This window comes from Clostridium simiarum (genome assembly GCF_018919175.1).
Classification (GTDB): Bacteria; Bacillota; Clostridia; order Clostridiales; family Clostridiaceae; genus Clostridium_L; species Clostridium_L simiarum.
The window spans coordinates 1-49,788 of record NZ_JAHLQL010000009.1; the positions used below are offsets into that span (position 1 = coordinate 1).

The window sequence follows — 49,788 nt, forward strand, 5'->3', positions numbered from 1 at the left end:
AATTGCTGGTCTTTATATCATCTTTTCTGTTCAATTTTCAAAGATCAATTTGCTTCTTTACCGAAGCGACTCATTTATCTTATCATGTGTTTTATTAGTTGTCAACAACTTTTTTATTGTTGTTTTAAACTTTTAAAACTTTGTTCCTAGAAGCAAGTCTTTGTTTTTTCTTTGCCGTAAGGAACTTTTATAGAATACCATCTATTCTAGTACTCCATATCCTTTTTATACCCCGTTATAAGTAATTATATTTTATATAATCAATATATCTAACTTTTTCTCTTATTTTTTCATATAGATACACTAGGCACTGTATACTTCTATCTATGAAATAATCTAATCTCAAAAGCACTTAAATTCGTATATAATTACCTTTAATCAGCTTTCTAAACAAAGATTTTAATCATCTCTATATCCTATCCCCCCTTTTACAATTTTAAAAACATTGATTTTCTCCATTAAACTAATGATTTTTTATATTTATATTATAAAGCAATCTTAAAAAGCTAAGAGCTCCAAATTTATGTAAACTCTTAGCTTCTTATCTGTATCTTAAGTTCCTCATATACTTCCCCTAAATACATCTTTATCCTTATCTATAAAATACATTTTGATCTTACGTATATAAATTCTTCATCTAACTTTATATTAAGTCCCCTTGCTTGAAAGAGCAAATACTCATATTTTGCCTTTAATGCTTGTTCAGAATAAATAGCTACTTCTATTAATTTAGGATCACTAACATCATCAAACATTTTTCTTACAGCTTCTAACTCAGATATAGTTTCCTCTAAGGATTGAATTATATCTAGTTGCTCCTTGGTATACTCCTCACTTTTTTTTAAACCTATCTTATTTTTCATAGAACACCTCAAATAATCATATTTATTATAATTATTGACACAAATTCCAAATTTTATATCATTTCTTAAAAGTTTCTTATTAACCATTTTTTATATCTTAGTAAATCATAATCTTATAACTTATATAATCTAAAATTATATACATATAAATGTAGGCTTTTCTTTTTATCATGAGTTATCTATTTAATAATACATAGTTTTTTAGTACAACTTCCACATAACCTTGCTAAAACTTAGTAACTTTATTGGAAATATCATATTAAGTATGTCTATATTAATTAAGCCGTCATCTTTAAATTATAATTTAAAGTATAAGTACTATTTTTATGATGATGTTGATGATAGCAAAGAAGTAGTTAATAATGGATTTATGAGTATTGATACTGCTCATTAAATAGTGAGAAAAGTCTTTGAAGAGACTACAGATTTCATATCTTTTGCTTTTCAGGGTGGTAAGCAAACTATAAAAGGAGTTACTTTTTTAGAAACCTTATTTCTTCTGTGAAAAATATAATATAAATAAAATTTAGGATCAATATAATAATATACTCTAGCTATAATGATAGTTACAAAAATAATGGAATTTATAAATCTTTTAAAAACAGTACATCTCTTTTAATATTCTATGAGTTTTAACTTCCTTTAATTCGAAACATATAGGAAAAGTTTTTAAATTATTCAAAATAAGGTTCTGCTCATTTATAATAATTATTTAGCTACCTCTAAAAAATATAAAAAACACCTTACATTCAAATTTTTATCTATCTGAAAATAAGGTGTTAGTATTAAGTTAATATACTTAATATTAAACCCAGTTTACCTTTTTTAAACCATCTAATATATATTCATTTGATATATTAGCTTTTATTTCATGTTTTTCTATCCATTTATAATCAGAATGTTCAAATGAAATTAAAACCTCATCACTATCACTTTCACAAAGATAGGTTAATCCAATTATTTGTCTATTTTCATCCATTACTCTAGACCAAGTATACAAAAATCCATTAATATTCACATTTAGTGATACCTCTTCTTTTAATTCTCTTATTAAAGCTTCTTCAGGTGTTTCTCCAAAGTCTACCTTACCTCCTGGAAACTCCCATGTTCCAGCATCGATATTATCTTCATCTGATCGCTTAATAATTAAAATTTTGCCTTTATATTCAACTATTGCTTTTACCACAACATAAAACTTCTTGTCATTATCTATCATATTATATATTCTCTCCTTACATTAATAGATAGTTTTCTTAATTTACATTAAATATAATATCACTAATTTTAATTAAATAATAGTTATTTTTAGATAAACATTAACCTACACTTAATCCTAAATTAGTAAATTAAGATTGAGTGTAGGTTCTTTAACCTTTATATTTCTTTTCTTCCTTCTAATGCCTTTGATAAGGTGACTTCATCTGCATACTCTAGGTCTCCTCCTACAGGAATACCATGAGCGATTCTTGTTACCTTAACCTCTAGTGGTTTTAGAATTTTTGATATATACATAGCTGTAGCTTCTCCTTCTATGTTTGGATTTGTAGCTACTATAACCTCTTTAACTTCTCCGTTCATCCTAGTTATGAGTTCTTTCAGTTTTATATCATTTGGTCCTCTTCCAGCCATTGGTGATATGTTTCCATGAAGTACATGGTAAACTCCATTAAACTCCCTAACCTTCTCCATAGACATTATATCTTTTGGCTGCTCTACAACGCATATTGTACTTTTATCTCTATTAGGATTACTACAAATAGCGCAAGGGTCCTTATCAGTATAGTTCCCACAAATTGAACAATATCTTATGGTTCCTCTTGCTTTAACTAAAGCTCCTGCAAATTCTTCTACCTCTTCCTTGGGAAGATTTAAAATATGTAGTGTGAGCCTTTGAGCTGTTTTGTATCCTACGCTAGGCAACTTAGCAAATTCCTCTATGAGTTTTTCTATGGCCACTGGATAAAAATCCACTTTATATTCACATCCTTAATCCACAAATCCTTATTACGATAAAACAAAGCTACTACCCTATAGTCAAAGTAGTAGCTTTCATCATACAGATTTGGTATTTTAATATATCCTTCATCTTAAAACATCCCTGGTAGATTTAATCCCCCAGTTAACTTTTTCATACCTTCTGCTGTATCTTCTTCTGCTTTAGCAAGCACTTCATTACATGCACTTAGTATTAAATCTTGAAGCATTTCTACATCATCTGGATCAACTACTTCAGGTTTTATTTCTATACCTATAAGTTGCTTTTTACCATTAGCTCTAGCAATTACTGCTCCACCACCAACAGATGCTTTAAATTCTTTTGATTCTAAATTCTTTTGCATATCTTCCATTTGTTGTTGTAGTTTTTGAGCCTGTTTTAATAGATTGTTCATGTTCCCTCCACCCATTCCTGGGAATCCGCCTTTTGCCATTATAAAAAACCTCCTTAAAATTCATACATAATTTCTTATACTTTATTTTATTTTTATATCTTGCTTATGTGAATGTTTATTATAATTAACTCTAAATTTAAAACTAAGTTTAGTTTATATTATAACTTTAATTTTTACAATAGTTCAACTTTAATCTACTCATCTATAATCTCTACTTTGTCTTCCCCAAAAGTTTCTATTAAAATTCTTTCTTTAGCATCATCTTCCCTTATCTCTTCTTCTATAAAATATTTAACCTTAACTCTTTCTTTAAGAATTTCTGAAAATATATCTTCTATTATCTTTTTATTTTCAGCAGTTTCTAGTCTTGGTTTATTGAAGGCATACTGATGCTCATACTTTATTTCAACTACTCCATCCTTACAAGATTCAGGTACTCCTGTTAGTAAAGATGCATATATAACCATATGTCTTCTATTTTTTATAGTTTCTAAAATATCTCTCCATGAGTTTTTAACCATATTTATGTTTAATGTAGAATTTTCATTAAATCTTTCAACAGGTCTTACATTAGGACTTTTATCTTTATTGCTATTAACCTCTTTAGCTTGCTGTGCTTTTCCCATAAGGCTTTCTTTAACTGGTGTTACGCTTTCACAAGCTACAGTTATCTTACCTTGCTTTATAACTTCTTCTAATTTATTAATTCTAGACAACATAACTTCTTTTGAAGTATCATATTCTATTTTGCACATTTTTATAACTGCAAGCTCTAGGTATACTCTGGATTGTTTACTCCACTTAGATTGCTCTTCGGCCTCTTGAAGTATCCTTATACATCTCATTATTTCTTCTATTCTTATTTTTTCCCCTTGAAGTTTTAATGTGTCCATATTTTCTTTAGACATATCTAAAACCTCTTCTGGATTGTTACTAACTTTTATCATAAGAAGATTTCTAAAATGAGTTATAAAATCTTTTATAAATGTATGTATATCTTTTCCGCTTAACACTATTTCATCTATAGTTCTAATAGACTTATCTATATTCTTATGAATTACAGCATCTGTTATAGTTATTAAGTTTTCATTACTAACCAATCCTAGCATTTCAACTAAGTCCTCATAGTCTACTTTACCTCGACCCATAGCTATAGCTTGATCCAATATACTTAAAGAATCTCTCATAGCTCCATCAGACATTCTAGCTATTAAGTTTAAGCTAGAATCGTCAGCAAATACTCCTTGCTCTTTAACTATCTTTCTTAATCTTAAGGATATATCCTCATATCTTATTCTTTTAAAATCAAATCTTTGACATCTTGATAATATTGTAATAGGTAGCTTTTGAGGATCAGTGGTTGCCAATATAAAAACCACTCTTTTAGGTGGCTCTTCTAATGTTTTTAAGAAGGCATTTACGGCACCATCTGTTAACATATGAACCTCATCCATTATGTAAACCTTATATTTAGCTTCCTGAGGAGGGTACTGAACATCATCAATAAGATCTCTTATATTATCTACTTTATTATTAGATGCCGCGTCCATTTCTATGACATCTATTGAAAGTCCCTTATTTATCTTGGTACACATGTCACATTTATTACAGGGTTCCCCCTCTTTTAGATCCAAACAATTCAATGCTTTAGCCATTATCTTTGCAGTAGATGTCTTTCCTGTACCTCTTGTGCCACAAAACAAATAAGCATGAGCTATTCTATCATTTTTTATTTGGTTTCTAAGAGTAATACTAATATGTTCTTGCCCTACTACGTCATCAAAAATTCTAGGTCTCCACTCTCTATATAAAGCAGTATAAGCCAAGGTCCTCACCTCTTTTACAAATAAATAATCTATATAATACTATTTTAAGCTAAAAATTATTAAAATAAAAGCCGCCATTTCCTCAAAATACAAAAGAGGTAGGCGACTTAATATGTCTATTTAAATGATGAAACCGTGCACCTCACCTTGACTTTACCCTATAAGCGTTACCTGTAGAGTTAACTCAAGTCAGGTTTATCCACGGCACATGAAAGTGACCACTTACCGCTGCTTCCTTCCGGACCTGACGGGGTTCATGGGCTTTCATTGCGTGGGACCCAACTCTCAACGCCACTTTTACAGGGCAGACCTTACAAGATAAAGCCTCAATGAGGAATTCAATCCTGCTGTAGCGGATTGCAGGTTACAGGGCACCGCTAACTCCCCATCTAGCACGGCAAAAATAAAATGGCGGAGAGAGAGGGATTCGAACCCTCGGTAGAGTTTCCCCTACACACGCTTTCCAGGCGTGCCCCTTAAGCCAACTCGGACATCTCTCCACATTACTTTGTCTTATTTAATTGCTACAATGGCTATTATACTATTAAATAAATTTTATTTCAATACCTTTTTTAGTGCAATTTTTGGTTTTTATAAGTTTAACTATCTAAATGGTTAAATAAAGGATGCATTATTGAAGATTCTGATCTTTCTGATTACTTTTTAATACTTCATCGGTTATAATAATATAGTAGATATAAAATCAAAACATTACAAGAAAGGCAGGTGAAAACTGTTATCTTAACGGTAACAGACATTATGAATTACAAAATTAAAGGAGACTCCCTACCTGTAGTCATATGTGAACTAACTCAAGGAGAAACTATTTTATCTGAATCTGGAGCAATGGGCTGGATGTCAGATAATATCAACATGGATACAAACATGAAAGGCGGCTTTTTTAAAGGCATAGCTAGGGCTTTTGCAGGTGAATCAGTGTTTTTAAATACTTTTACATGCTTAAACCGACCTGGAACAATTGCTTTTCCTTCTTCTTTCCCTGGACAAATTGTAGCAAAACAATTAGCTCCTGGAGAATATATAATCTGCCAAAAGGGAGCTTTTTTAGCAGGTGAATCCTCTGTTACAGTAGAGGCCTACTTTAAGAAGAAACTAGGTGCTGGATTCTTTGGTGGTGAAGGCTTTATTCTACAAAAGATAACAGGTCCAGGTATGGTATTCCTAGAAATTGATGGCCATGTAGAGGAATATAATCTAGCCCCTGGCCAGGTTATGAAAGTAGACACTGGACATGTAGCCTTATTTGAAAGCTCTGTTCACTTTGACGTTGAAACTGTAAAAGGCATTAAAAATATCTTTTTCGGAGGTGAAGGCTTGTTTTTAACCACCTTAACAGGCCCTGGAAAAGTTTATCTACAAACCATGCCTATACAAAATCTAGCAGGTCAGATTTCAAGATACTTTAATGTAGGAAGTTCTGATTAATAAATTAATTATTACTTTCATCTTAACCTTACTTTATAAAAGTACTTGATTTAATTAAAGTTAATATTTAAATTATGGGGGATATTAATTTGAAGAAAAAAGATTTATTATGGGGTTCAATTTTATTATTTATTATTTTATTTCTTGCTTATCCTATAACTAGAACACTGTTTTTAAGTTGGACTAAAGCTCATCCTTATATAATGGGCTTTATAAAAGTTTCTATCTTGGCTACTATGGGGGAATTTTTAGCTATAAGGATATCTACTGGAAACTTCAAGAAACCACAAGGAGTTATCTACAAATTTATAGTATGGGGTTTCATTGGAATGGTTTTTGCAATAGTCTTTGATGTTTTTGCTGGTGGAATATCTTATGTTATGAATAAAGGTTTGCTTCCATCTTTCCAAAACCCAAAATTAAATGCCTTTTCAACAGCATTTTTTACAAGTGCTATAATGAACTTAACTTTCGCTCCAACTTTTATGGCCTTTCATAGGGTTACCGACACTTTTATATATTTAGGAGAAGGTACCTTAAGTAATATATTTAAGGTAAGTTTAGATAAGGTATTATCAGCTATAGATTGGAAGGGATTTATTAGCTTTGTGGTGTGTAAAACCATACCTTTGTTTTGGATTCCTGCTCACACTATAACCTTTATTCTTCCTCAAGAATATAGAGTTTTATCTGCATCTTTTTTATCTATAGCTTTAGGAGCCATACTCTCCTTCTCTAAGAAAAAAAGGTCAAGTGATTCTTAAGTTCAGATGGAGTTTCCATTAAAAATCAAATTCCTAAGTTTGTTTTATTATTAAAACAAACTTAGGAAAAATATTAATTAAATATACTTATCTTTGATTTACTCACTGGTATATTAAAATTTATTTTTAGCCTTTGTTCTATATTTAATATAAATTATAGCTACTATCCCTACAATTATAAAACCTAGGCTAACTAATTGTGCTGTTCTAAGTCCTAATATCATAAGACTATCCGTTCTTAGTCCCTCAATAAAAAACCTACCTATGGAATAAAGTATTCCATAATAAGCTATTATAATTCCTTTTTCTTCCTCTTTTCTCTTTTTTAATAAGATAAGAAGAACAATAAATACTATTAAGTTCCAAATAGACTCATATAAAAAGGTAGGGTGATAATAAACTCCATTAATATGCATTCCTCTTTGTATAAACTCCGGAAACTTGCTTATAAATTCATAACTTACAGGTCCTCCATGAGCCTCTCCATTAAGAAAATTTCCCCATCTTCCTATAGCCTGAGCTAATATTATTGAAGGTGCTACTACATCTATCATTCCGAAAAAATCAAATTTCTTTCTTTTAGAATATATGTAAGCTGTTAATATACCAAATATAACTCCTCCATGTATAGCCAAACCGCCTCCTCTAAAATTAAATATAGAGGCAAGATTATGTCTATAGTTTTCAAATTCAAAAGCTACATAGTAAAGTCTAGCTCCGATTATAGCTATGGGAAAAGATATTAAAAATGTATCTATTACATTATCAAAATTAACCTGTTTTATTTTACAATTATATGAAGCTATAATAAGTCCTATTATTACTCCAAAGGATATTATAACCCCATACCACATTATTTCTATTCCGAATATATTAAACGCTACTGGATTCAAACCTTCACCATCTCACCAAAAGGTAGATGATTTCCCCCTTTCTCTAATTAGTTTATCTAATAACTATCATTACTAATACTCCTACAGGTTGTATTTACTATATTACATTAATAATATAAATTTTTCATGAAGATAGTAAAAACTCTTATCATTTATAGTAATACCTCTAATAATAAAATTTATTTTTGATTTATTCAATATAAATTTATTTAAATAATTTTTAACAAGTTTAAAAACCGTAGCTAAATCTTTAATAAAACTATAGCTACGGTTTTAGTATAAATACTATAAGGGATCTTATGTTATATTTTAATATTACTTTTTAGCTTTCTCTAAAGCACCATTTATTGCTTCTAATATACCTTTACTTGAATTTGTTGCTCCACTTACAGTGTCTATTCCTTCAGTAGATTGCTTTTTCTTTATTTCTGGTACTAAATTTTCTATTGCTGGCTCTATCATTGTCTTTGTTTCTTTATGCTCTAAAAGCTTTATATCTTCTATCTTGCCTTTTTTAACCTCTACGGAAACCTTTATTTCTCCACTAGCTCCCTTACCTACACCTTCATAACTTCCATCTTTATATTTTCCACTATTTCCACATGCCGCAAGTATAAAAACACTCATTACTAAAGCTACACTTAAACTAACTATCTTTTTCATATAATCCTCCTATAATATTATTATTTTGAAGTTTTAGCTGCACCTAATCCAGCTATTCTACCGAAAGTAACTATATCTGCAAGGGCATTTCCACCTAATCTGTTACCTCCATGAACTCCTCCTGTTACTTCTCCTGCTGCATATAAGCCCTTTATAGGTTGTCCGTTTTCACCTATTACTTGAGCCTCAGTATTTATAACTAATCCTCCCATGGTGTGATGAACAGCTGGAGTTACTTCTATAGCATAAAATTTAGGTTTATCTAATGTTCTTGGCATATCTGGTCTACCAAACTCTGAATCATTTTTACTTTTTACTGATTCATTATACTTATTAACTGATTCTACTAAAGTAGCCTTATCTATATTTAATTTATCAGCTAACTCCTCTACTGAGTCTGCCTCTGTAACTAATTCCATATTAAAATATTCTTCTACAGCCTTTAAACTCTCTTTCATTCCTTGGTCAAAAAATAAGTATCCAACTTTGTCTTTTTGATCTAGTATAGCCTTTGAAACAACATCACGAGTTAATAACTCATTTACAAAACGCTTACCATCTTTATTTATAAGTATAGCTCCGTTACCACGTACAGCCTCTGTTACCATTACACCTTTACCTGGTACTACTGTTGGATGAGTTTGGATTTCTGTCATATCAACTAGTTTTGAACCAGCATTAGTTCCAAGAGTTATACCATCACCAGTAGCTCCTGCATGGTTAGTAGTTGCAAAACCTTTTAACTCTGGTTTATATTTAACTACCATTTCTTGATTAGCTGAGAATCCACCAGCAGTTAATATTACTGATTTAGCATTTATGGTATATTCTTTTTTATCTTTATTTTTAGCTTTAACTCCTGTTACATTTCCATCTTTATCTTTTATTATTTCTACAGCTTCATTCCAAAGCCTTATATCTACTTTTCTTTCATCAGCAGCCTTCTTTAAGGTATCTACTATGTGAGCTCCAACAGCTGCTCCCCCTGTTGGTCTATGAGTCCTATTTACACTAGCTCCAGCCATTCTACCTACATCTGTTAAATCTGCGCCTAAACCAGTTAACCAAGCTACAGAATCCTTTGCTTGAGTGGTTAAAATCTTAACTAATTCTGGGTTATTTTTATTGTATCCACCCTTCATAGTGTCTTCATAAAATAACTCTTGACTATCTTTCACTCCTGCTTTTTCCTGATGTGGAGTTCCTGATGCATTTAACCCTCCTGTTGCTCTATTAGTGTTTCCCCCAACCATAGGCATCTTTTCTAAAACTATTACTTTTGCTCCATTATCATGAGCTTCTACTGCTGCTGCAAGTCCTGCTCCACCTGCACCTATTACAACCACATCTGCCTTTTCACTTTTAATTCCTGAACATCCAACTAATGACGGAACCACAAGTACAGCTGACATAACTAATGCAAATATCTTCTTCATAACTGCTCCCCCTTGTTATATATTCTACAATATAGAGTATATTTGTTAAAAAAGAAACAATCAATAATGTGGTCTTATTATTCTTTTTGGTCTTTTAGGTCAAAAAAAAGAAACCTTTCAAATCACTATAGTTGAAAAGTCTCTCTTATACATTATCTATTCTTTACTATTTAAAAATTTAAAACCCGTTTATATTTATGACAGGGTCTCCCTATCTTGCCATACTCTAATTCTAACTCCAGCTTCCCCTCTTTAAGCATATGCTCTAAATATCTTCTTACAGTTACTCTAGCCATTCCAATATTTTCAGATAATTCCTCTGCTGTAAAAGGCTCTTTTTTATTTTCAATAATATAATCCCAAATCTGGCTATAGGTATGATAATTCAATCCCTTTACAATGTCCTCTTCTTCCTTTGATATCTCTTGCTTTATCAATATGTACTCATCAATAGTCTGTTGAGAGGCTGTAGTAATCCCACTAAATTTATCATACCTTGATCTGTACTGATTTAAAGCCTCTTTAAATCTTTGGAAAGTAAAGGGCTTAACTAAATAGTCTACAGCACCATACCTAAAAGCTTCTTGTATAGCTTCCAATGCACTTTCTGCGGTAATTAATATAGCATCACATTTAATTTCTTCTTTTCTTATCCATTTTAAAAACTCTAACCCCGTTCCTTTAGGGAAAAAAACATCTAAAAGCAACAAATCAGGTTTATGCTTAATTAATAACTCCATACCATCTTTTAAGTTCCCAGCCTCAGCACATAACTGAAACCCATTAATTTTACATATAAATTTACTATTTATATCTCTAACCATAGGATCATCTTCTAATATCATAACCCTTATCATTTTAACCACCTATCTTCCAAAGTACAATTATGCTTTTGGTATAAAAATATTCCATCTAGTAAGTTCCCCTGTAGTAAAATTTATATTACCTTTAAAAGAATCTATGATATTTTTTACATTATACATACCATATCCTCTTTCATTACCTTTTCCTTTGCTACTTACAGCTTTTTCATAAATCTTATCTTTTATATCTTCATCTATAGCCTCTCCATTATTCTCTAAGCATATATATAAACCATCCATTTCATCCCTTATTCTAAGCTTAATTTGACCTTTTTCCATATCTAAGGTAGCTTCTATAGAATTTTCAATCAAATTACCTAATAAAGTTGTTATATTATCTGTAGTCATTCCTTTAGGTAAGCTTTCTAGAAATGAATCTTCTTCTAAGATAAATTCAATTCTTCCCTCAGAAGCTTTATTAAACTTTGCCAATATTAAGGCTGCCAAGGTTTTATCCTTTATCTTACTTAACGCTTTCATTATTCTGTTCCTATTTTCTACAGTATTATAAATATAATTTAAAGCTTTATCATATTCCTCAAGTTCAATAAGTCCTCCTATGGTATGAAGTTTATTCATAAATTCATGGTTTTGAGCCCTTAAAGACCATGTCATATTTTTAAAGTCTGTAAGTTCCTCTGCAAGGCTTCTAACTTCTGTAAGATCCCTAAATGTTGCAAGGACCCCCATAATTTCACCTTTATTATCTATCAAAGGTTCATAACTACTTAATATTATTATATCTTCCCATAACCTTTCCTCTAAGTTTTTAATGGCTATTTTATTTTCTAAAACCTCTAAAAACCTTCCTTTATACCGTAAGTCACTTATATTTTTCCCTTTAAAATCTTCCTTTAATCTTAATATATTTCTAGCATTTTTATTTAAAAGTATTATGTACCCCTTATTATTTATAGCAATAATCCCCTCATCCATATCTTCTAGGATAGCTTCCCTCTCTTTAAGTATCCAAGCTATTTCCTTCGGTTCCAATCCATATATGGTATTTTTTATATTGGTGGATAAAAGCCATGCTCCTATTACGCCAATGGTCAAAGCTATAACTATATAAGGTATAAATTCATATAATAAAGTTTGAAATTCTTGGGAGATCCACCCTGTAAGTATACCTACGCTTACAGCTCCTATTTGCTCTCCATCCTTATAAATAGGAGAAAAAGCCCTTAAGGATGGTCCTAAAGTACCTTCCCCCTCAGCTATATAACTCTGTCCAGTCTCTAAAACTCTTTTTTCATCTCCACCAATAAAAGGTTTACCTATGTTTTCAGGAATAGGATGAGAGTATCTTATAGCCTCCATATCCATAACTGTTATAAATTGAACCCTTGTTTTTAATCTTATATTTTCAATTATATATTGTATTTCGTTGTTTTTCTTTTTAGACTTTAACACATCTTGTACATCCTTAATAGAAGCCACAGTATTAGCTATATCCATTGCATTTTTTCCCATTTGCTCTCTTATTACTTTATTCATTTTAATAATAGAAAATCCTGTAGCAGTTCCTAAGGTAAATAATATAATTACTATGACCAGTAATGATGTTTTTATCCTAAGTTTCATAAAGCCTCCTAAAAACAATTTGCACTATTCAACTATATTATATGTTAACTATATATATATAACATAGTCTAATGCTGTAAAATCACCACAAAAATGCCCCAAAGGACAAGTTTTCTGTCCCTTTGAGACATTCTTTTAATATACCTGAAAGATGTTGGTTAATCTAATCTTAAATTATTATATTTTTCTACAGCTTTCTCTTATTAAAAACTTAGTTGGTATTATAACTTTTTTATTTATCTCTCTATCTGTCCTTAATTTTTCTAGCATAAGTTCTACAGCAGATTCTCCCATGAACTCAGTATAAACCTTAATAGTAGATAAAGATGGCACTAAATATTTAGCTGTAGATATGTCATTAAATCCTATAATACTTATATCCTCAGGAATTTTTAGTCCTTCTTCAATAATTGCCTTATAAGCACCTATTGCCATGGTATCATTAGACAAGAAAAAAGCTGTAGGAACTTCCTTTAATTTAAGCATTTTTTTCATAATATTATAACCATCAGCATGAGTAAAAGAACCCAATGATATAAATTCTTCATTAAACATACCTTTAGAACGCATATATTCAATATATGTTATTTCTCTATAGTCTTTTACCTTCTCCCTACCTTTGTTTATAAATTCCTCTCCACCTATATAACCTATATTTTTATGGCCTAGGCTAATTAAATAATCTAACCCCTCTATCATAGCTTTTTTAAAATCTATAACTACAGAATCAAATTGATCCTCATCAGGAGAGGAATCAACAAATACTATATTATTACTTATCTGGCTTATAAAATCTATCTCTTCTCTTCCAAACTTTCCTATGGCAATTACTCCATCTACACTTTCAATATTATTATAATTCTCTTCCTTGTTTAATCTTATAGTTTGTATTGATTCTTCATCACACTTCTTTTCTACACCTATACGTATGGATAAATAATAGGGATCTCCTAATTCTTCTTTTTCAGAATACCAATGGACTATAGCTAATTTAGTACCCTTCATTGCTTTAGTTTTTTTTTCTTTTTTTCTTGTATAATTTAGCTCTTCTGCAGCTTCAAAAACCCTCTTTTTAGTAGTATCTGGAACATTTAAGCTTTCATCAAAATTAAGTACTCTTGAAACCGTAGAAATAGACACCCCTGACTTAGCCGCTATATCTTTTATGGTTGCCATAATTTTCTCTCCTAACTAAATATTGAATATTCAAATATTATCTTAATTCTATTTTTATGTCAAACTCTAAAGTCTCACCCGGTTTTAACGTAAAAGTACAGTTATTATCTCTAGATTTTATTATATCATCATAATAGCCATTAGTTGGCTCTAATGCACAATTATAATCTCCCCTAAATCCTCCCTCTGTAATCCAAAAACCTAGGTAAGGTAACTTTTTTTCATCATAATAAATATTATAACTTATATCTTTAGAAGGATAATATATCCCACACTTACCCTCATTAACTTTTCCCTTTACATAATACTTTTCTGTATTATTAAAACTTTTAGGTAAAACTTTACTTAAATCAAAAACCTCACCATTCAAATCTAAGGTTTGAGGATATTTATGAACTGTCCCCTCTTCACCTAAGTATTTACTATCATGAACATTTTCTATTAAATTGGTACCCCTTGGAAAAACTATTTCCATATCCTCTTCACAGTTTACAAGGCAATGGAATGCCCATATGCAAGGTATTGGAAAGTCACCAGTATTCTTTATATTATATTCACATATTAAGCTATCCTTTTCTAAAAACAATGTTTTATTATAGCTATAAGGTAATATTTCACTCTTATAACTTAAAATTATTTTTTCCCCTTCTATAGTGTAGTCAAAAGTTCCACTCCAAATTTCACCATGATCAGGATATTCTATATTTTTATCATTTATAGAAACTATGCATTTATCTATAGTTGGAAAGGCATCATCAAAACCTGCTGCATCGAAGTTTTCAAAAGCATCATATATTTTTGGTCTTTTATAAACTTCATCTTTATTCTGAAATAGAAGTTCAAAATCCTTTTTCAAATTATAAATAGAGGCAACCTTACCTCCTATTTCAGGTATAATCACAACTTTTAAATAATTACTTTGAATTTTTAATGCTTCAATTCCTTTAAAAATAACCTTTTCCATTGTATCCATTCTCCTTTAAGTATCTTCTATAGCATATGCTATAGGTACTACATTTAATTATTTTACACATAGACTACATATAAACAATATAGCCTATAATTTGTACACTCTTACAATTTATATTATAGGACATATAAATATTTTAGTAAACATATTGATTATTTTTACTAAAATTTTATAATGTAAGTATACAATTGATTTTAATATTCTATAGGAGGATAGTTTATGAATATAAATGATTTAAAAAATTCCTTTGAAAAAATCTTTAAAGCTCCACCAGAGAATCAATATTTTTCACCAGGTAGGATAAATCTTATAGGTGAACACACAGACTATAATGGTGGATTTGTTTTCCCTTGTGCCATTACCCTTGGCACTTACGGACTTGTTAAGAAAAGAAATGATAATAAATTTAGACTATACTCATTAAACTTTGAAGATACGGACTTAGTAGAAGTAGACTTATCAAATCTAGAGTATAACGAAAAAGATGCTTGGACAAATTATGTAAAAGGCATGCTAAAGTATATGACTGTGGAAAACCCCTCAATCAATGCTGGACTGGATATACTTGTTTACGGAAATATTCCAAACGGAGCTGGTTTATCTTCTTCTGCTTCTTTAGAAATGTTAATAGGTGTTATCTTAAAGGAAGAATTTTCTCTAAATATAGATAAAAAAACTTTGAGCTTAATAGGTAAAAAGGTTGAAAACCAATATATTGGCGTGAATAGTGGGATAATGGATCAGTTTGCCGTAGCTTTTGGTAAAGTAGATTCAGCTATAATCTTAGATTGTAACACCCTCTATTATGAATACGTAAACGTAAACTTAGAGGACAACCTTATAGTTATAATGAATACAAACAAAAGAAGAGAGCTTACGGATTCAAAATATAACGAGAGAAGATGTGAATGTGAAAGTGCCCTTTCAAAGCTACAAACCATAATTAAAATAAATAATTTATGTGATTTAACTGTAAAAGAATTTAACAGACACAAACATATTATTAAAAACACCATAGAAGAAAAAAGAGCTTTACATGCTATTTCAGAAAACGAAAGAACAAAGGAAGCCATGAATCTACTTAGGAATAATAACTTAGAAGCCTTTGGAAAGTTAATGAATGAGTCCCACTTATCTCTTAAGGATAACTATGAAGTTACAGGAAAAGAATTAGATACCTTAGTAGAAAGTGCATGGAGACAAAAGGGCGTATTAGGCGCTAGAATGACTGGTGCTGGTTTTGGAGGTTGTGCCATTGCCATAGTTTCTAAAGAAGATTTAGATAGCTTTATAAAAAACGTATCTAAGGACTATAAAAAAGTCATAGGTTACGAAGCTTCTTTCTATATAGCTTCTATTGGTGAAGGTTCACAAAAATTAAGTTAAAATTCTAAAAACCTTATTAAACTTCATAAACTGCAATATATGCTTACAAAGGATAGGAATACTTAATTAAATTTATTGTACTTGGAGGTATGAATATGAAAATTTTAGTTGTAGGGGGCGCAGGTTATATAGGCTCTCACGCTGTAAGAGAACTTATAAAAAACAATAATGAAGTTGTAGTTATAGATAACCTTGAAACTGGTCACTTAAATGCAATTCCACATGGGGTTAAATTTTATAAATCAGACATTAGGATTAAAAAAGAGTTATTTAATATGTTTGAAAAGGAAAACTTTGAAGGGGTTATGCACTTTGCAGCTAACTCTTTAGTTGGAGAGTCAATGGTGAATCCTTTAAAGTATTATGATAATAATCTTCACGGTACCCAAAATCTCCTTCACGCTATGGTAGAGTATAATGTAAATAAGATCGTATTTTCATCCACAGCAGCAACTTATGGAGAGCCTAAGGAGATTCCTATTACAGAACAGTGTGAGACAAACCCAACTAATACTTATGGTGAAACAAAGCTTGCCATAGAAAAAATGCTAAAATGGTTCAGCAAAGCCTATGACTTACACTATGTATGCCTTAGATATTTTAATGTGGCAGGAGCAGATATTTTAGGAGAAATTGGTGAAGATCATAGCCCTGAAACTCACTTAATACCTATAGTTCTACAAGTTCCTTTAGGAAAAAGAGAGGCTATAACTGTATATGGAAATGATTATGACACAGAGGATGGAACTTGTATAAGAGATTACATTCATGTAACAGACTTAATAAACGCTCACATATTAGCTATGAATTATTTATCAAAAGGCAACGAAAGTTCTATATTTAATCTAGGAAGTAGCAACGGTTACTCTGTAAAAGAAATAATTACAGCCGCAAGAGAGGTAACAGGTAATGAAATACCTGAAATAATAGGTCAAAGAAGAAGTGGTGATCCCAGTATATTAATTGCTTCTTCAAAAAAAGCAGAAGAAATTTTAGGATGGAAAGCAAAATATACTGATGTAAAAGATATAATATCTACTGCTTGGAATTGGCATAAAAACCATCCTAATGGATACGGAGAGGATAACAATGAATAATATTTATGCCTTAATAGATAGGCTTATAGAAATCTCTATAAAAAATAGGTTAATTTATCCTATGGATAAAATCTATACAAGAAATAGAATACTAGCTTTACTAAAACTAGATAGTTATGAACCTTCGGAGTCAAAACTTCATTATAATTTACAAGAAACTTTAAATGAGATACTAAAGTATTCTGTAGAAATGGGTATAATAGAGAACTATTTATATGAAAAAGATATATTATCAAGTAAAATAATGAATGCATTTTTAAATATTCCCTCGGCAATAAATGAAGAATTCTACAGAAGATACTCTTCTTCCCCTAAAGAAGCCACAAATTATTTTTATAATCTAAGTCAAAACAGTAATTATATAAGAACTGATAGAATTAAAAAGAATATCTCCTATAAGACTTCAAGTAAATATGGAGATTTAGATATAACAATAAATCTATCAAAACCTGAAAAAGATCCTAAGCAAATAGCAAAGGAAAGATTAAAAGTTTCTGTAAAATATCCTGCTTGTCCTTTATGTATAGAAAATGAAGGCTATGAGGGAAGTCTTAATCACCCAGACAGGGCAAATCATAGAATGATACGACTTAATGTAAATAATAAAAACTGGTATTTTCAATATTCTCCTTACTCCTATTACAATGAACACTGCATAGTGCTTCTAAAGGAACACAATCCAATGAAAATAAGCAAGGATACCTTTAAAAATCTATTAGAATTTGTAAAACAGTTTCCTCATTATTTCCTAGGTTCAAATGCAGATATACCTATTGTAGGTGGCTCTATACTTTCCCATGAGCATTATCAAGGGGGATGCTATGAGTTTCCTATGGAAAAAGCCCAGGATGAATATAAATTTAATTTGACCAAATTTCCTTACTTGAATTTTTCTATAATTAATTGGCCTTTATCAGTTATTAGAATAAAAGGAGAAAACACAGAGGATATCATAGAAGCAGCAACTCTTATTTTTAATAATTGGAAGACATATAACGATAAAAAAAGAGAAATTATAGCATTTACTGGAGAAGAAAATCACAATACTGTAACCCCTATAGCTCGTTATAAAAATGGACTTTATGAGATGGATATAGTTCTTAGAAATAACAGAACTTCAGATGAACATCCTCTTGGAATATTTCACCCCCATGAAGATGTTCATCATATAAAAAAGGAAAACATAGGCTTAATAGAGGTTATGGGACTTGCAGTCCTTCCTGGAAGGTTATTAAATGAATTAAGAGAAATTGAAGACTTTATATTAAATAAAACTAATTCAGTAAAAGACTATCACCTTCCCTTTGCAAAAGAGCTTAAAGAAAAATATAACAAAGAAAAATCCCCAGATTCCTTTATAAAAGAAGAAGTGGGTTTAAAGTTTGCTAGGGTATTAGAAGATGCTGGAGTTTTTAAAAGAGATGAATTTGGACAGCAAGGATTTAAAAAATTTATAAAAGAACTAAATAAATAGAGGAGTCCTTATAGTTTTCTCATATAACTTATGGATAGAGATAAATTCCTATCCATAAGTTATATTTTTTACATTCTAATTGTATTTATTAAAACATAAGTTATATACACCATTTAAAAACCAATTTAATGTAACTATAAACATCTTTAGAAGAATCTTTTTACTAAATAACAACTATATGTTTAGTAAAATTTATTAGCTTATGAAATAAAACCAATTGTTGATAAAAATATAAATATATATTAAGGTCCTATAATATAATAGATTTTGTTGTATTTTACATAGTAGTATCAATAATATGAATAAAAAAGGCACTATCTTCTTTTTATGAAATAGATGCCTTTTAATAAAAATTTAAATCCTTGAATTTTTTGTACAGATTACTTTAAATTTAAGATGAAAAAATACTTCTAATAAGTACATTATCTAAACCTTGAAATCCTTCCATACTCACTGATACAAGCCTATGTATCTATTCTATAGGCTTCTATAGTCTTATTTATATATTTCATGGTTCTTTCTACGGCCTCTTCTACAGTATATGTATTATTCTTACTTAAAAGCTTAGCCAACATTCCTCTGTATATTAAAACATTCATCTCATTAATATCCTTTAAATCTTCTTCTTTTAAAAACCCTTCTTCTGCAGAAGCTTTAAGCAATTTATAATCCCTCAAATGTATATTGTCTTCTAGAAGCATGGGCAAAAACTTTTTAGATTCTTCACCTAATTCTTCAGGAAATATAGAGTAATATGTCCTAATAGATTCATTTACAGTGGCAGAAGAAAACCCACCAAAAAATATTAAGTTATATACTTCAGGTTTTAAATAGGAATGATATGAAAAACAGAGCCACACATTGAGATAAGTTTCTAAGGAATTCTTAGAATCTTTGGTATAGTTGTAAAGATCCTTAGCATAATCTTTTAGATATTTTAAAGAGGCAAAAAATAGAAGATGGTTTAAGTTTTCAAAATAGTTATATAAAGTTGCACTATTGTAACCAGCCATACTAGCTACCTTTCTTATAGTTACAGCCTCCATACCCTCTTCTTCAATAATTGTATTTGTAGATTCTAAAAAATAACTAAGCATTCTCTTCTTTTGCATTTCCTTATTATCCATTATTATCACCACATATTAATAAATTATAATAGACCTACCGTATTATAACATAAAAGAAACATAATAAAAAATGGTATTTAAAAATTAAACTTATCATTGGCAAATGAAATAGGTAATAACGTGCCTATTAATAAACCCTATACTTACTATTTGTTAAATCTATAACAATTTCTCTATTTTTCTGTATAATCACGTTTACAATATAATCATGATTATGATAGAATTAATTTAAATTATTCAAAAGAGTTAGAAAATTTCTAGCTTTTATCTTAATTATATTAATTTATTTAGGAGGGAGTGTCTTTAATGAAACTTGAAATAGGTAATTTTTATGTTAAAGAAATCGTTTTCAGCGAAAAAACTTCTTATTCAAAAGGCCTTTTAACAATTAACAAAAGGGAAGCTTTGGACTTTATTAAAGAAGATGAGCATATCACTGAAGCAGAATTACACATAGTAAACCCAGGTGATAGAGTTCGTTTGTGTCCCGTAAAGGAAGCCATTGAGCCTAGAATTAAATTAAATGGTGATGCTTTATTTCCTGGATACACAGGAGACTTATCTCAAGCAGGTAACGGTAGAACCCATGCATTAAAAGACTGTAGCATATTAGTTGTAGGAAAGCATTGGGGTGGATTCCAAGACGGATTAATTGACATGAGTGGAGAAGGAGCTAAATATACTTACTTCTCTCAACTGAAAAATATAGTGCTAGTAGCTGATACTGACGAAGACTTTGAAAAAAGAGAACAACAAAAGAAAAATAAAGCTTTAAGAAAAGCTGGACATAGGTTAGCTGAGTATGTAGCTAGTTGCATAAAAAATATGGAACCTGAAGATATAGAAACTTATGAATTAGATTCCATATCTAAAAGATCTTCAGAGATTCAAAAACTTCCTTCTATGGTGTTTGTAATGCAGGCACAATCTCAAATGGAGGAAGATGGCTACAATGATTTAGTTTATGGTTGGGATACAAATCATATGGTTCCAACTTATATGCATCCAAATGAAATATTAGATGGTGCTATTATATCTGGTAGCTTTATGCCTTGTTCTTCAAAATGGTCAACCTATGACTTTCAAAATAACCCAACCATAAAAAGATTGTATGAAGAGCATGGTAAAACCCTAAACTTCCTAGGTGTTATAATGTCCAACCTTAATGTGGCATTAGAGCAGAAAAATAGATCTGCCTTGTTTGTAGCTCAACTAGCAAAATCTCTTGGTGCAGATGGAGCAATAGTTGCAGAAGAAGGCTATGGAAATCCAGATGCTGACTTTGTTGCTTGCATCGTAGCTTTAGAAGATGCAGGAGTAAAAACTGTAGGCATAACTAATGAATGTACTGGAAGAGATGGACAGTCTCAACCTCTTGTGACCTTAGATGAAAAATTAAACGCTATAGTTTCTTGCGGTAATGTTTCAGAACTTATAGAATTACCTCCTATGGATACTGTGTTAGGAGAGCTAGAAGCTCTAGGACGTGATGGATTATCTGGTGGATGGGCAAATGATGAGATTTTAGGACCATCAGTAAGACCTGACGGATCAATAGTAATGGAAAATAACGCAATGTTCTGTGGTGATCAAGTAGTCGGTTGGTCCACTAAAACTATGAAAGAATTTTAGGAGGGGATAATATGAAAAAAGCTATCCTTTATATAAATCAATTCTTTGGACAAATCGGTGGAGAAGATAAAGCTGATTTTGCTCCAGTTATAAAAGAAGGACTAATAGGTCCTGCCATTGAACTCAATAAACAGCTAGATGCAGAGGTTACTCATACAATAATATGTGGTGATAACTTCATGGGATCAAACACTGATGAAGCTATAGATATTATACTAGATTTTCTTAAAGATAAAGAATTTGATATATTCTTCGCTGGACCTGCCTTTCAAGCTGGAAGATATGGGGCTGCCTGCGGAACTATATGCAAAATAGTGAAAGAAAAATTCAATGTTCCAGTAATAAGCTCTATGCACGAAGAAAACCCTGGAGTTGAAATGTTTAAAAAGGATATGTATATACTAAAGGGTGGAAAAAGTGCAGCCAAAATGAGAAGTGACATAAAAGATATGGCCAATCTAGGTAATAAACTTCTTAAAGGTGCAGAAATTTTAGGTGCAGATAAAGAAGGCTATTACGAAAGAGGAATAAGACATCAGGTTTGGAGAGAAGATAAGAGACCAGCCTCAGATAGAGTTGTAGAAATGCTTATAAAAAAATTAAACGGTAAACCTTTTAATACAGAACTTCCAATTCCAAAGGCAGACAGAGTTCCTATAGCAACAGCTATAAAGGATCTTAGTAAATCTAATATAGCTGTTGTGAACACAGGTGGAATAGTTCCTATGGATAATCCTGATAGAATACAATCCGCCTCTGCAACAAGATGGGGAAGATATAACATAGAAGGAATAGATGACTTAAAGGGTGGAATTTATAAAACTATCCATGCTGGCTTTGATCCTGCTGCTGCAGATGCAGATCCAGATGTAATAGTACCTATAGATGCTTTAAGAGTTTACGAGAAAGAAAAAAAGATAGGAAAGCTTCATAACTACTTCTATTCTACAGTAGGAACTGGAACCACTCAGGCTGAAGCAGCTAGAATGGCAAAAGAAATGATACCTTATTTAAGAGAAGATAATGTAGATGCTATTCTGCTCGTGTCCACTTGAGGAACTTGTACGCGTTGCGGTGCAACCATGGTTAAAGAATTTGAAAGAGCAGGCTTCCCTATAGTTCAAATGTGTAACTTGATTCCTGTAGCTAAAACTGTTGGTTCCAATAGAATAGTTCCAACAATATCTATACCTTACCCTCTAGGAGATCCAGCTACAGATAAAACTGAACAATGGAAACTACGTTATCATAGAGTAGGCGTTGCCTTAGATTCACTTACTACTGAAATAGATGAGCAAACCATATTTAAGGTTAAGTTTTAAAATAACTAGCTAAACAAAGTTCCATGTTCTACCATGGAACTTTGTTTGAAAAGGTTTTAAATTATAAGTAGGTAGGTGAAATAAATGAAAAGCAATATGAATATAAAATCCAAAAAACAAGGACAACAAGTTTATTATATATCCTTAGCTGTAACCTTTATAATAGTTTTATGGGCTATTGTATCTAAAGATAGTTTTGCAAAAGCAGCAAATAGCTTATTAGATACCTTAACAAATAAGTTTGGTTGGGCATATCTAATATCAATGCTTATCTTTGTAGGCTTCGCATTAATACTAGCTTTCAGTAAATATGGAAATATAAAACTTGGATCTGACAACTCCACTCCCGAATATAGTACCACTTCTTGGTTTGCCATGCTTTTTGGAGCTGGTATGGGAATTGGACTAGTGTTTTGGGGAGTAGCCGAACCAATGTCTCACTTCATTGCACCTCCAGGTATAGAACCTGGTTCTGTAGAAGCAGCTAATTTTGCTATGAAATCCTCCTTTATGCACTGGGGATTTCACCCTTGGGCAAATTATTCTATAATAGGCCTGGCACTAGCTTATTTTCAATTCAGAAAAAACAAACCTGGCTTAATAAGTAGTATATTTGAACCCTTAATAGGCGAAAAAAGAGTTAATGGTCCTATAGGAAAAGCCATAGATATATTTGCAGTGTTAGCTACAGTAGCTGGAGTTGCAACCTCTTTAGGACTTGGTACTCTACAAATAAATAGCGGATTAAAATATCTTTTTGGAGTTCCAGAAAATCAAATAATACAAATACTCATAATCGCAGTAATAACTGTACTATTTATTTGGTCTGCAGTTAGCGGTATAGAAAAAGGTATAAAGCTTATTTCAGATGTTAACCTATATCTAGCCTTCGGTCTTTTAGTTCTAGCTCTTTTAGTAGGTCCTACTGTAAAAATAATAAACTCATTAACTAATGGATTAGGGGCTTACCTAGGCAGTTTTCTAAAGGATAGCCTTCAAATTGAATCCTTTGGTAATAATTCTTGGCTAAATGGATGGAGAATATTCTATTGGGCATGGTGGATAGCTTGGGCTCCATTTGTAGGTACATTTATAGCCAGAATATCCAAAGGAAGAACCATAAGAGAATTTATCCTAGGGGTTATAGTAGCTCCATCTGTAGCATCCTTCATATGGTTTGCAGTATTTGGAACTATGGGAATAAACCTAGGTATTGAGGGTGTTATGTCTATGGATGTACTTAAAACTGTAGCTGCTTCACCAGAAACAGCATTTTTCGTTGTAATGGGTAAATATAAATTAGGAACTATATTATCCTTCATAGCAGTATTTTTATTAGGTACGTTCTTCATAACCTCTGCAAACTCAGCTACCTTTGTACTAGGAATGTTAACCTCTAAGGGAGATCTAAACCCTTCAAATAGGAAAAAAATAATATGGGGATTGGTTCAGTCACTATTAGCTACAGCTCTACTTCTAGCAGGAGGATTAAAATCTCTCCAAACAGCCTCTGTAGCCGCAGCCTTCCCATTTATATTTGTAATGATTTTAGCCTGTATATCTTTATGGAAGGCATTATCTGAAGAAAAAGTTTAGATCAAATCAAAAAGGTTGTATACTCTTTTAATAAAGAATATACAACCTTTTTATTAACACAGCATCTCATTTTATCTATCACATTATAATGTAGGTAAACAATTGATTCTTTTCATTTTTAATGAGTCCCTTTTCAATCAGTCTATCTGTAGTTAATGAGTAATAAAAATGATACCAATATATAAAATATTCCTCAAAGCTAATTTCACCATAATAAGAACTTTTCCTGTAATATTCCATTAAAACCTCTTTATTATTTTGAAATATTTCTATATAAGGTTTAAGAGTAATGCTAGCAATATCAAATAGATTATCATACTCCTCCCTGCTCATAACAGGTACATTTAATTTATCTCCTATCATTAAATTAAGTCTATTAAATCCAGACTTAATTGATTCTTTTATTGAATAATCCTTATCACTATATAACTTTAATAAATCTCTTAAAAGTTCTTCTTTTATATCATATATATTGTTAATATCTTCAAATCCAAAGTATTCTTTTAACTGCTCATCATTAAGAGTCAATATATTTTCTGTACTGTCCCTACTTCCATACATACAAATATCAAAATCCTCAAAACTTACCCCCATATTACCATACAATCCAAAAGCTTCCCTCTCCTCCCCCATTCTTTGTTCTAAAAGTGCAAGATAATATCTCTTTTCATTTCTTATAGGAGGATGTCTTTTTATAAAATACTTCTCTATGTTTTCTATCTGGAAAGAATTCATAAGTACATCGCTCAGTATGAACAAGGACAAATCTTCAAATCTAAAATCTTTATAACACCTCATATTTAAAGTCTTTTCTTTTATCTCCTCCATGTTGTCTATAAATAGTTCTACAGTTTCATCTACAAAATCCTTAGACTTTTCATATAATTCTTCTGCCTCTTCTAAAGATATAGCCATGCAACTAGGTACATAAGACCCATCCCAAGCTTTAGATATCAATCCATCTTCTTCAAGAAAGTTTATTCTATAAATAAATTCTTCCTCACTTAAATTTAAATACTTCTTTATTTCATTTTTAGATAATTTGTAATGCATAAGCATTAGCATTAAGTCTAAATTATTTTCATTTAAATTTAAAGCAGGACAATACCCATCCTTGCATATTAAAGCAACAATAAATTTAGAGTTTATAAATCTGTCTATGGCTTCTCTATTCATATTAATCCCCCATTTTTATAATTTTCTCAATATATAAAATATTTTAACATATAATGGGCAATTAATAAATTATAATCTGTAAATATAAGCTTAATTTATGTTTTATTCACTCTTTTGTAAAATACAAAGGATTATATCAAAACTTATAAATTTTGATATAATCCTTCAAATTAAACTTTATCAGTTAACTAAGGTTCAAAGGAGGTTAAAATTTCATCTGAAACCAAGAACTCTTTTTATGGCGGAGAGAAGGGGATTCGAACCCCTGGTACTATAATTTAGTACACTTGTTTTCGAGACAAGCACCTTAAACCAACTCGGACATCTCTCCATGTATTAATTAAAAATTATACTAAATTTAAAATTATAAATCAATAAACACTAATTCTAATATTATTTAGTTTAAATCTTAAATCCACAAACCATTTCAGAGGCAAATAGTAATAATTTCACCATACTTTTTTACAGAAATCCTTAATGTGATTTAGATTCTTTTCTTATATCTATAAAAAAATCTTTTAATATTTCACTGCACTTAGAATCATAAAGCCAGTGCACCTCTGTGTTAGAATTAATATATTTATTATTTACCAAATCCACCACAGAGCCACATCCTCCCAAATTAGGATCAAAGGTACCTATATAAAGCTTAGATATTCTTGACTGAACAATAGCTCCAGCACACATTATACACGGTTCTAAGGTTACATATATGCTACAACCATTTAATCTCCAATTTCCTAAAGTTTCAGAGGCCTCTTTTATAGCAATAATCTCAGCATGAGCCAATGGATTTTTAAGAGTTTCCCTTAAGTTGTGACCTTTTCCTATTATATTTCCATCCTTAACCACCACAGCACCTATAGGAACTTCCTTTAAATATAAAGCCCTTTTAGCCTCTTCAAGTGCTATATCCATAAAATTCATCTACATACCTCCTTTTAATTGCTATAATTTTATCCTTAAATAAAATAATCCCTGTGGTTAACACAGGGGTTTAATATTAAGTAAATATACGAACCTTCTTTATTCTATTTTTATCTATATCTTCAATAACAAACTTAATATTTTCATACTGTACATTATCTCCCATATCAGGAAATCTGCCTAATTGACCTATTATAAATCCACCTACTGAATCAAATTCTTCTGACTCTATAGAAGTACCTATAAGGTCATTTATATCATCTAACTTAGCACTTCCAGAAACTATATATTCATCTTCTTTAATTACATCAATTTCTCTATCATCTTCGTCATCATACTCATCTTCAATATCTCCAACGATTTCTTCTACTAAGTCTTCGATGGTAACAATACCTACTGTCCCACCATATTCATCAAGCACTATATACATATGGTTTCTATCTTTTTTCATGTCACTAAAAAGATCTGTTATCCTTCTAAACTCATAGGTGTAGTTAGCTTCCCTCATATACTCTTCCACTTTAAACTCTTCTTCTTTTTCTCTAAGAAGCAAGTCCTTTACATATAAAATACCCACAATATTATCTATAGTCTCATTGTATACAGGTATTCTAGAGAATTGTTCTCTCTTTATAACCTCAAGTATTTCTTCGTAAGTAGATTCAGTAGTAATAGCTACTATGTCCACTCTTTGAATCATTACATCCTTTACTTGAAGATCACCAAATTCAAAAACATTATATATCATCTCTTTTTCTTCTACTTCAAGAACTCCCTCTTCCTCTCCAACATCTACCAGAGTCTTAAGCTCCTCTTGAGTTATAAAAGGTTGAGTCTTTTCAGGATTTCCACCTAATAGCTTTATAAAACCTGAAGATAAAAAGGTAAATACAGCTACTACAGGTTTAAAAATTGTTACAACCATACCTATAGGTTTATAAACCTTAAAGGAAACCTTTTCCGAATTTTGTGCCGCTAAAGATTTAGGAGTAATTTCTCCAAATATAAGCACCAATACTGTCATAATTATGGTTGCTATACCAACTCCTCTAGCTCCAAAAACATCTAAAGCTATGGAGGTAGCTAAAGCAGAGGCTGCTATATTTGCAATATTATTTCCTACTAAAATACTTCCTAAAAGCTTGTTCGGGCTTCCTATAAGTTTTTCTATCTTGTCCGCTCCTTTTACACCTTCTTCAACAAGATGCTTTATTCTTATCTTACTAAAGCTCATAAGAGCTGTTTCTGAAGCTGAAAAAAATGCTGACATTAATAAAAGGACGACCAATAAAACCAATTGCCACGTGCTAGGGTCCAAAAGTACCACTCTCCTATAATGATTAATTTTTTATGGAAAGACTTTGTTTAAGCCTTCCAAATATTTTTCTGAAATATCGTAAAATTAGATAAATCTACTTTATTATATCACATCTAATAACAATGTATTAACACAAAATCAATATTATTTCAAGTCTTTTCGTTTTAATTGACTTAAAATTAGAATTTATATTATTATTTTGTAGTATTTCTAGCCCTAGCTTAATATTTCTTATAATGATACTCTATGTTACAAAATTTCAAGAACTCCTTATATTATTTATATGTTTTCAAAATTTTATCCAATGAATAACATGGCTACCACCCTTTTATAATGAAACTCCATCTAAAGCTCTGAATTACTTGATATATATATTTATACAGAAAAAAGAGATTTAGTTTTATCTAAATCTCTTTTGGCACTCCCAACAGGAATCGAACCTGTATCTATCCCTTAGGAGGGGATTGTTCTATCCATTAAACTATGGGAGCATATAAACTTTATATTACCCTAATATTCTATTATAAAAACCTAACTATGTCAATTATAAGAAAGAAGTAATATTATATATGAAGATATTTTTATTTTATGAGATAAAATTTATACAATCTTAATAGTATTTTTACAGATAATTATTATTTCCATGTTATCATTAGTTTATGTAAAACACACTAAAACATAGATAAATAATTCCCTTATTAAATAGCTATATACCGCTAAGAGATAACTTGTTACGCAAATATGTGACAAGTTATCTCTTTTTATTTCTATATATAGTTTCTTTAATAGTTTCTTTAGATTGATTATATAATTTTTTCTGAAAAATAAATTATTTATTGCAGATTTTTACTTTAATTTATGTTAAAATATATACATATGTGATTTTAAAATTGCAAATTTAAAATTTATTATAATATTTTTGAGAGGTGATTCCTTTGAAAAAGATCAATATAACAGAGACTGTTCTTAGGGATGCTAACCAATCCCTTATAGCTACAAGAATGTCCTTTGACCAATTTGCTCCAATATTATCTGAATTAGATAATGCAGGATATCATTCATTAGAATGTTGGGGTGGAGCTACTTTTGACTCTTGTCTTAGATATTTAAATGAAGACCCATGGGAAAGACTCAGAAAGATAAAAATGATAGCCAAAAAAACTCCTCTTCAAATGCTTTTAAGAGGGCAAAACATCTTAGGATATAAGCATTATCCTGATGATGTGGTAAGAAATTTTGTAAAAATGTCTGTTTATCACGGCATGGACATAATTAGAATATTTGATGCTCTTAATGATTTTAGAAACATAGAAGTTGCTATGGACGAAACTAAAAAACAAGGAGCTCATGCTCAAGGAACTATCGTATATACAGTTAGTCCTATTCACGACATAGAAAACTATACAAAGCTTGCAAAACAATTAGAAGAAATGGGAGCTGACTCTATATGCCTTAAGGATATGGCAGGTCTTATAATGCCGCAAACAGCTTATGAAATAATTAAAAGCATAAAGGAAACTGTAAAACTTCCTGTTTACCTACATTCACACTCAACTAATGGTCTTGCTGAAATGTCTTATCTAAAAGCTGCCGAAGCTGGTGTAGACGGAATAGATTGTTCCATTTCAGCATTTTCTAGTGGTACATCTCAACCACCTACTGAAAGCTTACATTTTGCACTGCAAAGCTGTGGTTTTGATACTGGACTTAATAGTGTTGGGCTGAAAAAAGTAAACGACTTCTTTAAACCACTAAGAGAAGATTTTATTAAATCTGGAACTTTAGATCCAAAGGTTCTTACTCCTCAACCTGAAGCACTTACCTATCAAATACCTGGAGGGATGTTATCTAATATGATATCCCAATTAAAGGCGCAAAACTCTATAAATAAGTTAGATGAAGTATTAAATGAAGTTCCAAAGGTTAGGGAAGATCTTGGCTATCCTCCACTTGTTACTCCTATGAGCCAAATGGTAGGAACTCAAGCTACCTTTAATATCTTAACTGGTGAAAGATATAAAAGCATATTAAAAGAAGTAAAAGCCTACTGTAGAGGCGAATATGGTAAGGCCCCTGGAAAAATTGATGAAAATCTTATGAAAAAAGCTTTAGGCGATGAAATACCTATAACAGAAAGATTTGCTAATACACTAAAACCTGAGTTTGAAAAAACAAAAGAAGAATTAAAGGATTTAACATCAAGAGATGAGGACGTTTTATCTTATATATTATTCCCTCAAATAGCAGAAGAGTTTTTAAAAAATAAACAAAAGGCACCTTCTGAAGATCAACTAAGAGAGGCAGTAAATGCTGAAGTTATTTAATATTTCTTAAAGATTCCATAAAAAGTAGCACTTTTTTACAAAGTGCTACTTTTTATATAATTTATAATATTATTAATATTTTTTAACTGAATTTATCTTTGTTGCTTCTGCTAGGGATCTATGCCCCTTTTTAGCAAAGTCTATCTGAAGATTTCAATCACTTGATATTATGTTTTACCTAAATTACTTAAGCTTTTTAATTCTTGTAACTTCTCTTGTTCTCTCTAAATATTTTTGAACCTCTTCAAACCTTCTACTAGCTACCCCAGCAAAAAGTATATCAATTATATTGAGTTGAGCTATTCTAGAAGAAGTAGCACCACTTCTTATACTTACCTCTGGTGCAGCTACATATAAGTTAATGTCACAAATATCACTTATGGAGTTTGAACCATATTTAGTTATACTAATAGTTGTTGCTCTTGCTTGCTTTGCTACAGATATAGCATCATAAATCTCTCTAGTTTCTCCAGAATAAGATATAGCAACAGCCACATCATCCTTAGTAAGGTTAACTGCTGAAGTTAACTGGAGATGGGTATCTGAATGAGCATTAGCAATTTTATTTATCCTAGCAAACTTCTGAAAAGCATCTAAAGCTATGATATGAGATGCTCCCACTCCAAAAAATTCAATTCTATTAGCTTTTTCTAAAACATCTACTGCTTTTTCTATATTATCGCAGGATATTATATCAATTGTATTTTCAATTGCCTTTTTATTGTTATTACTAGTTCTCATTATAATGTCACTTATATCATGACTTGTCTCTATATCCCCATACTTATCTTCTCTATTATTAAGCTCCATATAAGCCATATCACGAGTAATATCAATTTTAAAATCTTTAAATCCATCATAACCCACTATTCTGCAGAATCTTACTATGGTGGCCTCACTAGCTCCACACTTTTTAGCCATTTCTCCTATGGATAAATTAGAAACCTCCGAAGGATAATCCAGTATAAACCTTGCAACCTTTCTTTCCGCAGTACTTAGCTGATTCATTATTCCCCGTATTTTTATAATACTTCCAGCCATACTAAAAACCCCTTCTCAATTAAGATTTGAATATAACTATTCCCTTTATACTGTAAAAATATACTTAAAAACATATTGGAATGACAATAAATATACAATTATCGTAAATATATTCTATCATATAATATATATACTTTAAAATAATTATCTTATTATAAGGGAATAATTATTAATTAGAAAGGTAAATGGTTATATTAATTTGTTAAAAAATTAATATAACCTTTAATACATAATATCATTATAGTATAATTTACCTAAGGTGCTATTTAAAAAATTTTATAAAGTTGGAGGTCTCGTTATGATGGATGAACTAAAAAAGGTTTTTCTTGCAGGAGTAGGCTCTGTAGCTTATACTTACGAGAAGGCCTCAAAACTAGTTGAAGAAATGGTGCAAAAAGGTAAGCTAAGTATGGATGAAGGAAAGGAGCTTTCTCAAGAATTAAAGAGAAACATGCAAGCTTCTGGAGAAAAGTTATCTGAAAAAGTTGATACTGTAAAACCGTTAAATAAACAGGAAGTACTAGAGATAATTCAAGAACTAAACTTAGCACACCAGGAAGATTTAAATGATGTTAAAGAAAAACTATTAAAACTTGAAGCTAAAATAACATCTTTAGAAAAGAGGAATGAGTAAGCCCTATTTATTAGGGCTTTTAGATTTATCCTATTTTAAGGATTACTCCATATTAACTTTAAGTAAAGAGAGGTTTAAAATGGCTAGAAATTCAACTAAACGGTTCAAAGAAATAGTAAAAGTTTTAGCTTATTACGGCTTTGGTTTTATAGTTGATAATAAAATAAAAAAACAAGATAATTATCCAGAAAACTTAAGAATGGCTTTTGAAGAACTTGGACCTACCTTTATAAAAATAGGGCAAATATTAAGTACTAGACCAGACATACTTCCACCAGAATACATAAAAGAATTAATACATCTTCAGGATAACGTGCTTCCTGAGAGTTATAAGGATATAAATAAAGTTGTAAAACATGACTTTGGTAAAAACATTCAAGATATATTTTTAGATTTTAAAAGAGAACCCCTTGCCTCTGCTTCTATGGCACAAGTATATGAAGCCACATTAAAAGATGGTAGAGAGGTTATCGTAAAAATACAAAGACCAGAAATATCAGACAAGATAGAAACAGATATTTCAATTCTACACAGAATATTAAACCTTACAAAGGCTCGATTTAAAGATACCTTAATAGATCCTAAAGAGGCTTTAGATGAACTTTTAACTTCTGCAAGGCTAGAATTAGACTTTACTATAGAAGCAGAAAACATAGAAAAATTTAGAGAGTATAATGAATCTGTTAACTGTGTATATGCGCCCTTTGTGGTAAAAGAATATAGTAGCAAGAAGGTTCTTACTTTAGAAAAGATTCAAGGATGTAAAATTGATGATAAAGAAAAGTTAATAGAAGAAGGCTACGATTTACCAGACATATCAAAAAAGTTAGCCTTAAGCTTTCTTAAAAACATCTTTAATGACGGATTCTTTCATGCAGATCCTCACCCTGGAAATCTTTTAGTTAAAGATGGCAAGATTTGTTTTATAGACTTTGGTATAGTAGGAAATCTAGATAAATCCTTAAGAGATGCATTAAATGATGCTATTGTAGCCGTGGCATATCATGATATAAATAAACTTATATCTGTATTTATGTCCATAGGTATTAAAAAAGGTTTTGTTGATAGAAATCAACTATACGAAGATATGGACTACCTTCTTGACAATTATTTAAATACTTCCTTTCAGAATATAAATATTTCTTATATGCTGCAAGAAGTATTTGATGTAGCAAAACGTAATAATATACAGTTACCCAAAGAATTAACTCTAGTTATAAGAACTTTTGTAATATTAGAAGGAGTAATGACTCAAATATCTCCTGAAATAAAAATATTAGACATAGCTATACCTTATGTAAAATCTCATAATTTAAACAAGGATATAAATTTAGATGAAATTCTTCTAAAAGCCCATATATTCTTAAAAAATAGTTATGAAGTGCCATCGAAGCTTGTAGAGGTATCAGATAGTCTATTAAATGGTAGAACAAAAATCAAAATGGAGTTTAAAAACGTAGATAAACCTTTAAGTGAACTAAATAGGATGGTCAATAGAATGATTTTTGGACTTGTAGTATCTGCTGCCATAGTTGGCTCTTCTCTGGTTTTAAACTCTAATATAGGACCTAAGGTCTACGGAGTTTCCATAATAGGTGTTATAGGGTTTATATTTGCAGGTATATCAGGACTATGGCTACTAATATCTATTTTAAGATCTGGAATGATGTAATAGAAAAAGGGGCTACTGCAAAATGCATAAAAATCCTGTATACAGTTAAAAACCATGCATAAACAAGGAAAATAAATCCTTTATATGCATGGTTTTTTATTCATGAAAATTTATAAATATCTGTTACGTAATAATCTCTTTTTAAAACTTGATTATGCCTCAATACCACGTAATATATAATTCATTAAACTGTCTGAAATCTCATCAATATCAGGATCATCTGCATTTAGCAATTCATACATAGATGCCGACATTAAAATCCCTAGAAACAAATGAGCCATAAAAGATGAATCTCCCTTTTTTAAAACCCCTTTTTCACTAGCTTCTTTTAAATATATCTCTATTGTAGATATGTAATCACTCAACGCCTCTCTAAGTTCTAGTTGCCTTATTTCTTGACCCCATATCTGGCTCATGACAACCTTAAAAAAATCCCTGTATTTATATACAGATTCAAGCTGAATCCTACAAAGAGTTCTTAATTTTAATATAGCATTATCTTCTTTTTCGGTTTCCTCAACCATATCTTCTTTTATAATGTGCATACCCTCTTTTATGATGTAATTAAATATCTCTTCTTTACTTTTAAAGTGGTAATAAAGAGTTCCCTTTGCAACTCCCGCTGTTGCCGCTATGTCATCCATAGTTGCACCTTCATATCCCTTTTTAGAAAAAATCTTTATTGAGGCTTCAAATATTACTCTTTTTGTTTTATTCATACTTATCACTCCAGTTTATATATCACAAGATATTATAATGATACTTGATTTAGTAATAACAAACAATATCTTTAACTCTAATTTTACTTAATTTTCTGTAATTTTATCAATCTGTGTTGCATTACATAGATTAAACGGTATAATTTATTGTATAATATATTATACTCATTTAAATATTATAATAACCAGACAAATTTTAAAAAATATAAGTTGGAGATAAGAAATGATAAAATATTATAATCGTAATTCAAAACAATATGAAATAGAGAAAGTAGCAGGAGACAAATACCTTAAGTGGAATTACTCCTCTCCTGTAGGTCTAAGCCTATTAGATATATTTATAAAAAAGAAGCTATTTTCAAAGATATATGGTCAATATTGTGATAGCAAGCTAAGCAAGAAAAAGATAGATAAATTTATAAAAGACTTTGATATTGATATGTCTTTATGTAAAAAAAGGGTAGATGAATTTACAAATTTTAATGATTTTTTCATAAGAGCCTTAAAAAATGAAGCTCGCCCCATTGATATGAATAAGGATATATTAGTATCTCCAGGAGACGGTAGATTGTTTGCTTATGAAAACATAGATATGGATAACCTTATGCAGGTAAAAGGGCTAACCTATAGTCTCCATGAGCTTATAGGCCACAAAGAACTAGCCTCTAAATATAATGGTGGTGTATGCTTAGTATTAAGGCTATGCCCTACAGACTATCATCGCTATCACTTTATAGATTCTGGTATCTGCGAGAGTTCAAATAAGATTAACGGAAACTATTACTCTGTAAATCCTATAGCTTTAGAAAAGATCCCTAAACTTTATTGCCAAAATAAGAGAGAATGGAGCTTATTCCACTCAGAAAATTTTGGTGATGTTATATTAATGGAAGTAGGTGCAACCTGTGTAGGATCTATAATTCAAACCTACACCCCCAATTCACCTGTTAAAAAAGGTGATGAAAAAGGATACTTTAAATTTGGAGGCTCCACTACCATATTATTCTTTAAACAGGACTCTATAAAAATAGATGAAGATATACTCTATCAAACCTCCTTAGGATATGAAAGCAAAGTAATCATGGGTGAGAAAATTGGTGAAAGAGCTTAGAGGTTTTATATTTGAGCTTTTGAGTCTTCCTCTTAATCTTTGTCTATAATAAATTATTCCACAAAATAATATTAATATATTAAATTCAATATATCTCAAAAATCCCAAAGGGAGAAAAGACTAGATTCTTTTCTCCCTTTTGCTGTTTTACTTAGAGTGGTCTTTATCGGATTTTTCATATTTAACTTTAATTCCATCTATCTCATCAATCTTTTTTAATATATCTTTATCTTCACAATCATAGATTACTATTAAAGTATTATTATTTTCCCAATGAATATCAACATATTTAGAATGATTGCCAACAAATACATTGCCACTTTCATTTCTAAATTTCTTATTATTTTTTAAGATTGAGACTTGAGGACTGAAATCTACAGTTGCACCGCCTTCCTTTATAAATGCGATTGCCTTAATTTCTTTATTTGGAGATTCCAACTCTTTTACTATTGTATTTGATGAAATATCTTTACAGCCATAAAACAGAAGTGAAAATAATGCTATTAAGATAGATGCAAACACTAAACTTTTTTTATACATTAATAATCCTCCCTTATTTTTCAGCAAATTGTGCTATAGTTAATTTTTAAATCAACTATGTTAATATATGGCGTTAACAAAGAAGCTGCTAAATCATGGTATTTTATCTATAAAGATATCCATAACAGGTATAACATAGCTGTCATAGTTAGAATCACCTAAGCTGTATCTATTAATTGCTCTTTAACATATTTTAATGTTTCTTTTTTACCTAATATTAAATACCTATTTATATATATGTATAAACAAACACTTATTTATGTAACTATTTTATCCTTAAAATTCATCTTTATTTATTGTAAAGTAAGATATTATGATAATCTTCTATGATATTATAATAAATTATTTTGTCGTAAGCTCTTCTAAGACTAATCCAAATATAAATATTTCTCGTAATCAAACTCCTGAGTAATCAGCTCTTAGTCCTTGCCTAAAATATCGTACCACAATGCTAATGTAATAATTTTTATAAACCTATTTTTTTATTAAACTTTACATTATTCAACCTTTTATCTTTTTAAATATAAAAAGGTAAAAAAGGTGGTATTTTAAAGTTATGGTTAATTTATATGAAAAAATAAAAAATTGCCAGTGTGGAAATAAAGAAGACATACTATTTGTTCTAAATATGTTTGAGCCCTTACTTAACAAATATTCAAGATTACTTGAATATGATGATGCAAAACAGGAATTAACTCTTACTCTTATTAAGACTTTGCAAAAAATCCCCATACATAAAAAGAATTTTAAAGAAGATAAGTACATAATTAGTTATATAAAAAAGTCTATTATTAATAGATATGTATCACTCTCAAAAAAACTAACTAAGAAATATACTTATGAAGCTGAATTTGATTCTAATTTAATGTATTTTAATGATGATGATGAAAATATTATAGAGTTATATGACCTGCTAAAAGATTTAACTAGGGTGGAGAAAAATATAATAGTCTTGAAATATCTACATAATATGAGTGATGTGGAAATAGCAGAACTTCATAATATTTCTAGACAAGCTGTTAATCAAACTAAAAATAGGGCACTAAATAAGTTAAAATCTTATATCTAGATTTTAAATTTATATATTTACAAATTGCTTATATACCAATTTATTATATATAATTAAAAATTAAACTTGAATTCTACTAAATATATTTTATTTAAGAATGGAGAGATTCTATGGAAGACCAAATATTAAAACTAGTTGCTACACAAGGTGTCTTTGCTATTTTATTTTGTTACTTATTATTTTATGTTTTAAAGGAAAATAGTAAAAGAGAAAATAATTATCAAGCCATAATTCAAGAGTTAACAGGATTATTACCTACAATTAAAAAGGATGTAGAATCTATTAAAGAAAAAATATTTAAATAGACTGGAGGTTTCTTTATGTACCTAGATAAAGGCACATTAATTAGCGGTGACGCTGGTCATAACTGTTCACCTGATATTGGGGCTAACGGCTATAAGTTAGAAGATAATCTTACTAAAGAGGTTTGGAATTTAATACAGGATAAACTTAACTCAAAGGGGTATTTAACCAAAGACTGTACTCCATGGAATATGAATTTTAACAGTGTAAGCGATTCCCTACACTTTAGAGTTAAAGTAGCAAATGATAGTAGATCTAAACTTCACCTATGTATTCACTTTAATGCTGGTGGTGGAACAGGTGTAGAATGTTTTATTAGCGGCAATAAGGACTTAGAAAAAGAACTTGCAACCAAAATTTGCAATGAAATTTCTAATCTAGGTTATTCAAATAGAGGTGTAAAAGTAGGAAACCTATACGTTCCTAAATATACATCTATGCCTTGTATACTTATAGAATGTTCATTTGTAGACTCTAAACAAGATATGGAAAGGTATAATGCTAATGATATTTCCGAGGCTATAGTTAGAGCAATAACCACTCCAACAAATAACTTAACTCAAAAACAACTTTCTCATTTTTCTTATCCTAACAACGCCAAAGTCGTAGGAGACTTTCTTTATGTAAGGGATGTTATGGGTAATATAATACCAGAGCAAAGAGTAGATATTGGAGATATTATAACAGTTCTGAATATAAACTATGAAAAACAACTTGCTTTTGTTGAATATCCTACACCCCATGGTATTAGAACAGGTTATGTAACTAATGCAACTAATTGTATTCGATATTGCTATCAAGATGAGTATTCAAATGGTTCAACACCTGAAGTTGTATATGATGAAAATAGTAATAGAATTGGTTCGTTAGATCCTTTTGAAAAGGCAACTCCTCTATACCGTAAGAGTGGCAAATTGAACATTGTATACAATACAAGTAAAGGAAAAAATAGCAAATCAGGTTATGTAACTTACAATGGTAAATTTAATAAGTTCTAATATTTAAGTAATTATTAAAAAAATAAAAATGGAGAGAGGCTAGATTCTTTTCTCCATTTTTCTTTTTTATCTAACACCAGTAACTATGGATAAATAGAATAAAAAATATATTTAATTTTAAGCTTTACATATTTAAGACTTCAGTATCTTTTATTAGTGTAGTTACATTCAAGCTTGATTTTTAATTATAAACTAAAAGATTAATGGAGGTTTTAAAAATGGGAAAATATTATCCAGATGTAGTGGCAGGTGAGATAGTACCTGGAGGGTTCACTTACCCTAATAATGCTAAAGTTCAAGGTGATTTCTTATATTTAAGAGATGGAAGCAAGAAAATAATAGAATATAGACAAGTTGATGACGGCGATAGTATAACAGTATTAGATGTGAGTTACAGTCAACAACTAGCATTAGTTCAATATCCAACATCAGCTGGGGTTAGGCAAGGATATGTTACTAATGTTCCTAAACTAATTAAATATTATAATGCTAATTCATGGGTTAATGGTTCAACTCAAGAAACAGTGTATGATGAAAATGGCTCATATCTAGGATCATTAAATGCTTATGAATCTGCAACTCCACTATATAAGAAAGACGGAATGACGCATGTAGTTTACAATACAGATAAAGGAGAAAATACTAAATCAGGTTATGTTAAATATGAAGGTAGTCCTATAAAAATAATTAATATACCTAAACCATCAACCTCGGGTGTAACTTCAATACAATACGGAAAAAGCGGAAAAGGTAGAGATCTTACTGCTTATAAAATAGGAAGTGGAAAAAATTCACTAGTAATGGTATGTGAAGTTCATGGTTTTGAAGATAATTGGAGTAAAGATGGTTTAGAATTAGTTAATATAGGAAATGACTTAGTTGAATCCCTTGCACGTAGTGGAACAAATGGATGGTCAGTATATGTAATACCAGCAGCAAATCCAGATGGCTTAGCTGAAGGATATACTAATAATGGTCCAGGTAGATGTACTATGGTAGGTGCGGTAGATATAAATAGAGATTTCCCTATAGGGTTTATTCCATATGGTAATGGTAGTAAGAGATACTGGACTAATGCTAATCCTCTTAGCGTTCCTGAATCTAAAAAGTTAAGCGAGTTCATACAAAGTGTTAAAAATAACACTTCAGGTGAAATGGTTGTAATAGACTTGCATGGATGGGAAGATACAGCCATAGGTAATGATGAAATAGGTGCGTATTTTAGAAATCAATTTGGATTCGGACAGAGATACGGATATGGAGAAAATAGCGGATACTTAATTGCATGGGCTAAATCAATAGGTGCAAAAGCAGCTCTAATAGAATTGCCCCAAAATACACATAGCCATAACCATGTTATAAATGGTGCATATTCTCAAAAGATAATAAATGCAGTAAAAAATTTAATAAGCTCACTTGGTGGCTCTACCACTTCTCCTAATCCTAATGGTTGGGTTCAAAGTGGAGATAAATGGTATTATTATGAGAATGGTTCAATGGTTACAGGCTGGAAATCTATAAATGGTTCATGGTATTATCTAGAATCAAATGGAGTTATGGCTACTGGTTGGAAATCTATAAGCGGTTCATGGTATTACTTAGAATCTAATGGTGCTATGGCTACTGGTTGGAAATCTATAAATGGCTCATGGTATTACTTAGAATCTAATGGTGCTATGGCTACTGGTTGGAAATCTATAAATGATTCATGGTATTACTTACATTCTAGTGGTGCCATGGCTACTGGTTGGTTAGCATTAGGAGATTCCAGATATTATTTAAATAGTTCTGGCCATATGCTTACTGGAAATCAAGTAATAGATGGTGTTAGCTATACATTTAATAGTTCTGGTGCACTTGTGTCAAGTAGCGTTCCTATTGGTAAATCATATTCAGACGCAATGAGCTCTATAAGAACCATATTATGGGCAATAGGATTTAAAGGAACAATAGATACTGGAGTTGAACTTCCACCTATTAATGTAAATAATGCAGAAATACGTGCCTCAGTTGGAACTCAATCAACAATTGGAGCAGGGGATGGAAAACTATTTAAGTTTTCTGTTGTAAATGACAAGGTGTCTTTAGTGCCAAGTGATTTTCCAATTAATGAATATATAAAATTGAAAAACAAATTAGATGAGCTGGCTCTTGAAATAGGAAATGGTGACATATCAATTGTAATAAATTCAAGATCACAAATTATTATAGAGTTAAAAGTTAAATTAATAGAATCACCAGTAGTATTATCAAATAACTTATATTGTAAAATAACTATCTCATTTCACCCTGATCTTGTACCTCAAGAGGTTTATGAGAACTGTATTAATGCACAAGATGTTAGACAAGTAGCATTTGTATCTGCTAGTGTAATACTATTAGCTATAGCTATAAGCACTCCAGGTTTTAGGGAAATAGCTCAAGAAATTATTACAAAAATTGTAGAATTTTTTCTGCAGTTTGCTTAAATATCCTAACAAAAAATTTAATGTTTATCTTATTTTCAAAATAGCATTAGTATGAAAAACTTTAAATAAACCATAATAAATATCGGATATTAAGTATATTATGTATACTTGTATCCGATATTTTATGCAATAAATATTTATAACAACTTTCCTCTTTTTTAATAAAAGAACAAGAGATTAGTTTTTTATTATTCAAATCAAGTAACAGATATTATCTTATTAATTAATCCTATATAGACTAATTTCAATTTATATGGTGTATTATAGTATCTATACAAAAAATAGCTCGTTAAGTTTTTCTCTCTTTTATTCGTTTTTTATATAAACATAAACTTTTTTAAGTAGTATATATTTTATCATTACATACATTATATTAATTTGTAAGCTTTCCAGCTAAAATTACTAAGAAATGTCCATTTACAATATATACATAAAATGATATTATATACAAGTAGGCTTATCTTTTAATGTTAGGGGGAATAGTAGTGAAAATATATTATGAAAACACTCTAGAAGATTTAGCAGATTGTAATGTTTATACTATAGAAAACTCATCTTTCTTTAAAATAATTAGTAGAATTTACACCTTGATAGTATGTATTATTCTTCTAGTTATCATTATCCTTGTTTATAATATCAGAAAATTACTTTCAACTGAAATATTAGTATTATATATATTATTAATAGGTATGATATGGTTTTTTATTAATCCTAAAATGTTTAAAAAAACAATGCGAAAGCACCTTATAAAAAATGTTCGCGATAATTTAAGCGGATTTCCTACCACTGAGTTCACATTAACATTAAATGAAGAAAGGATATCAATAGAAAGTAAGACTACTCAATATAAAGTTCCTTGGTCTAGTATAGAAAATGTTAAAGTTAGAGAAAATTATATATGTATTTATATACAATATTTAAATAAACTTGGATGCTTTGTTGTACCAATAAAAACTTTTAATGACCCTTCTGAAAAAGATGCTTTTTTGCAGATTTTTAAACAACATAAAATTGATATAATCTGTGTATAATTAGTAAAAACAAAAGAATAACTTAATAGCTTGTGTTTATAATGTACAACCTTTTACATTGAAAATAATGTTTCGGGAGTGATATCAATGAAAATATCTTATAAAAATACTAGACAAGACTTTATTGACTTTGCTATTCATAGTTCTTATAACTCAGAAAAATCTTCTAGTAACTCAGAAAAGTCTTTTAAGAATAAATGTGTGTCAATATTGATAAAATTTTTAACATTATCCTTAATACTCCTAGGATTATCTATTAGTTATGATAAATCTAATACGTTTTTAATTTATTTCTCATTATTAATATTAATAATATACATAATATATATATTATCTATTATAATTAATCCTAATATATTCAAAGATATAATGTTAAAAATACTTGTTAAAAAAGCAAATAAAAATATAAAAGAAGAATCTTTAAGTCATACAACCTTAACATTGAATGAAGAAGGAATAGAATTTGAAAATTATGCCTTATCATATAAAACTATATGGTCTAATATAAAAAAAGCTATGGTTACAGAAAGCCATATAGCTATTTATACAAAATATAATGGGGATTCTGCTCTACTTATTATACCTCTAAGAGCCTTTAATAAGCCTTCAGAAAAAGAATCATTTTTAGAAATCATTAGACAACACGATGTTAATATAGTAAATTCAATAGATTTTAAAAACCAAAAAGGGAGAAAAAATTAGATTATTTTCTCTCTTTTTATTTATATTTATCTAAATCATAGCAAATCTTTCATTATCTAAAAATTTAATATTTTTAGATAAAAGGCCAACTAAATAATAACAATGATTTATTTGCAATATTTACATAAAATGATATTATATATAAGTAGACTTGTCTTTTAATGTTAGGGGGAATAATCGTGAAAATATATTATGAAAACACTCTAGAAGACTTAGTAGATTGTAATGTTTATACTACAGAAAACTTGTCTGCATTTAAAATGTTTAATAAAATTTATAATTTAGTATTTTTAATTATTTTTGCAATTATCATTACTTTGGTTTATAAAATTAAAGGTTTACTTCCAACTGAAATATTAATAATAGGTATATTTTTAATAGGTTTACTATGCTTCTTAACTAATCCTAAAATGCATAAAAAAAGAATGCGAAATCACCTTATAAAGTATGAACGCAACGAGTTAAACGGATTTACTACCACTGAGTTCACATTAACATTAAATGACGAAGGAGTATCAAGAGAAAGTAGGACTACTCAACATAAAGTTCCTTGGTCTAGTGTGGAAAATGTTAAAGTTATAGAAAATTATATGTGTATTTATATACGATATTTAAATAGAGCTGGAAGCTTTGTTGTACCATTAAGAACCTTTAATGATCCTTCTGAAAAAGATGCTTTTTTACAGATTTTTAAGCACTATAAAGTAGATGTAATTAATATAAAAAAAAAGTAAATTAGTAACTTGTAGCTACAGTATACCACCTTTTACATTGAAAAGAATGTTTTGGGAGTGATATCAATGAAAATATCTTATAAAAACGCTAAACAAGATTTGATTGATTATAGTATTCATAGTTACTATAACTCTGAAAAATCCTCTGGTAACTCAGAAAAGTCTTTTAAGAATAAATGCCTGTCAATATTGATAAAATTTTTAATACTATCCTTACTCCTGCAAGGATTATCTATTAGTTATGATAAATCTAATAAGTTTTTAATTTATTTCTCATTATTAATGCTAGTAATATACATAATATATATATTATGTATTATAATTAATCCTAATATATTCAAAGATATAATGTTAAAAATAATTGGTAAAAAAATAACTAAAAGTATAAAAGAAGAATCTTTAAATGATATAACATTAATATTGAATGAAGAAGGAATATCAGTAGAAAATGATGCTATATTATATAAAACTATATGGGTTAATATAGAAAAAGCTATGGTTACAGAAAGTCATATAGCTATTTATATAAAATATAACGGTGATTCTCCCTTACTTATTATACCCCTAAGAACCTTTAATGAGCCTTCAGAAAAAGAGTCTTTTTTAGAAATCATTAGACAACATGATGTTAATATAGTAAATTCAATAGATTTTAAAGATACAAAAGGGAGAAAAAATTAGATTATTTTCTCTCTTTTTTGTTTTGTCTAACAATAGTATCTATAAATAAGTAAAATAACAAAATATATTTACTTTTAAGCATTTTTTCACATGGCAAGATAGGTAATTTAGGACTAGGATGTAAACAGTCAAATTCTAAAAGCATAAGTATTAATAAGCAAGAACTTAATTTAATAAATCAAAATTCATTTAATTACGATATCTTTACTCAGTTCTATTCATGTAATGCAGCAACACCTACATCAGGAGATGACGGAAAAAGTTTGATAAGAGGAACTAATCCTATAAATTTTATGTATAATCATAGTAATGCATAATTTAAACGTGAAGAATAGTTTCTTAAATTTAAGAAACTATTCTTTATAAAACCATCTTCTTATCTGCATTCCAAGAAATAATAAAAAACTAGGATATATACTAGAAATTAATATAAAACATGGATTTATATTATCATTTACGATAGGAACCATTTGAAACCATGAGATTGGAAAGTTAAGTAAGTAAGCCATATAAACAAATATACTAGGAATGATAGACTCATCAGGTGTACCCATATCATAAAGCGACTTTATATAATCATGATCAATAAGCAAAATCAAAGAACTTATTGCAAGTAATATAAAAATATTCTTCACTGATAAAAGGTCATAAATACTGTTTTTCTGGAGTTTCAAAGATAAACCAAAAAGTACAAATATAATTGAAAATATTATCATAATGTCTTTACTAACTTTGTATCTATAACTTTGACTATATAAAATGTCTGATGGATCAAACATTATAATAAGAGTTATAAGTAATATAATAATTGCTATAAAATATAAAACAATGGATTTATTTTTTTTTAATATAATATTATTCCTCCTTAACCTATCATAAAACTAGTTAAATTATATCAAATACTTATTATGGATACAATGTTATATTATAGAGTAATATTAAGTTAATCACCAAATTAATCTTGAGGACATGATTTTAAATTAAGAATTCAAATAATTAAGTGGATTTCTTCTATTTGATTATTTGTTTACTTATTAAATATAAAACTAACAAAAAAGAAAGAATTATTAAACCTAAATATTTTATAAAACCTAAAGTATATATAATTTTAATAATAAAAACAAATGGTGCTAAAAGAATATTAATTATTATTATTAATATCTCCATAGCTAAACTCATGTCAGAAGTAGTTTGCATCATAGCTGTTAAAAAATAGTCTATATTAAAAATAAGTATACTAAATAATATAGATAAAAAAATAAAATACTTATTCAAACTGACCACATTTATTTTAAATTTTTTAAAATATAATAGCATTATGGATATATTTAGTATAAGTATGCAGGTTGAATATTTTATACTAAAAAATGATTCTTTTGTGATATTTATAAAAATAAAACTTAGTATTATTAGTAATAAATGAATGACTATAAGTTTATGTTTTTTCATTTTGAACCTCCAATTGTATTTCTAACAGGTTTTACATTGAAGTAAAACTACTTTTATCTGTAATTCCCCCTAATTACAAAGGAAACATTTAGTATTATTCAATATAAAGATATGTATTACTTTAAATTTTCATATTGAAAATTTTGATAGAAGTCTCACCAAAACTTATGACAAAATTCTCATTAATAACTAAAATGTTTAATTATTGAATATACTTTTACATATGATATTCCTATACAATAATATAATTTGATTATAAGTTATTGGAGAAGCATACTAAGTTACTGATTAATTAAGTCTTATAGAAATTATATTAAAAGGGTTATTATTAGGCACTTCATTATCCTTATATTAACGCTAATATAATAATATGTAAATAATTTTATAGATACGCCTCTATACTAACTTGTGGGCTTTGCAACTCAAGATTAACACACCTCGTTTACAATATATACATAAAATGATATTATATACAAGTAGGCTTATCTTTTAATGTTAGGGGGAATAGTAGTGAAAATATATTATAAAAACACTCTAGAAGATTTAGCAGATTATAATATCTATAATATAGAGAACTCATCTGCTTTTAAAGTATTTCATAAAGTTTATACCTTAGCATTTTTAATTATTTTTTTAATTATGATTATTTTAGTTTATAAAATTAAGGACTTACTTCCAACTGAAATATTAATAATAGGTTTATTTCTAATAGGTTTACTATGTTTTTTAACTAACCCTAAAAGATACAAAAAAAGAATGAGAAAGCTTCTTATAAGAAGTGAATACAAAGAGTTAGAAGGATTTACTACCGTTGATTTAACATTAACATTAAATGAAGAAGGAATATCAAAAGAAAGTAAAACTACTCAATATAAAGTTCCTTGGTCTAGTGTAGAAAATGTTAAAGTTAGAGAAAATTATATATGTATTTATATAAGCTGTTTTAATAAACCTGGATGCTTTATTATACCAATAAAAGCCTTTAATGACCCTTCTGAAAAAGATACCTTTTTACAGATTTTTAAGCAATATAAAATTGATGTAATCTGTGCATAATTAGTAAAAACAAAAGAATAACTTAATAACTTGTGTTTATAATGTACAACCTTTTACATTGAAAATAATGTTTCGGGAGTGATATGAATGAAAATATCTTATAAAAATACTAGACAAGACTTTATTGATCTTAGTATTAATAATTACTATAAGTCACAAAAAACTTCTAATAATTCCGAAAAACACCCTAATTATAAATACATGTCGATATTAGTTAAATTTTTAATGTTGGTCTTTATTGTACTAGGATTATCTATTAGTTATGATAAATCTAATAAGTTTTTGATTTGTTTCTCATTATTAATACTAATAATATACTTAGCATATATAGTATCTACTATAATTAATCCTAATATATTCGAGAATAAAATAGTAAAGATACTTGCTAAAAGGTCACATAAAAATATAAACGAAGATTTTTTAAGTACTATAACCTTAACATTGAGTGAGGAAGGAATATCAGCGGAAAGTGATGCTGTATTATTTAAAAGCATCTGGACTAATATAGAAAAAGCTATGATTACAGAAAATCATGTATCTATTTATATAAAATATAACGGGGTTTCTCCTCTATTTACTATACCCCTAAGAACCTTTAATGAACCTTCAGAAAAAGAGTCCTTTCTAGAAATCATTAGACAACATGATGTTAATATAGTAAATTCAATAGATTTTAAAGATACAAAAGGGAGAAAAAATTAGATTATTTTCTCTCTTTTTTGTTTTGTCTAACAATAGTATCTATAAATAAGTAAAATAACAAAATATATTTACTTTTAAGCTTTACATATTTGAGACTTCATTATCTTTTATTAGCATAGTTACATTCAAGCTTGATTTTTAATTATAAACTAAAAGATTAATGGAGGTTTTAAAAATGGGAAAATATTATCCAAATATAAACCCAGGTGATTTTGTTCCAGGAGGATTTACTTATAATAATAATGCTCAAGTAGTTGGAGATGATTTATACATCAGAGATGCTAATGGTAACAGAATAGATGGAAGAAAAATTGCTAATGGAGATAGGGTTACAGTATTAAATGTAGACTATACTAAACAGCTAATATTAGTTCAATATCCAACACTATCTGGGATTAGGCAAGGATATGTTAGTAATGTTTCTAAACTAATTAAATATTATAATGCTAATTCATGGGTTAATGGTTCAACTCAAAAAACAGTGTATGATGAAGATGGTTCATATCTAGGATTGTTAAATCCTTATGAATCTGCAACCACACTATATAAGAAGAATGGAATGACACATATAGTTTACAATACGCATAAGGGAATAAATACTAAATCAGGTTATATTGTTTATGAAAGTGACAATGGAATCGGTAATGATTCTGATATACAAATTCCTGATGTTTATCATCTACAAGCAATTAAAGAGCAATATGGAGTAAGTGGAAAAGGTCGACCTTTAAATGCTTATAAAATAGGTTATGGCAAGAAAGTTCTGTTTGCTGGATTTGCATTACATGGATGGGAAGATAATTGGAATAATGATGGACTTGCATTAGTCAATATAGCAAATTCATTAATAACTAAATTTGGTGATTATAAATCAGCAAATAATGGATTGCATGGATGGACTGTATATATTGCACCATGCATGAATCCAGATGGAGTTATAGTTAATGGTACTAATGATGGACCAGGAAGATGTACTGTAACTACTAGGATTGATATGAATAGATGTTTTCCTTATAATTTTACACCACAGCATAGTTCTAGAAATTATACTGGAGCAAATTCATTAGGTGCTCCAGAGGCTCAAGCTATAAAAAGTTACTTAGAAAAAATAAATTTATCTTCTAGTGAAATGATAGTTTTAGATTTTCATGGATGGATGAACTTTACTCAAGGAAATGCTGAAATTGGAGGATATTTTGGAAATCAGTTTGGGTTTGGACACTATAATATTTATAGTTCAGGATTCTTATCAAGTTGGGCTACAACTCTAAAAAATACTAAAGCAGTTCTAATAGAGTACCCAACTTCAACTTATAGTTATGATGATGTAATAAGTGGAAATTATATAGGTAAAACATTTAACGGTATAGTAAATATATTGAAAAGTAATTAAGGAATAATCAGTCAAGCCAACCAACGCTATTAGACCTAATTAAAGAGTTAGCAGGGTTATCAGTACGATATAACTACTTTTACTTATCTATGTTTACAAATTTTAAATCCTTCTCTTTTTAATTAGTGTAGTTTCAAAGCTTGGTTTTTAATCACAAAAAATATTAAGAGAAAGAGGTTTTAAAAATGGGTTTTAGTTATAATAATAATGCTACAGTAGTTAATGATTGGCTCTATGTAAGGGATGCAGATGGAAATACTATATCTGGTAGACAAGTTGATATTGGAGATAATATAACTGTATTAGATGTAGGCTACTCAAAGCAGTTAGCTCTAGTAGAATATCCTACAGCTAGTGGAGTAAGAACAGGTTACGTAAATAATGCTACCAATTGTATTCAGTACTACTATCAAGATCAATATTCTAATGGTTCTACTTCTGAAACTGTATACGATGAAAATGGTTCATATTTAGGTTCATTAGACTCTTGGGAAAAAGCAACACCTTTATATAAAAAAAACGGCAGAATACATGTAGTTTATAGTACTAATAAAGGACGAAATACCAAATCAGGTTATGTTGATTATAATGGAGGTTTTACTAAATTTGATAATAATAATAATGATATAGAGGATATTACAGGAAAGCTTAAAGATTTAATGGTAAGATATGAGTATATGTATAGATCTAGTTGGGCTAATAATTCACCTATAGAAAAATTATATAAATTCTATAATCTTGTTCGTAATAAAGGTAAATTAGACTTGAAAAATCAAGGTTGGACAGATGCACAATATAAATTTAATGGAGTTATTATTCCAAATGATGCTCCAGGAAATATTCTTTATGGATACTTAGGCAAAGCTTTCGGATATAGTGATGAGCTGTTAAAAAGAGCTGCTGGATTCGCTCAACAACAAGCTGGAACAAATAAACCTGAATGGGGTACTTGGAGCGGAGACTTTCCATATGGTGATGACCCAGCAGATCAATTCTTTATACAATTAGGTATTCAATATTATAAACAAAATCATTAATTAAACATTATAAAACGCCTTTTATGCTAATTTAAATTATCATAAAAGGCGTTTTATTTAAAGTTGAATTTTTTTGTAAAATAGTATTTTGTTATAATCCTTTTAAATTCATAAAGATCAAAAAATGGTTCTAATCTATTTGTCTTCTCTCCAATCATATTTACCGCTAGGTAAGTTTATCTTATGACCATTAAT

General features: G+C 29.4%; 44 protein-coding genes, 3 tRNA genes, 1 other RNA gene and 1 pseudogene. 26 read left to right on the top strand and 23 right to left on the bottom strand.

The window, feature by feature from the left end:
- Positions 1–596: 596 nt before the first annotated feature.
- Complete coding sequence (locus tag KQI89_RS16455; protein ID WP_032123219.1) at positions 597–863, bottom strand: DUF2508 family protein; 267 nt, start codon at positions 861–863, stop codon at positions 597–599.
- A 265-nt stretch (positions 864–1,128) separates the two neighbouring features.
- Here KQI89_RS16455 and KQI89_RS17960 point away from each other — a divergent pair, with 265 nt between their 5' ends.
- Positions 1,129–1,257 carry a hypothetical protein gene (locus KQI89_RS17960; protein WP_281418347.1) on the top strand — a complete coding sequence of 43 codons (129 nt, stop codon included), beginning with the start codon at positions 1,129–1,131 and terminating at the stop codon, positions 1,255–1,257.
- Between the two features lie 411 nt (positions 1,258–1,668).
- Here KQI89_RS17960 and KQI89_RS16460 read toward each other — a convergent pair whose 3' ends face one another.
- The 6 genes from KQI89_RS16460 to KQI89_RS16485 all read right to left on the bottom strand — a co-directional run bounded on the left by KQI89_RS16460 (position 1,669) and on the right by KQI89_RS16485 (position 5,579).
- A complete protein-coding gene (locus KQI89_RS16460; protein WP_216458018.1) occupies positions 1,669–2,079 on the bottom strand; it encodes an NUDIX hydrolase in 411 nt (136 codons plus the stop codon).
- 158 nt (positions 2,080–2,237) lie between these two features.
- Positions 2,238–2,834, bottom strand: coding sequence for a recombination mediator RecR (gene recR / locus KQI89_RS16465; RefSeq protein WP_032123221.1), 597 nt, complete (start codon positions 2,832–2,834; stop codon positions 2,238–2,240).
- A 116-nt stretch (positions 2,835–2,950) separates the two neighbouring features.
- Positions 2,951–3,292: a YbaB/EbfC family nucleoid-associated protein gene (locus tag KQI89_RS16470; protein WP_032123222.1), complete on the bottom strand. Its 342-nt coding sequence runs from the start codon at positions 3,290–3,292 to the stop codon at positions 2,951–2,953.
- A gap of 155 nt (positions 3,293–3,447) precedes the next feature.
- A complete protein-coding gene (gene dnaX, locus KQI89_RS16475) occupies positions 3,448–5,079 on the bottom strand; it encodes a DNA polymerase III subunit gamma/tau (RefSeq protein ID WP_216458019.1) in 1,632 nt (543 codons plus the stop codon).
- 133 nt (positions 5,080–5,212) lie between these two features.
- Positions 5,213–5,477, bottom strand: an RNA gene (ffs, locus tag KQI89_RS16480) — signal recognition particle sRNA large type.
- Between the two features lie 11 nt (positions 5,478–5,488).
- Positions 5,489–5,579 (bottom strand) — tRNA-Ser (locus KQI89_RS16485).
- 259 nt (positions 5,580–5,838) lie between these two features.
- Between KQI89_RS16485 and KQI89_RS16490 the strand changes: the two genes are divergently transcribed.
- On the top strand, positions 5,839–6,525 hold the full coding sequence (locus KQI89_RS16490) for a TIGR00266 family protein (RefSeq protein WP_216458020.1): 687 nt from the start codon (positions 5,839–5,841) through the stop codon (positions 6,523–6,525).
- A gap of 89 nt (positions 6,526–6,614) precedes the next feature.
- Positions 6,615–7,289, top strand: a complete 675-nt coding sequence (locus tag KQI89_RS16495) for a hypothetical protein (RefSeq protein ID WP_216458021.1) — start codon at positions 6,615–6,617, stop codon at positions 7,287–7,289.
- 113 nt (positions 7,290–7,402) lie between these two features.
- Here the strand turns inward: KQI89_RS16495 and lgt are convergent, their stop codons facing one another.
- The 7 genes from lgt to KQI89_RS16530 form a co-directional block, all read right to left on the bottom strand.
- Entirely contained in the window at positions 7,403–8,182 is a 780-nt protein-coding gene (gene lgt / locus KQI89_RS16500) for a prolipoprotein diacylglyceryl transferase (RefSeq protein WP_216458022.1), read from the bottom strand.
- Between the two features lie 315 nt (positions 8,183–8,497).
- Positions 8,498–8,845 carry an FMN-binding protein gene (locus KQI89_RS16505; protein ID WP_032123227.1) on the bottom strand — a complete coding sequence of 116 codons (348 nt, stop codon included), beginning with the start codon at positions 8,843–8,845 and terminating at the stop codon, positions 8,498–8,500.
- 20 nt (positions 8,846–8,865) lie between these two features.
- The gene (locus KQI89_RS16510; RefSeq protein ID WP_216458023.1) at positions 8,866–10,281 is read right to left on the bottom strand and encodes a flavocytochrome c; all 1,416 of its coding nucleotides are present in this window, start codon (positions 10,279–10,281) and stop codon (positions 8,866–8,868) included.
- 170 nt (positions 10,282–10,451) lie between these two features.
- Positions 10,452–11,138 carry a response regulator gene (locus KQI89_RS16515; RefSeq protein WP_216458024.1) on the bottom strand — a complete coding sequence of 229 codons (687 nt, stop codon included), beginning with the start codon at positions 11,136–11,138 and terminating at the stop codon, positions 10,452–10,454.
- Between the two features lie 27 nt (positions 11,139–11,165).
- On the bottom strand, positions 11,166–12,728 hold the full coding sequence (locus KQI89_RS16520) for an ATP-binding protein (protein WP_216458025.1): 1,563 nt from the start codon (positions 12,726–12,728) through the stop codon (positions 11,166–11,168).
- Between the two features lie 177 nt (positions 12,729–12,905).
- Entirely contained in the window at positions 12,906–13,904 is a 999-nt protein-coding gene (locus KQI89_RS16525; protein WP_216458026.1) for a LacI family DNA-binding transcriptional regulator, read from the bottom strand.
- A 37-nt stretch (positions 13,905–13,941) separates the two neighbouring features.
- Positions 13,942–14,868 (bottom strand): DUF5107 domain-containing protein, encoded by a 927-nt coding sequence (locus tag KQI89_RS16530; RefSeq protein WP_216458027.1) that lies wholly within the window; start codon positions 14,866–14,868, stop codon positions 13,942–13,944.
- Positions 14,869–15,093: 225 nt separating this feature from the next.
- Here KQI89_RS16530 and KQI89_RS16535 point away from each other — a divergent pair, with 225 nt between their 5' ends.
- The 3 genes from KQI89_RS16535 to galT all read left to right on the top strand — a co-directional run bounded on the left by KQI89_RS16535 (position 15,094) and on the right by galT (position 18,831).
- Complete coding sequence (locus tag KQI89_RS16535; RefSeq protein WP_216458028.1) at positions 15,094–16,260, top strand: galactokinase; 1,167 nt, start codon at positions 15,094–15,096, stop codon at positions 16,258–16,260.
- Between the two features lie 95 nt (positions 16,261–16,355).
- Entirely contained in the window at positions 16,356–17,357 is a 1,002-nt protein-coding gene (galE, locus tag KQI89_RS16540; protein WP_216458029.1) for a UDP-glucose 4-epimerase GalE, read from the top strand.
- On the top strand, positions 17,350–18,831 hold the full coding sequence (gene galT, locus KQI89_RS16545) for a UDP-glucose--hexose-1-phosphate uridylyltransferase (RefSeq protein WP_216458030.1): 1,482 nt from the start codon (positions 17,350–17,352) through the stop codon (positions 18,829–18,831). Before galE ends, galT begins: the two co-directional genes overlap by 8 nt.
- Positions 18,832–19,295: 464 nt before the next feature.
- On the opposite strand, the gene KQI89_RS16550 is transcribed toward galT, so the two are convergent.
- Complete coding sequence (locus KQI89_RS16550; RefSeq protein WP_216458031.1) at positions 19,296–19,958, bottom strand: TetR/AcrR family transcriptional regulator; 663 nt, start codon at positions 19,956–19,958, stop codon at positions 19,296–19,298.
- 306 nt (positions 19,959–20,264) lie between these two features.
- Here KQI89_RS16550 and KQI89_RS16555 point away from each other — a divergent pair, with 306 nt between their 5' ends.
- The 3 genes from KQI89_RS16555 to KQI89_RS16565 all read left to right on the top strand — a co-directional run bounded on the left by KQI89_RS16555 (position 20,265) and on the right by KQI89_RS16565 (position 24,508).
- On the top strand, positions 20,265–21,590 hold the full coding sequence (locus KQI89_RS16555; protein ID WP_216458032.1) for a glycine/sarcosine/betaine reductase component B subunit: 1,326 nt from the start codon (positions 20,265–20,267) through the stop codon (positions 21,588–21,590).
- A gap of 11 nt (positions 21,591–21,601) precedes the next feature.
- Positions 21,602–22,912, top strand: coding sequence for a betaine reductase selenoprotein B (grdH, locus tag KQI89_RS16560; RefSeq protein ID WP_216458033.1), 1,311 nt, complete (start codon positions 21,602–21,604; stop codon positions 22,910–22,912).
- Positions 22,913–22,996: 84 nt separating this feature from the next.
- Positions 22,997–24,508: a glycine betaine uptake BCCT transporter gene (locus tag KQI89_RS16565; protein WP_246583162.1), complete on the top strand. Its 1,512-nt coding sequence runs from the start codon at positions 22,997–22,999 to the stop codon at positions 24,506–24,508.
- A gap of 78 nt (positions 24,509–24,586) precedes the next feature.
- On the opposite strand, the gene KQI89_RS16570 is transcribed toward KQI89_RS16565, so the two are convergent.
- The 5 genes from KQI89_RS16570 to KQI89_RS16590 all read right to left on the bottom strand — a co-directional run bounded on the left by KQI89_RS16570 (position 24,587) and on the right by KQI89_RS16590 (position 28,420).
- Positions 24,587–25,684, bottom strand: a complete 1,098-nt coding sequence (locus KQI89_RS16570; protein WP_216458034.1) for a hypothetical protein — start codon at positions 25,682–25,684, stop codon at positions 24,587–24,589.
- Between the two features lie 239 nt (positions 25,685–25,923).
- Positions 25,924–26,015, bottom strand: a tRNA-Ser gene (locus tag KQI89_RS16575).
- Between the two features lie 143 nt (positions 26,016–26,158).
- Positions 26,159–26,611, bottom strand: a complete 453-nt coding sequence (locus KQI89_RS16580; RefSeq protein WP_216458035.1) for a nucleoside deaminase — start codon at positions 26,609–26,611, stop codon at positions 26,159–26,161.
- Between the two features lie 76 nt (positions 26,612–26,687).
- Complete coding sequence (locus KQI89_RS16585; RefSeq protein ID WP_216458036.1) at positions 26,688–27,929, bottom strand: HlyC/CorC family transporter; 1,242 nt, start codon at positions 27,927–27,929, stop codon at positions 26,688–26,690.
- Between the two features lie 416 nt (positions 27,930–28,345).
- Positions 28,346–28,420, bottom strand: a tRNA-Arg gene (locus KQI89_RS16590).
- Positions 28,421–28,864: 444 nt separating this feature from the next.
- Here KQI89_RS16590 and KQI89_RS16595 point away from each other — a divergent pair.
- A complete protein-coding gene (locus KQI89_RS16595; protein ID WP_216458037.1) occupies positions 28,865–30,253 on the top strand; it encodes a pyruvate carboxylase subunit B in 1,389 nt (462 codons plus the stop codon).
- Positions 30,254–30,436: 183 nt separating this feature from the next.
- Here the strand turns inward: KQI89_RS16595 and KQI89_RS16600 are convergent, their stop codons facing one another.
- Positions 30,437–31,294 (bottom strand): MurR/RpiR family transcriptional regulator, encoded by an 858-nt coding sequence (locus tag KQI89_RS16600; protein WP_216458038.1) that lies wholly within the window; start codon positions 31,292–31,294, stop codon positions 30,437–30,439.
- A 298-nt stretch (positions 31,295–31,592) separates the two neighbouring features.
- On the opposite strand from KQI89_RS16600, the gene KQI89_RS16605 reads away from it, so the two are divergent.
- Entirely contained in the window at positions 31,593–31,928 is a 336-nt protein-coding gene (locus KQI89_RS16605) for a phasin family protein (protein ID WP_032123243.1), read from the top strand.
- A gap of 79 nt (positions 31,929–32,007) precedes the next feature.
- Positions 32,008–33,600: an ABC1 kinase family protein gene (locus KQI89_RS16610; RefSeq protein WP_216458039.1), complete on the top strand. Its 1,593-nt coding sequence runs from the start codon at positions 32,008–32,010 to the stop codon at positions 33,598–33,600.
- 152 nt (positions 33,601–33,752) lie between these two features.
- On the opposite strand, the gene KQI89_RS16615 is transcribed toward KQI89_RS16610, so the two are convergent.
- Complete coding sequence (locus tag KQI89_RS16615) at positions 33,753–34,319, bottom strand: TetR/AcrR family transcriptional regulator (protein WP_216458040.1); 567 nt, start codon at positions 34,317–34,319, stop codon at positions 33,753–33,755.
- Between the two features lie 223 nt (positions 34,320–34,542).
- Between KQI89_RS16615 and KQI89_RS16620 the strand changes: the two genes are divergently transcribed.
- Positions 34,543–35,430, top strand: coding sequence for a phosphatidylserine decarboxylase (locus KQI89_RS16620; RefSeq protein ID WP_216458041.1), 888 nt, complete (start codon positions 34,543–34,545; stop codon positions 35,428–35,430).
- 147 nt (positions 35,431–35,577) lie between these two features.
- Here KQI89_RS16620 and KQI89_RS16625 read toward each other — a convergent pair whose 3' ends face one another.
- Complete coding sequence (locus KQI89_RS16625; RefSeq protein ID WP_032123246.1) at positions 35,578–35,970, bottom strand: DUF5412 family protein; 393 nt, start codon at positions 35,968–35,970, stop codon at positions 35,578–35,580.
- A 556-nt stretch (positions 35,971–36,526) separates the two neighbouring features.
- On the opposite strand from KQI89_RS16625, the gene KQI89_RS16630 reads away from it, so the two are divergent.
- From KQI89_RS16630 to KQI89_RS17840, 13 genes and pseudogenes are all read left to right on the top strand, one after another.
- Positions 36,527–37,039, top strand: coding sequence for a sigma-70 family RNA polymerase sigma factor (locus tag KQI89_RS16630; RefSeq protein ID WP_216458042.1), 513 nt, complete (start codon positions 36,527–36,529; stop codon positions 37,037–37,039).
- 110 nt (positions 37,040–37,149) lie between these two features.
- Positions 37,150–37,344: a BhlA/UviB family holin-like peptide gene (locus KQI89_RS16635; RefSeq protein ID WP_216458043.1), complete on the top strand. Its 195-nt coding sequence runs from the start codon at positions 37,150–37,152 to the stop codon at positions 37,342–37,344.
- Positions 37,345–37,359: 15 nt separating this feature from the next.
- Positions 37,360–38,340 (top strand): N-acetylmuramoyl-L-alanine amidase, encoded by a 981-nt coding sequence (locus tag KQI89_RS16640; protein WP_216458044.1) that lies wholly within the window; start codon positions 37,360–37,362, stop codon positions 38,338–38,340.
- A gap of 239 nt (positions 38,341–38,579) precedes the next feature.
- A pseudogene (locus KQI89_RS18215) lies at positions 38,580–40,808 on the top strand (M14 family zinc carboxypeptidase); the annotation flags it as partial.
- 485 nt (positions 40,809–41,293) lie between these two features.
- The gene (locus KQI89_RS18085; protein WP_216458045.1) at positions 41,294–41,839 is read left to right on the top strand and encodes a YcxB family protein; all 546 of its coding nucleotides are present in this window, start codon (positions 41,294–41,296) and stop codon (positions 41,837–41,839) included.
- 87 nt (positions 41,840–41,926) lie between these two features.
- Positions 41,927–42,541: a YcxB family protein gene (locus tag KQI89_RS16660; protein ID WP_216458046.1), complete on the top strand. Its 615-nt coding sequence runs from the start codon at positions 41,927–41,929 to the stop codon at positions 42,539–42,541.
- Between the two features lie 179 nt (positions 42,542–42,720).
- On the top strand, positions 42,721–43,275 hold the full coding sequence (locus tag KQI89_RS18090; protein WP_216458047.1) for a YcxB family protein: 555 nt from the start codon (positions 42,721–42,723) through the stop codon (positions 43,273–43,275).
- Positions 43,276–43,341: 66 nt separating this feature from the next.
- Complete coding sequence (locus KQI89_RS16670; RefSeq protein ID WP_216458048.1) at positions 43,342–43,956, top strand: hypothetical protein; 615 nt, start codon at positions 43,342–43,344, stop codon at positions 43,954–43,956.
- A gap of 80 nt (positions 43,957–44,036) precedes the next feature.
- Complete coding sequence (locus KQI89_RS18220) at positions 44,037–44,273, top strand: hypothetical protein (RefSeq protein WP_425514095.1); 237 nt, start codon at positions 44,037–44,039, stop codon at positions 44,271–44,273.
- A 1,642-nt stretch (positions 44,274–45,915) separates the two neighbouring features.
- On the top strand, positions 45,916–46,461 hold the full coding sequence (locus tag KQI89_RS18095) for a YcxB family protein (RefSeq protein ID WP_216458049.1): 546 nt from the start codon (positions 45,916–45,918) through the stop codon (positions 46,459–46,461).
- Positions 46,462–46,548: 87 nt separating this feature from the next.
- Positions 46,549–47,163, top strand: a complete 615-nt coding sequence (locus KQI89_RS16685; protein WP_216458050.1) for a hypothetical protein — start codon at positions 46,549–46,551, stop codon at positions 47,161–47,163.
- A gap of 175 nt (positions 47,164–47,338) precedes the next feature.
- Positions 47,339–48,556: a M14 family zinc carboxypeptidase gene (locus KQI89_RS16690; protein WP_216458051.1), complete on the top strand. Its 1,218-nt coding sequence runs from the start codon at positions 47,339–47,341 to the stop codon at positions 48,554–48,556.
- Between the two features lie 185 nt (positions 48,557–48,741).
- On the top strand, positions 48,742–49,593 hold the full coding sequence (locus KQI89_RS17840) for a polymorphic toxin type 44 domain-containing protein (protein WP_246583163.1): 852 nt from the start codon (positions 48,742–48,744) through the stop codon (positions 49,591–49,593).
- Positions 49,594–49,788: the final 195 nt, after the last annotated feature.

What these genes read in the sequence shown, in the direction of transcription:
- KQI89_RS16455 (WP_032123219.1), bottom strand. Translation starts at nt 863, where the DNA reads ATGAAAAATAAGATAGGTTTAAAAAAAAGTGAGGAGTATACCAAGGAG.
- KQI89_RS17960 (WP_281418347.1), top strand. Translation starts at nt 1,129, where the DNA reads ATGTCTATATTAATTAAGCCGTCATCTTTAAATTATAATTTAAAGTAT.
- KQI89_RS16460 (WP_216458018.1), bottom strand. Translation starts at nt 2,079, where the DNA reads ATGATAGATAATGACAAGAAGTTTTATGTTGTGGTAAAAGCAATAGTT.
- KQI89_RS16470 (WP_032123222.1), bottom strand. Translation starts at nt 3,292, where the DNA reads ATGGCAAAAGGCGGATTCCCAGGAATGGGTGGAGGGAACATGAACAAT.
- KQI89_RS16490 (WP_216458020.1), top strand. Translation starts at nt 5,839, where the DNA reads ATGAATTACAAAATTAAAGGAGACTCCCTACCTGTAGTCATATGTGAA.
- KQI89_RS16505 (WP_032123227.1), bottom strand. Translation starts at nt 8,845, where the DNA reads ATGAAAAAGATAGTTAGTTTAAGTGTAGCTTTAGTAATGAGTGTTTTT.
- KQI89_RS16510 (WP_216458023.1), bottom strand. Translation starts at nt 10,281, where the DNA reads ATGAAGAAGATATTTGCATTAGTTATGTCAGCTGTACTTGTGGTTCCG.
- KQI89_RS16515 (WP_216458024.1), bottom strand. Translation starts at nt 11,138, where the DNA reads ATGATAAGGGTTATGATATTAGAAGATGATCCTATGGTTAGAGATATA.
- KQI89_RS16520 (WP_216458025.1), bottom strand. Translation starts at nt 12,728, where the DNA reads ATGAAACTTAGGATAAAAACATCATTACTGGTCATAGTAATTATATTA.
- KQI89_RS16525 (WP_216458026.1), bottom strand. Translation starts at nt 13,904, where the DNA reads ATGGCAACCATAAAAGATATAGCGGCTAAGTCAGGGGTGTCTATTTCT.
- KQI89_RS16530 (WP_216458027.1), bottom strand. Translation starts at nt 14,868, where the DNA reads ATGGAAAAGGTTATTTTTAAAGGAATTGAAGCATTAAAAATTCAAAGT.
- KQI89_RS16535 (WP_216458028.1), top strand. Translation starts at nt 15,094, where the DNA reads ATGAATATAAATGATTTAAAAAATTCCTTTGAAAAAATCTTTAAAGCT.
- galE (WP_216458029.1), top strand. Translation starts at nt 16,356, where the DNA reads ATGAAAATTTTAGTTGTAGGGGGCGCAGGTTATATAGGCTCTCACGCT.
- galT (WP_216458030.1), top strand. Translation starts at nt 17,350, where the DNA reads ATGAATAATATTTATGCCTTAATAGATAGGCTTATAGAAATCTCTATA.
- KQI89_RS16550 (WP_216458031.1), bottom strand. Translation starts at nt 19,958, where the DNA reads ATGGATAATAAGGAAATGCAAAAGAAGAGAATGCTTAGTTATTTTTTA.
- KQI89_RS16555 (WP_216458032.1), top strand. Translation starts at nt 20,265, where the DNA reads ATGAAACTTGAAATAGGTAATTTTTATGTTAAAGAAATCGTTTTCAGC.
- KQI89_RS16565 (WP_246583162.1), top strand. Translation starts at nt 22,997, where the DNA reads ATGAAAAGCAATATGAATATAAAATCCAAAAAACAAGGACAACAAGTT.
- KQI89_RS16570 (WP_216458034.1), bottom strand. Translation starts at nt 25,684, where the DNA reads ATGAATAGAGAAGCCATAGACAGATTTATAAACTCTAAATTTATTGTT.
- KQI89_RS16580 (WP_216458035.1), bottom strand. Translation starts at nt 26,611, where the DNA reads ATGAATTTTATGGATATAGCACTTGAAGAGGCTAAAAGGGCTTTATAT.
- KQI89_RS16600 (WP_216458038.1), bottom strand. Translation starts at nt 31,294, where the DNA reads ATGGCTGGAAGTATTATAAAAATACGGGGAATAATGAATCAGCTAAGT.
- KQI89_RS16605 (WP_032123243.1), top strand. Translation starts at nt 31,593, where the DNA reads ATGATGGATGAACTAAAAAAGGTTTTTCTTGCAGGAGTAGGCTCTGTA.
- KQI89_RS16610 (WP_216458039.1), top strand. Translation starts at nt 32,008, where the DNA reads ATGGCTAGAAATTCAACTAAACGGTTCAAAGAAATAGTAAAAGTTTTA.
- KQI89_RS16615 (WP_216458040.1), bottom strand. Translation starts at nt 34,319, where the DNA reads ATGAATAAAACAAAAAGAGTAATATTTGAAGCCTCAATAAAGATTTTT.
- KQI89_RS16620 (WP_216458041.1), top strand. Translation starts at nt 34,543, where the DNA reads ATGATAAAATATTATAATCGTAATTCAAAACAATATGAAATAGAGAAA.
- KQI89_RS16625 (WP_032123246.1), bottom strand. Translation starts at nt 35,970, where the DNA reads ATGTATAAAAAAAGTTTAGTGTTTGCATCTATCTTAATAGCATTATTT.
- KQI89_RS16630 (WP_216458042.1), top strand. Translation starts at nt 36,527, where the DNA reads ATGGTTAATTTATATGAAAAAATAAAAAATTGCCAGTGTGGAAATAAA.
- KQI89_RS16635 (WP_216458043.1), top strand. Translation starts at nt 37,150, where the DNA reads ATGGAAGACCAAATATTAAAACTAGTTGCTACACAAGGTGTCTTTGCT.
- KQI89_RS16640 (WP_216458044.1), top strand. Translation starts at nt 37,360, where the DNA reads ATGTACCTAGATAAAGGCACATTAATTAGCGGTGACGCTGGTCATAAC.
- KQI89_RS16660 (WP_216458046.1), top strand. Translation starts at nt 41,927, where the DNA reads ATGAAAATATCTTATAAAAATACTAGACAAGACTTTATTGACTTTGCT.
- KQI89_RS16670 (WP_216458048.1), top strand. Translation starts at nt 43,342, where the DNA reads ATGAAAATATCTTATAAAAACGCTAAACAAGATTTGATTGATTATAGT.
- KQI89_RS16685 (WP_216458050.1), top strand. Translation starts at nt 46,549, where the DNA reads ATGAAAATATCTTATAAAAATACTAGACAAGACTTTATTGATCTTAGT.
- KQI89_RS16690 (WP_216458051.1), top strand. Translation starts at nt 47,339, where the DNA reads ATGGGAAAATATTATCCAAATATAAACCCAGGTGATTTTGTTCCAGGA.
- KQI89_RS17840 (WP_246583163.1), top strand. Translation starts at nt 48,742, where the DNA reads ATGGGTTTTAGTTATAATAATAATGCTACAGTAGTTAATGATTGGCTC.